The 57,671-nt window shown below is 72.5% G+C and carries 47 protein-coding genes and 1 pseudogene (2 of these 48 running past the window's edge); 22 read left to right on the forward strand and 26 right to left on the reverse strand.

The annotated features are described in order from the left end of the window. Positions 1-1,421 carry the 5' portion of a S1 family peptidase gene (locus FB563_RS03155; RefSeq protein ID WP_079048790.1) on the reverse strand. It extends 304 nt beyond the left edge of the window, so only the first 1,421 of its 1,725 coding nucleotides appear in the window; the start codon lies at positions 1,419-1,421; its stop codon lies beyond the left edge, outside the window. Between the two features lie 140 nt (positions 1,422-1,561). Continuing rightward, positions 1,562-2,206 (reverse strand): phosphoribosyltransferase, encoded by a 645-nt coding sequence (locus tag FB563_RS03160; protein ID WP_055706490.1) that lies wholly within the window; start codon positions 2,204-2,206, stop codon positions 1,562-1,564. 162 nt (positions 2,207-2,368) lie between these two features. On the opposite strand from FB563_RS03160, the gene FB563_RS03165 reads away from it, so the two are divergent. Further along, on the forward strand, positions 2,369-3,136 hold the full coding sequence (locus tag FB563_RS03165) for a polysaccharide deacetylase family protein (RefSeq protein WP_055706491.1): 768 nt from the start codon (positions 2,369-2,371) through the stop codon (positions 3,134-3,136). Between the two features lie 45 nt (positions 3,137-3,181). After that, the gene (locus FB563_RS03170) at positions 3,182-3,622 is read left to right on the forward strand and encodes an SRPBCC family protein (protein WP_055706492.1); all 441 of its coding nucleotides are present in this window, start codon (positions 3,182-3,184) and stop codon (positions 3,620-3,622) included. A gap of 13 nt (positions 3,623-3,635) precedes the next feature. Here FB563_RS03170 and FB563_RS03175 read toward each other — a convergent pair whose 3' ends face one another. The 5 genes from FB563_RS03175 to FB563_RS03195 all read right to left on the reverse strand — a co-directional run bounded on the left by FB563_RS03175 (position 3,636) and on the right by FB563_RS03195 (position 10,410). Then, positions 3,636-4,787 (reverse strand): XdhC family protein, encoded by a 1,152-nt coding sequence (locus tag FB563_RS03175; protein WP_055706493.1) that lies wholly within the window; start codon positions 4,785-4,787, stop codon positions 3,636-3,638. Positions 4,788-4,832: 45 nt separating this feature from the next. Then, complete coding sequence (locus FB563_RS03180; RefSeq protein WP_055706494.1) at positions 4,833-6,299, reverse strand: NCS2 family permease; 1,467 nt, start codon at positions 6,297-6,299, stop codon at positions 4,833-4,835. 213 nt (positions 6,300-6,512) lie between these two features. Continuing rightward, positions 6,513-8,933, reverse strand: a complete 2,421-nt coding sequence (locus FB563_RS03185) for a xanthine dehydrogenase family protein molybdopterin-binding subunit (RefSeq protein WP_055706495.1) — start codon at positions 8,931-8,933, stop codon at positions 6,513-6,515. A gap of 2 nt (positions 8,934-8,935) precedes the next feature. Further along, entirely contained in the window at positions 8,936-9,517 is a 582-nt protein-coding gene (locus FB563_RS03190; RefSeq protein WP_055706496.1) for a (2Fe-2S)-binding protein, read from the reverse strand. After that, entirely contained in the window at positions 9,517-10,410 is an 894-nt protein-coding gene (locus FB563_RS03195) for an FAD binding domain-containing protein (RefSeq protein ID WP_055706497.1), read from the reverse strand. The genes FB563_RS03190 and FB563_RS03195 overlap by 1 nt, the downstream gene beginning before the upstream one ends. Before the next feature lie 343 nt (positions 10,411-10,753). On the opposite strand from FB563_RS03195, the gene FB563_RS03200 reads away from it, so the two are divergent. Both FB563_RS03200 and FB563_RS03205 read left to right on the forward strand, forming a co-directional pair. Continuing rightward, positions 10,754-12,427: a PucR family transcriptional regulator gene (locus FB563_RS03200; protein ID WP_055706498.1), complete on the forward strand. Its 1,674-nt coding sequence runs from the start codon at positions 10,754-10,756 to the stop codon at positions 12,425-12,427. Between the two features lie 166 nt (positions 12,428-12,593). Beyond that, on the forward strand, positions 12,594-13,361 hold the full coding sequence (locus FB563_RS03205; protein ID WP_055706499.1) for a hypothetical protein: 768 nt from the start codon (positions 12,594-12,596) through the stop codon (positions 13,359-13,361). 157 nt (positions 13,362-13,518) lie between these two features. Here the strand turns inward: FB563_RS03205 and FB563_RS03210 are convergent, their stop codons facing one another. Further along, the gene (locus FB563_RS03210; RefSeq protein ID WP_055710068.1) at positions 13,519-14,298 is read right to left on the reverse strand and encodes a GntR family transcriptional regulator; all 780 of its coding nucleotides are present in this window, start codon (positions 14,296-14,298) and stop codon (positions 13,519-13,521) included. A 403-nt stretch (positions 14,299-14,701) separates the two neighbouring features. On the opposite strand from FB563_RS03210, the gene FB563_RS03215 reads away from it, so the two are divergent. Next, complete coding sequence (locus FB563_RS03215; RefSeq protein WP_055710069.1) at positions 14,702-15,751, forward strand: DUF2637 domain-containing protein; 1,050 nt, start codon at positions 14,702-14,704, stop codon at positions 15,749-15,751. A 154-nt stretch (positions 15,752-15,905) separates the two neighbouring features. Here the strand turns inward: FB563_RS03215 and FB563_RS03220 are convergent, their stop codons facing one another. The 3 genes from FB563_RS03220 to FB563_RS03230 all read right to left on the reverse strand — a co-directional run bounded on the left by FB563_RS03220 (position 15,906) and on the right by FB563_RS03230 (position 19,915). Then, positions 15,906-16,391: an ATP-binding protein gene (locus FB563_RS03220; protein ID WP_244328998.1), complete on the reverse strand. Its 486-nt coding sequence runs from the start codon at positions 16,389-16,391 to the stop codon at positions 15,906-15,908. Positions 16,392-16,693: 302 nt separating this feature from the next. Continuing rightward, complete coding sequence (locus tag FB563_RS03225) at positions 16,694-18,436, reverse strand: pyruvate dehydrogenase (RefSeq protein ID WP_055710639.1); 1,743 nt, start codon at positions 18,434-18,436, stop codon at positions 16,694-16,696. 27 nt (positions 18,437-18,463) lie between these two features. Then, positions 18,464-19,915: a protein phosphatase 2C domain-containing protein gene (locus tag FB563_RS03230; RefSeq protein ID WP_425281739.1), complete on the reverse strand. Its 1,452-nt coding sequence runs from the start codon at positions 19,913-19,915 to the stop codon at positions 18,464-18,466. A gap of 837 nt (positions 19,916-20,752) precedes the next feature. On the opposite strand from FB563_RS03230, the gene FB563_RS03235 reads away from it, so the two are divergent. Together FB563_RS03235 and FB563_RS03240 are read left to right on the forward strand one after the other, a co-directional pair. Continuing rightward, a complete protein-coding gene (locus tag FB563_RS03235) occupies positions 20,753-21,733 on the forward strand; it encodes a helix-turn-helix transcriptional regulator (protein WP_055704451.1) in 981 nt (326 codons plus the stop codon). 54 nt (positions 21,734-21,787) lie between these two features. After that, positions 21,788-22,270, forward strand: a complete 483-nt coding sequence (locus tag FB563_RS03240) for a DUF456 domain-containing protein (protein WP_055704450.1) — start codon at positions 21,788-21,790, stop codon at positions 22,268-22,270. Between the two features lie 73 nt (positions 22,271-22,343). Here FB563_RS03240 and FB563_RS03245 read toward each other — a convergent pair whose 3' ends face one another. Next, on the reverse strand, positions 22,344-23,537 hold the full coding sequence (locus FB563_RS03245; RefSeq protein ID WP_055704449.1) for an SGNH/GDSL hydrolase family protein: 1,194 nt from the start codon (positions 23,535-23,537) through the stop codon (positions 22,344-22,346). 171 nt (positions 23,538-23,708) lie between these two features. Here FB563_RS03245 and FB563_RS03250 point away from each other — a divergent pair, with 171 nt between their 5' ends. Beyond that, positions 23,709-24,101 carry a PPOX class F420-dependent oxidoreductase gene (locus FB563_RS03250; protein WP_055704448.1) on the forward strand — a complete coding sequence of 131 codons (393 nt, stop codon included), beginning with the start codon at positions 23,709-23,711 and terminating at the stop codon, positions 24,099-24,101. A 314-nt stretch (positions 24,102-24,415) separates the two neighbouring features. Here FB563_RS03250 and FB563_RS03255 read toward each other — a convergent pair. The 6 genes and pseudogenes from FB563_RS03255 to FB563_RS03280 form a co-directional block, all read right to left on the reverse strand. Beyond that, a pseudogene (locus FB563_RS03255) lies at positions 24,416-24,907 on the reverse strand (methylated-DNA--[protein]-cysteine S-methyltransferase); the annotation flags it as partial. Then, positions 24,904-26,319 carry a DNA-3-methyladenine glycosylase 2 family protein gene (locus tag FB563_RS03260; protein WP_107100522.1) on the reverse strand — a complete coding sequence of 472 codons (1,416 nt, stop codon included), beginning with the start codon at positions 26,317-26,319 and terminating at the stop codon, positions 24,904-24,906. The gene FB563_RS03260 and the pseudogene FB563_RS03255, both read right to left, overlap by 4 nt. 161 nt (positions 26,320-26,480) lie before the next feature. Next, positions 26,481-27,575 (reverse strand): ribosome small subunit-dependent GTPase A, encoded by a 1,095-nt coding sequence (gene rsgA, locus FB563_RS03265; protein WP_055704446.1) that lies wholly within the window; start codon positions 27,573-27,575, stop codon positions 26,481-26,483. A gap of 296 nt (positions 27,576-27,871) precedes the next feature. Continuing rightward, a complete protein-coding gene (locus tag FB563_RS03270) occupies positions 27,872-29,350 on the reverse strand; it encodes a cellulose-binding domain-containing protein (protein ID WP_055704445.1) in 1,479 nt (492 codons plus the stop codon). A 301-nt stretch (positions 29,351-29,651) separates the two neighbouring features. Further along, entirely contained in the window at positions 29,652-30,995 is a 1,344-nt protein-coding gene (locus FB563_RS03275) for a radical SAM protein (protein ID WP_055704444.1), read from the reverse strand. A 58-nt stretch (positions 30,996-31,053) separates the two neighbouring features. Continuing rightward, a complete protein-coding gene (locus FB563_RS03280; protein ID WP_055704443.1) occupies positions 31,054-31,731 on the reverse strand; it encodes a pyridoxamine 5'-phosphate oxidase family protein in 678 nt (225 codons plus the stop codon). A 158-nt stretch (positions 31,732-31,889) separates the two neighbouring features. On the opposite strand from FB563_RS03280, the gene FB563_RS03285 reads away from it, so the two are divergent. The 11 genes from FB563_RS03285 (at position 31,890) to FB563_RS03340 (ending at position 45,117) form a co-directional block, all read left to right on the forward strand. After that, a complete protein-coding gene (locus FB563_RS03285; protein ID WP_055704442.1) occupies positions 31,890-33,152 on the forward strand; it encodes an FAD-binding protein in 1,263 nt (420 codons plus the stop codon). A 152-nt stretch (positions 33,153-33,304) separates the two neighbouring features. Beyond that, on the forward strand, positions 33,305-34,546 hold the full coding sequence (locus FB563_RS03290) for an ROK family transcriptional regulator (protein ID WP_055704453.1): 1,242 nt from the start codon (positions 33,305-33,307) through the stop codon (positions 34,544-34,546). 554 nt (positions 34,547-35,100) lie between these two features. Continuing rightward, positions 35,101-36,363 carry an ABC transporter substrate-binding protein gene (locus FB563_RS03300; protein WP_055704441.1) on the forward strand — a complete coding sequence of 421 codons (1,263 nt, stop codon included), beginning with the start codon at positions 35,101-35,103 and terminating at the stop codon, positions 36,361-36,363. Between the two features lie 20 nt (positions 36,364-36,383). Beyond that, positions 36,384-37,349 (forward strand): carbohydrate ABC transporter permease, encoded by a 966-nt coding sequence (locus FB563_RS03305; protein ID WP_055704440.1) that lies wholly within the window; start codon positions 36,384-36,386, stop codon positions 37,347-37,349. A gap of 23 nt (positions 37,350-37,372) precedes the next feature. Next, positions 37,373-38,188, forward strand: a complete 816-nt coding sequence (locus FB563_RS03310) for a carbohydrate ABC transporter permease (RefSeq protein ID WP_055704439.1) — start codon at positions 37,373-37,375, stop codon at positions 38,186-38,188. A 12-nt stretch (positions 38,189-38,200) separates the two neighbouring features. After that, a complete protein-coding gene (locus tag FB563_RS03315; protein WP_199832724.1) occupies positions 38,201-41,092 on the forward strand; it encodes a glycoside hydrolase family 2 TIM barrel-domain containing protein in 2,892 nt (963 codons plus the stop codon). 97 nt (positions 41,093-41,189) lie between these two features. Beyond that, positions 41,190-42,017, forward strand: a complete 828-nt coding sequence (locus FB563_RS03320; protein WP_055704437.1) for an MFS transporter — start codon at positions 41,190-41,192, stop codon at positions 42,015-42,017. Next, positions 42,002-42,235 (forward strand): hypothetical protein, encoded by a 234-nt coding sequence (locus tag FB563_RS03325; RefSeq protein ID WP_055704436.1) that lies wholly within the window; start codon positions 42,002-42,004, stop codon positions 42,233-42,235. The genes FB563_RS03320 and FB563_RS03325 overlap by 16 nt, the downstream gene beginning before the upstream one ends. Before the next feature lie 64 nt (positions 42,236-42,299). Continuing rightward, positions 42,300-43,616 (forward strand): jacalin-like lectin, encoded by a 1,317-nt coding sequence (locus FB563_RS03330; RefSeq protein ID WP_055704452.1) that lies wholly within the window; start codon positions 42,300-42,302, stop codon positions 43,614-43,616. Between the two features lie 114 nt (positions 43,617-43,730). Further along, positions 43,731-44,315, forward strand: a complete 585-nt coding sequence (locus FB563_RS03335; protein WP_055704435.1) for a TetR/AcrR family transcriptional regulator — start codon at positions 43,731-43,733, stop codon at positions 44,313-44,315. Continuing rightward, the gene (locus FB563_RS03340) at positions 44,308-45,117 is read left to right on the forward strand and encodes an alpha/beta fold hydrolase (protein WP_055704434.1); all 810 of its coding nucleotides are present in this window, start codon (positions 44,308-44,310) and stop codon (positions 45,115-45,117) included. The genes FB563_RS03335 and FB563_RS03340 overlap by 8 nt, the downstream gene beginning before the upstream one ends. Before the next feature lie 3 nt (positions 45,118-45,120). Here the strand turns inward: FB563_RS03340 and FB563_RS03345 are convergent, their stop codons facing one another. The 4 genes from FB563_RS03345 to FB563_RS03360 form a co-directional block, all read right to left on the reverse strand. Beyond that, the gene (locus tag FB563_RS03345) at positions 45,121-46,209 is read right to left on the reverse strand and encodes a cellulase family glycosylhydrolase (protein ID WP_055704433.1); all 1,089 of its coding nucleotides are present in this window, start codon (positions 46,207-46,209) and stop codon (positions 45,121-45,123) included. A gap of 262 nt (positions 46,210-46,471) precedes the next feature. Next, on the reverse strand, positions 46,472-47,260 hold the full coding sequence (locus FB563_RS03350) for an isocitrate lyase/PEP mutase family protein (RefSeq protein WP_055704432.1): 789 nt from the start codon (positions 47,258-47,260) through the stop codon (positions 46,472-46,474). 108 nt (positions 47,261-47,368) lie between these two features. Next, a complete protein-coding gene (locus tag FB563_RS03355; RefSeq protein ID WP_199832726.1) occupies positions 47,369-49,081 on the reverse strand; it encodes a DUF2264 domain-containing protein in 1,713 nt (570 codons plus the stop codon). Positions 49,082-49,147: 66 nt separating this feature from the next. Then, positions 49,148-49,708: an SGNH/GDSL hydrolase family protein gene (locus FB563_RS03360; RefSeq protein WP_055704430.1), complete on the reverse strand. Its 561-nt coding sequence runs from the start codon at positions 49,706-49,708 to the stop codon at positions 49,148-49,150. Positions 49,709-49,893: 185 nt separating this feature from the next. Between FB563_RS03360 and FB563_RS03365 the strand changes: the two genes are divergently transcribed. Both FB563_RS03365 and mmuM read left to right on the forward strand, forming a co-directional pair. Continuing rightward, the gene (locus FB563_RS03365; protein ID WP_055704429.1) at positions 49,894-51,573 is read left to right on the forward strand and encodes a rhamnogalacturonan lyase B N-terminal domain-containing protein; all 1,680 of its coding nucleotides are present in this window, start codon (positions 49,894-49,896) and stop codon (positions 51,571-51,573) included. Between the two features lie 153 nt (positions 51,574-51,726). Then, positions 51,727-52,653: a homocysteine S-methyltransferase gene (mmuM, locus tag FB563_RS03370; protein ID WP_142218448.1), complete on the forward strand. Its 927-nt coding sequence runs from the start codon at positions 51,727-51,729 to the stop codon at positions 52,651-52,653. 123 nt (positions 52,654-52,776) lie between these two features. Here the strand turns inward: mmuM and FB563_RS03375 are convergent, their stop codons facing one another. Next, positions 52,777-54,357 (reverse strand): carboxylesterase/lipase family protein, encoded by a 1,581-nt coding sequence (locus FB563_RS03375; protein WP_142218449.1) that lies wholly within the window; start codon positions 54,355-54,357, stop codon positions 52,777-52,779. A 435-nt stretch (positions 54,358-54,792) separates the two neighbouring features. Here FB563_RS03375 and FB563_RS03380 point away from each other — a divergent pair, with 435 nt between their 5' ends. Then, positions 54,793-55,806, forward strand: a complete 1,014-nt coding sequence (locus tag FB563_RS03380) for a hydroxyacid dehydrogenase (protein ID WP_199832970.1) — start codon at positions 54,793-54,795, stop codon at positions 55,804-55,806. A 464-nt stretch (positions 55,807-56,270) separates the two neighbouring features. Here the strand turns inward: FB563_RS03380 and FB563_RS03385 are convergent, their stop codons facing one another. The 3 genes from FB563_RS03385 to FB563_RS03395 form a co-directional block, all read right to left on the reverse strand. Beyond that, the gene (locus FB563_RS03385; protein ID WP_234357952.1) at positions 56,271-56,534 is read right to left on the reverse strand and encodes a hypothetical protein; all 264 of its coding nucleotides are present in this window, start codon (positions 56,532-56,534) and stop codon (positions 56,271-56,273) included. After that, positions 56,531-57,394 carry an isocitrate lyase/PEP mutase family protein gene (locus FB563_RS03390; protein ID WP_055709058.1) on the reverse strand — a complete coding sequence of 288 codons (864 nt, stop codon included), beginning with the start codon at positions 57,392-57,394 and terminating at the stop codon, positions 56,531-56,533. Before FB563_RS03390 ends, FB563_RS03385 begins: the two co-directional genes overlap by 4 nt. Before the next feature lie 157 nt (positions 57,395-57,551). Then, positions 57,552-57,671: the 3' end of a ThuA domain-containing protein gene (locus FB563_RS03395; RefSeq protein ID WP_055709059.1), read on the reverse strand. It continues 537 nt past the right edge of the window; only the last 120 of its 657 coding nucleotides appear in the window; its start codon lies off the right edge, out of view; the stop codon is at positions 57,552-57,554.

Here is a 57,671-nt window from a genome sequence, read left to right on the forward strand (position 1 = left end):
AGGCGCTGTCTGCGGCGGTCGGCGGCGTCCTCGAAGGTGAACAGCAGATCGGCCTCGCCGGGTTCGCGCTCCCGCCCGGGGGATTCGGCGACCCAGGCGCGCAGCATCCGGGTGCGCCGTACGCCCGCCTCGGCCTCCTCCACCAGCTGCCGGTCGTCGGGGCCGGGCAGCACCTGGTCCCGGAGCCGGTCGAGGCCCGGTCCCAACTCATCGGTGATCCGTCTGAGTTCGGTGTGCAGCAGGCTCCACCGATCGCGCAGCGGGAGCCGTACGAGGGACTCGGCGGCCTGTTCCGCGCGCTTCGACTGGCGGCGGAAGACCAGCAGCAGCCGGGCCCCCTGCCGGGCGAGCCGGTCCAGCAGGGCGAGCAGGGCGTCGGGTTCGGCGGCCTGGTCGACGCCGACCAGGACGGCGGCGAGCGGGACGCGGAGCGCGCCGAGCCGTTCGGGCCGGATGTCGTCACGGAAGCCCAGCCGGGCGGCGATGCGGTCCATGACCTGATCGGCCGTCAGCCGCCGGACGTCCAGGGCGAGGTCGTGCGCACCGGCCGGGGGAACGGTCTCGGGCGGGTCGTGGCTGAAGCCACTGGTGTTGCGGTCGGTGCGCAGTTCCCGGTCGGCGAGGGTCACGGCCCGGTTCAGGGTCCAGGCGCGGTCGCCGCGGGCGGGGACCACGGTGACGAGGACCGGCCAGCCCTCGCCGCGGAACCAGCGGGCGAGTTCGGTGGCGAACGGCACGTCCAGCGCGCCCGCCGCGGCCGAGGCTCCGGTGCGCAGCCGGGGGTCGACCGCCTCGGCGCCGTCGGTCCAGGCGGCGACCTGCGGCAGATGCCGGAGGATGGTCTCGGTGGGGCTCATGTAACTGAACCCCTCGTCCACGCTGAGGACGATGCCGATGACCTGGTTGGTGGCGTGGTCGACCACTCCCCCGCCGCTGAACCCGGGTACGGCCAGCTCGCCCTCCGTCAGCGGGCGCAACTGCACCTGGCTGTCCCCGCCGAGGGCGGCGACGAGGGTGGCGCCGTGCCAGCGGCCACCGTCACGGCCGGCCGGGAAGCCGTACATGCTCACCGGTCCGTGCGGTGTGGCGAGCCGGTAGAGCCGGGTGGCGTACGCGGCGGGCAGGGGCACGGCCAGCCGCAGCAGGGCGAGGTCCCCGCTGCGGTCGCCCCAGCGGTCCACTCGCTGCGGCACGTGCTCGTCCTCGCGCACGGTCGCGGGCACGGCGCCGAGTTCGGGTAAGCCGACCAGTCGCACGGTGTAGTGGCGTCCGGGTCCGACGACATGGCCGGCGGTGAGCACCCGGTCGGGGGCGAGCAGCACCCCGGCACCGAGCACCTGCCCGTCCGGCGCCTCGATGCGCGCGATCCAGGACGGCGTCTGCGCCCACGACTTGACGGCTCGCTCCCCCGTGCGCGTCATGGCCCCGAGATTACTCGGAGTACCGGCCCGGTACTACTGGTGTGCACGGGGATGTTACGAGCGCCCGAAGGGGCGCGGGGAACTGCGCGACCAGCCCAGGACGGCCCCGTACCCGGCAACGGCGAGAGCCCCAACGGCGCTCACCCGCCACCGCCGAGCGCCGCCAGCACCTCCGCATCCGTCAGCTGCCCGAAGTCCTCGTACCACTGCCCCACCGCCGTGAACCCGGCCGGCCGGTGCGGGCACACGACCATGTCGGCCTCGCCGGAGAGCCGGTCGACGGAGTCCGGCGCCCCGACGGGAACGGCCAGGACGAGCTGTGCGGGCCCGCGCCGCCGCACGTGCCGCAGGGCCGCCCGGGCGGTCGCCCCCGTGGCCAGCCCGTCGTCGACGACGATCACCGTGCGGCCCGCGGGGTCCGGAGCCGGCCGGCCGCCGCGATACCGCTCCTCACGGCGCCGCAGTTCGCGCCGCTCGCGTTCCACCACCGGGGCCATGGACTCCTCGGTCAGGCCGAGCCGGTCCAGGGAGCCGGTGTTGAAGAGCGGCGGGTCGTCGCCGACCAGCGCGCCGACGGCGAACTCCTGGTGGTGCGGGGCGCCGATCTTGCGGACGATGAGCACGTCGAGCTGGGCGCCGAGGGCGCGGGCGACGGGCTCGGCGACGGCGATGCCGCCGCGGGGCAGGGCGAGGACGAGCGGATCGACGAGGGCGCCCTGTGCGCGCAGGTCGCTCAGCAGTCCGGCGAGTTCCCGTCCGGCTTCTCCACGGTCCCGGAAGCGCATGGCCGTCCTCCTCCGCGGTGCCTCTCCTTCCATGGTGCTACCGGCCGGACCCACGCGCGATATCCGAACAAGTGATCTATACACCGAGTGTATAGTCTCCGCATGCCTCTTTCGACCGACCAGATCCCGACCCCGGGACACAGACCGTACGCGACCAGGAAGATGCGCGAAGCCGCCCGGAGGTTGCGTCCGGCCGCGCTCGCCTCGGCCGCGGTGGGCCTGGCGCTCACCCTGTCCGGCTGCGCCCAGGTCGACACCACCGCACCGAGCACCGCGCGGGCCGCGGCGACGCACGGAGCACCGGCGGCGTTCGGGACCGTCGACTGCCGCGAGGCCAAGTGCATCGCGCTCACCTTCGACGCGGGGCCCAGCGAGAACTCGGCGCGGCTGCTCGACATCCTCAAGCAGAAGAAGGTCCCGGCCACCTTCTTCCTCCTGGGCAAGAACCACATCGAGAAGTACCCGCAGCTGGTCAAGCGGATGGCGGCCGAGGGGCACGAGGTCGCGAGCCACACCTGGGACCACAAGATCCTCACCCGGATATCGGACGCGCAGATACGCGAGGAGCTGCGGCGGCCGGACGACGCGATCCAGCGTCTCACCGGGCGCAAGCCCACGCTGATGCGCCCGCCGCAGGGCCGTACGGACGGCGACGTGCACAAGATCGCCAAGGAGATGGGGCTGGCGGAGGTGCTGTGGAGCGTGACTGCCAAGGACTACACGACCAACGACTCCCGGCTCATCACCAAGCGGGTCCTCGACCAGGCGTCCCGGGACGGGATCATCCTGCTGCACGACATCTACCCGGGCACCGTGCCCGCCGTACCGGGCATCATCGACGCGCTGAAAGCGCGCGGGTACGTCTTCGTGACGGTGCCTCAGCTGCTGGCGCCCGGCAAGGCGGAACCGGGCAAGGTCTACCGGCCCTGACCGCGAACGTCCCGCTGACCGGCGCGCATTGCCTACGATCGTGCCGTGCCGATCTTCTCCTTCGCCCGTACGGCCCCGCTCCCCCTCGACGAGGCGTGGCGCCGGCTCACCGAGTGGCCCCGCCACGCCGACGCGGTCCCGCTCACCCGGATCAGGGTGCTCACGGCCGGGCCCACGGGCGTGGGCACGCGCTTCGTGGCCCGCTCGGGCGTCGGCCCGCTGGCCTTCGACGACGTCATGGAGGTCACCGTCTGGCACCCACCCGCCGACGGCGAGGGCGGACGGTGCCGCCTGGAAAAGCGCGGCCGGACGGTGCTGGGCTGGGCGGAGATCGAGGTCCTGCCGGGACCCGGGGGCCGCAGCCGTGTGGTGTGGCGGGAGGAACTGCGGGTGCGCTTCCTGCCGCGTGCCTTCGACGGCGTACTGAGGAGCACGGCGCGCGCGATGTTCGGCCGAGCGGTGAACCGGATGCTCAGGCGCGCGTGAACCGGGGCCTGCCTCAGGCCACCGACCCGATCCACCCGGCCCGCACGGAGGACGGCTCACGGTGGATGGGAGTGTGCGCACCGGTGAGTGAGACCCCGCTGCCACCACGCCGGTTGGCGACGATCTCCGCGCCGATGGACAGGGCCGTCTCCTCCGGCGTGCGGGCGCCGAGGTCGAGGCCGATCGGGGAGCGCAGGCGGGCCAGTTCCAGTTCGGTGACGCCGACTTCGCGCAGGCGCTCGTTGCGGTCGAGGTGGGTGCGGCGGGAGCCCATCGCGCCGACGTAGGCGACCGGCAGGCGCAGGGCCAGCTTGAGCAGGGGCACGTCGAACTTGGCGTCGTGGGTGAGGACGCACAGGACCGTACGGCCGTCGGTCTCCGTGCGCTCCAGGTACGTGTGGGGCCACTCGACCACGATCTCGTCCGCCTCCGGGAAGCGGGCCTTCGTGGCGAACACCGGACGGGCGTCGCACACGGTGACGTGGTAGCCGAGGAACTTGCCGACGCGGACCAGCGCGGCGGCGAAGTCGATCGCGCCGAAGACGATCATCCGGGGTGCGGGGACCGAGGACTCGACCAGGACGGTGAGCGGGGCGCCGCAGCGCGAGCCCCGTTCGCCGATCTCCAGGGTGCCGGTGCGGCCCGCCTCCAGGAAGGCGCCGGCCTCGGCGGCGACCGTGCGGTCCAGCTCGGGGTGACCGCCGAAGCCGCCCTCGCAGGAGCCGTCGGGCCGGACGAGGAGGGCGCGGCCCCGCAACCCGGCCGGGCCCGCCACGATCCGCGCGACCGCCGCCGCCTCCCCACGGGCGGCGGCGGCCAGCGCGGCCGCGAGCACCGGCCGGGCGGGACCGTCCGCCCGGACCGGTGTGACGAGGATGTCGATGACGCCGCCACAGGTCAGGCCGACGGCGAAGGCATCCTCGTCGCTGTAGCCGAAGCGTTCGAGCACGGTCTCCCCGTCCTCGAGCGCCTGTCGGCACAGCTCGTACACGGCACCCTCCACGCACCCGCCGGAGACCGAGCCGACGGCCGTGCCCTCGGCGTCCACCGCGAGGGCGGCGCCGGGCAGGCGCGGGGCGCTGCCGCCGACGGCCACCACGGTGGCGACGGCGAAGTCACGGCCCTGCTCGACCCACCGATACAGCTCTTCGGCGATGTCCAGCATCTGTCGGTCTCCTAACGCGGTTGCGCGGGAAGGGCGTCGACCCGGCTAGTGCACGCCCAGCAGGGCCCGGATCGGATGCAGGGAGAAGTAGACGAGGAAGAGCAGCGTCAGCCCCCACATGAAGGGACCGATCTCCCGCCACTTGCCCTGGGCGAGCTTGATGACGACGTAGGAGATCACACCGGCGGCGACACCGGGGGTGATCGAGTACGTGAACGGCATGATCACGACGGTCAGGAAGACCGGGATCGCCACGGAGCGGTCCCCCCAGTCCACGTGCCGGGCGTTCATCATCATCATCGCGCCGATGGTGACGAGGGCGGCCGAGGCCACCTCGCGCGGCACGATCGCCGTGATCGGCGTGAAGAACAGGCACAGGGCGAAGAAGCCACCGGTGACCACCGAGGCCAGGCCGGTGCGGGCGCCCTCGCCGACGCCGGTGGCGGACTCGACGAACACGGTCTGCCCGGAGCCGCCCACCGCGCCGCCGATGGCGCCGCCGGCACCGTCGATGAACAGCGCCTTGGACAGGCCCGGCATCCGCCCCTGGTGGTCGGCGAGTTCGGCCTCGGTGCCGATGCCGATGATGGTGGCCATCGCGTCGAAGAAGCCGGCGAGCACCAGGGTGAAGACGATGAAGGTGACCGTCATGTAGCCGACGTCGCCGAGGCCGCCGAAGGACACCTTGCCGATGAGCGAGAAGTCCGGCATCGACACGGCACTGCCGTGCAGCGCGGGGCCTTCGCCGTTGGCCCAGGACTTGTCGTCCACGAGGCCGGCCGCGTTGACGATCATCGCGAGAACGGTGCCGGTGACGATGCCGATGAGGATGGCGCCGGGGACGTTCCGGGACTGGAGCGCGAAGATCAGCAGGAGCGTGACCGCGAAGAGCAGGACGGGCCAGCCGACGAGCTCGCCCCCGTTGCCCAGGGTGACCGGGGTCGCCGTACCCGCGTGCACGAACCCGGCCTTGACCAGGCCGATGAAGGCGATGAACAGACCGATGCCGATCGTGATGCCGTGCTTGAGCGGCAGCGGGATCGCGTTCATGATCATCTCGCGGAGGCCGGTGACCACCAACAGCATGATCACGACGCCGTAGGCGACGCACATCGCCAGGCCCTGGGCCCACGTCAGGTCCTTGGTGCCCATGACCAGACCGGCCAGCACACCGGAGACGGACAGTCCGGCGGCCATGGCGAGCGGCACCTTGCCGACCCAGCCCATGAGGAGGGTGGTGAACGCCGCGCCGAGCGCGGTGGCCGTGATGAGCGCCTTCTGGCTCAGGGAGTCGCCGGACTTGTCCGCGCCACTGAGGATCACCGGGTTGAGCAGGAGGATGTACGCCATCGCCATGAAGGTGGTGACGCCACCGCGGACCTCGGTCGCGATGGTGGATCCTCTTTCGGATATGTGGAAGTACCGGTCGAGCCACGACCTGCCGGCCGGCGGACGCGAACCCGCGCCCGCGTCTTCGGCGGTGGTCGTGGGCTCCACTGACTGCTGGGTCATGGTGCCATCTCCCAAGGTTCACAGGGGCACCCGTGCAACCGCTTCGACGGTCACGGGATTTGGGAATGGACGACCCGGGGGACGGCCCGAGACGAACGAATTTCCTGGTACTTCAAGGACCGCGAGCGGTGCGGAACTCAAAGGGGGTTCCTCCGGGCGACGCGGCGGAGTGTGTGACGTTCCCTGCGCCGCCCGGAGAGCTTTTTTCCGGTGTTACGCGGTTCCCGTGAGGTGCTCGGGCCGCACCGGAGTGCGGTTGAGCTCCAGCCCGGTCGCGTTCCGGATCGCCGCGAGGACGGCCGGGGTGGACGACAGGGTCGGGGCCTCGCCGATGCCGCGCAGCCCGTACGGGGCGTGCTCGTCGGCGAGTTCGAGCACGTCGACCGGGATGGTCGGCGTGTCGAGGATCGTGGGGATCAGGTAGTCCGTGAAGGACGGGTTCCTGACCTTGGCGGTCTTCGGGTCGACGATGATCTCCTCCATCACCGCCACGCCCAGTCCCTGGGTCGTACCGCCCTGGATCTGGCCGATGACGGAGAGCGGGTTGAGCGCCTTGCCGACGTCCTGGGCGCAGGCCAGCTCGATGACCTTGACCAGGCCGAGCTCGGTGTCGACCTCGACCACCGCGCGGTGCGCGGCGAAGGAGTACTGGACGTGTCCGTTGCCCTGGCCGGTGCGCAGGTCGAAGGCCTCGGTCGGCCGGTGCCGCCACTCCTCCTCGACCTCCACGACCTCGCCCTCGAGGACGTCGGCCAGGTCGGCGAGGACCTCGCCGCCGTCGGTGACGACCTTGCCGGCCTCCAGCAGGAGTTCGGCGGTCGCCCAGGCCGGGTGGTAGGAGCCGAACTTGCGGCGCCCGATCTCCAGGACCTTCTCGCGGACGAGCTCGCAGGCGTTCTTCACGGCGCCGCCGGTGACGTACGTCTGCCGGGAGGCCGAGGTCGAGCCGGCGGAGCCGACCTGGGTGTCGGCGGGGTGGATGGTCACCTGGGTGACACCGAGCTCGGTGCGGGCGATCTGCGCGTGGACGGTGACACCGCCCTGGCCGACCTCCGCCATCGCGGTGTGCACGGTCGCGACCGGCGTACCGCCCACGACCTCCATGCGCACCCTGGCGGTGGAGTAGTCGTCGAAGCCCTCGGAGAAGCCGACGTTCTTGATGCCGACCGCGTAACCGATGCCGCGTACGACGCCCTCGCCGTGCGTGGTGTTGGACAGACCGCCGGGCAGCTGCCGTACGTCGGCGCCCTCGCTGGACTCCCACTGGCGCTCCGGCGGCAGCGGCATCGCCTTGACGCGGCGCAGCAGTTCGGCGACCGGGGCGGGCGAGTCGACGGGCTGGCCCGTCGGCATGACGGTGCCCTGCTCCATCGCGTTCAGCTGCCGGAACTCCACCGGGTCCATGCCCAGCTTCTTCGCCAGCTTGTCCATCTGCGCCTCGTAGGCGAAGCACGCCTGGACCGCGCCGAAGCCGCGCATGGCACCGCAGGGCGGGTTGTTGGTGTAGAGGGCGACGGCCTCGATGTCGACGTCGTCGACGACGTACGGGCCGACGCTCAGCGAGGAGGCGTTGCCGACGACCGCCGGGGAGGCGGAGGCGTAGGCGCCGCCGTCCAGGACGATCCGGCACTTCATGTGGGTCAACTTGCCGTCGCGCGTGGCGCCGTGCTCGTAGTAGAGCTTGGCCGGGTGGCGGTGGACGTGCCCGAAGAAGGACTCGAACCGGTTGTAGACGATCTTGACGGGCTTGCCGGTGCGCAGGGCGAGCAGGCAGGCGTGGATCTGCATCGACAGGTCCTCGCGGCCGCCGAACGCGCCGCCGACGCCGGCCAGCGTCATCCGCACCTTCTCCTCGGGCAGGCCGAGGACGGGCGCGATCTGGCGCAGGTCGGAGTGGAGCCACTGGGTGGCGATGTAGAGGTGGACCCCGCCGTCCTCCTCCGGTACGGCGAGGCCGGACTCGGGGCCGAGGAAGGCCTGGTCCTGCATGCCGAAGGTGTACTCGCCCCTGACGATGACGTCCGCGCGCCTGGCGGCCTCCTCCGCGTCGCCGCGGATGATCGGCTGGCGGTGGACGATGTTCGGGTGCGGGACGTGCCCGATGTGGTGGTCGTCGCGGTTTTCGTGGACGAGGATCGCGTCCGGGGCCAGCGCCGACTTCTCGTCGGTGATCACCGGGAGCTCGCGGTACTCGACCTTGATCTTGGCGGCTGCGCGGCGGGCCGTCTCCGGGTGGTCGGCGGCGACGAGCGCGACCGGCTCGCCGTGGTGGCGTACCTTGCCGTGCGCGAGGACCGGGGTGTCCTGGATCTCCAGGCCGTAGTTCTTCACCTCGGTGGGCAGGTCGTCGTACGTCAGGACCGCGTACACACCCGGCGTGGCGAGGGCCTCGGCGGTGTCGATCGAGACGATCTCGGCGTGCGCGACGGTGGAGCGCAGGATCTGGCCCCAGAGCATGTCCTCGTGCCACATGTCGGACGAGTACGCGAACTCGCCGGTGACCTTGAGGGTGCCGTCGGGACGGAGCGTGGACTCGCCGATGCCGCCCTTGGTCTGCGAACCCTGCGTGATCTTCGTAGGGGCGCCGGTGGGGGCACCTCCCGCTCGAGCGGAGCCGAGAGTGGGGGACGGCATCGTCAGACCTCCTCGGACTGGCGAGCGGCCGCCAGGCGGACCGCGTCCATGATCTTCTCGTAGCCCGTGCAGCGGCACAGGTTGCCCGACAGCGCCTCGCGGATGTCGGCGTCGGTCGGGTTCGGGTTGCGCTCCAGGAGTTCGTCGGAGGCGACGAGCAGACCCGGGGTGCAGAAGCCGCACTGGACGGCGCCGGCGTCGATGAACGCCTGCTGGATCGGGGAGAGTTCGGTGCCCTCGCCGGTCTGCGAGTCGGTGCCCTTCGCCTTCCACCGCTGGGAGTCCTGCAGGGTCGTACCGCAGGCGCCGGACGCGCAGCCGCCCTCGGCGCGCTGCTTGGCGTAGTCCGCCAGGCCCTCGACGGTCACGACGTCGCGGCCCTCGACCTGACCGGCCGCGACCAGGCAGGAACAGACCGGCACGCCGTCCAGGCGCACGGTGCAGGAGCCGCACTCACCCTGCTCACAGGCGTTCTTCGAGCCCGGCAGGCCGAGGCGCTCGCGCAGGACGTAGAGGAGGGACTCGCCCTCCCAGACGTCGTCGGCCTCCTGCGGCCGTCCGTTGACGGTGAAGTTGACGCGCATTACGCAGCTCCCTCGGTGGTGCGGTGGTTGCCGCGGTACGACTCCCAGGTCCAGGTGAGCGTCCGGCGGGCCATCACACCGACCGCGTGACGGCGGTAGCTCGCGGTGCCCCGGACGTCGTCGATCGGGTTGCAGGCGGCCGAGCACAGGTCGGCGAACTGCTTCGCGACCGACGGGGTGATGATCTTTCCGTTGTCCCAGAAGCCGCCCTCCTCCAGGGCCGCGTTCAGGAACTCCTCGGCCGCCTTGGCCCGCACGGGCGTGGGCGCGGCGGAGCCGATGCCGGTCCGGACCGTACGGGTCCCGGGGTGCAGGGCGAGGCCGAAGGCGCACACGGCGATGACCATGGCGTTGCGGGTGCCGACCTTCGAGTACTGCTGCGGGCCGTCCGCCTTCCTGATGTGCACGGCGCGGATCAGCTCGTCGGGCTGCAGGGCGTTGCGCTTGACGCCGGTGTAGAACGCGTCGATCGGGATCAGCCGGGTGCCGCGGGCCGCGGACTCCACCTCGACCTCGGCGCCCGCCGCGAGCAGCGCGGGGTGGGCGTCGCCGGCGGGCGAGGCCGTGCCGAGGTTGCCGCCGACGCCGCCGCGGTTGCGGATCTGCGGGGAGGCTACCGTGTGCGAGGCGAGCGCGAGGCCCGGCAGCTCGGCACGGAGGTTCTCCATGATCCTGGTGTAGGGCACGGAGGCGCCCAGCCGTACGGTCTCCTCGCCGACCTCCCACTCGTAGAGGTCACCGATGCGGTTGAGATCGAGCAGGTACTCGGGCCGGCGGTGGTCGAAGTTGATCTCGACCATCACATCGGTGCCACCCGCGATCGGCACAGCGGTAGGGTGCTCGGCCTTGGCGGCGAGCGCCTCCCCCCAGCTGGCGGGGCGAAGGAAGTCCATGACCGGCTCTCTTCTTCGTCTCAATGGGTCGTACAGATTGAGCCAATCCGTGTGCGGCGGCCGCGGCTCGTTCACGTCCTGTTAACGCGCAGTGGACTCAGTACACCGCCCCGCGCCCCGGCGGGTCAGTCACCGAAACCATGAAGGAGTTGGCTGGCCACGCCGGGCATCTTGTAGATTCGTATGAACGGAGGTCATCGGTAACCCCTCCGATTTCCTGGAGAAACGCAGGAAACGGCACGGAGACACCCCGGAGCGCCCCTGTGCGTCCGGTTCCGGGTGACTCGACCGTCACCCTCCAAGATCCATCGTAGGTTTCGAGACAAAGAACGGCGGCGACGAGATGCGGCTGCGCGCACTTCTGGACACCGATGCGCTGGGCCTGCGGCTGCTCGGCGGCGAGGACGAGCTGGACCGTTCGGTGCGCGGGGTCATGACCACCGACCTGCGCGACCCGAGCCGCTATCTCTCCGGGGGCGAACTGGTGCTGACCGGCCTCGCCTGGCGCCGGGACGCCGCCGACTCCGAACCGTTCGTACGGATCCTGGTGCAGGCCGGGGTGGCGGCCCTCGCGGCCGGCGAGGCGGAGCTGGGCGACATTCCGGACGACCTGGTCCTGGCCTGCGCCAGGCACCGGCTGCCGCTCTTCGCGGTGCACGAGTCGGTGGCCTTCGCCACCATCACCGAATACGTCGTCCGGCAGGTCTCCGGCGAGCGCGCCGGAGACCTGGCGGCCGTGGTCGACCGGCACCGGCGGATGATGACCTCGGGCCCGGCGGGCGGCGGCCCGGACGTGGTCCTGGACCTGCTCGGCACCGACCTGGACCTGCGCGCCTGGGTGCTCGCGCCGACCGGCCGGCTGATCGCCGGTTCCAAGGTCGGCGGCCCGGCGCTGCCCGCCGAGACCTGCGCGAGGCTCGCCGCCGAGCACCTGGCCGCCACCCGCACCGGCCGCCGCGGCCCGCACCGCGTCCTGCTCGGCGGTACGACGTACTCGCTGTTCCCGATCCGCTCCTCCGGCCGCTCCCCGCAGGCCTCCCGCGATGTGCGCGAGACGGTGCTGTCGGACTGGCTGCTGGCCGTCGAGGCGGACGCGGGCGACTGGCCCGAGGAGCGCCTGGACCTGCTGCAGGGCGTCACCCAGCTGATCGCGGTCGAGCGGGACCGCCGGGACGCGGCCCGCACGGTGCGGCGCCGGCTCGCCCAGGAGGTGCTGGAGCTGGTCCAGACGGGCGCCGCGCCGGCCGAGATCGCGGCCCGCCTGAGGGTGGCCGCCCCGGTGCTGCTGCCCGGGCTGGGGGCGGCCCCGCACTGGCAGGTGGTGGTCGCCCGCGTGGAGTGGGAGGACGGCGAGGTCGAGGGCGGCCCCGTCGCGCAGTCGCTGCTGGAGGAGGTGCTGGTCGACCCGGCGGCGACCGGCCCAGAGCCGTCCGACCGGATCGCCGTCGCGCACACCGGCGACGAGGCGATCGCCCTGGTGCCGCTCCCGGCGGTCACCGCCGAGCACGACGGCTCGGAGACCGGCCTGCTGGCCGACTCCCTGCTGCAGTCCGTGCGGGAGACGCTGTCGGCGGGCCTGAACGACGACGGCCGCCTCACCCTCGGCGTCAGCGCGGCCGTGCACTCCGCGGAGGGGCTGCGCGGCGCCCTGGAGGAGGCGCGGCACGCCCGCCGCGTGGCGGCCGCCCGCCCGGGCCGGGTCTGCGCGGCGGGACACCAGGAGCTGGCCTCGCACGTCCTGCTCCTGCCCTTCGTCCCGGACGACGTCCGCCGCGCCTTCACCGCACGCCTGCTGGACCCGCTGACGGACTACGACCGCCGTCACCGGGCCGAGCTGATCCCGACGCTGGAGGCGTTCCTGGACTGCGACGGCTCCTGGACCCGCTGCGCCACCCGGCTCCACCTGCACGTCAACACGCTGCGCTACCGGGTCGGCCGGATCGAGCAGTTGACGGGACGGGACCTCTCGCGCCTGGAGGACAAGCTCGACTTCTTCCTCGCCCTGCGCATGAGCTGAGGTCGGCGGGGCGTGCGGCGGCCGGACCCGGTCACGCGCGCGCCCCACGACTTTGTGAAATCTTTCACCCACCCTCTTGGCCCGGCCCGCCGATTGGTGCTGGAATGCCGCCACCACTCAACAGCTCGATGGCGTGCTCGGGGAGGGCAACGTGGCGCATCCCGCCATGTCTGGTAACGGAACGACCGCCGGTGACGATCCGCTCCAGACCGCGGTATGGCGGTTGCGCTCGCGGGCCTGCTGGGCGGACGCGGCGGCCCTGCTGCCACGGGACACCGCCGCCGCGGCGCTGCAGCGGGCGGCGCTGCTGGTCGAACGGTGTCTGTACACCGAGCGCGGCTGGCAGGAGGCGGAGGACGCCCTGCGGACGGCGGAGGCGCTCGCGCACACCGACGAGGAGCGGGGGGCCGCCGCCTGCGAGCGCGGCCAACTCGCCTACACGGCAACGCTGCACGGCGTCCGGGACCGCGCGGACGAGGCGCGGGCCGCGCTGGGGCGCGCGGCGGCGCTGATCCCGCCGGCGGCGCCCGGCCGGGCCCTGCTCGACTTCCGCCGGGGACTGATCGCGGAGAATCTGACCCGGGCCCCGCAGGCGGCGCGCGCGGCATACCGCCGGGCGCACGCGGGAGCCGCGGCCCACGCCGACCCGCTGCTGCTGTCCTTCACCTGGCGGCATCTCGCCGGACTCGCCCTGCGGGACGGGGAGTTGGCCGAGGCGCGGCACGGGTTCACGGAATCCCTGCGGATCCGGGAGGAGTTGGGTTATCTGGTGGGTACGGCGCCCGCGCTGGCCTCCCTGGCCGACGCGGAGTCCGAGCCGGAGGCCTCGCGGTTGCGGGAGGAGGCGCGGAGGCTGTTCCGGCTGCTCGGGGGCGTACCGACGTGGCTGGCACGGCAGTTGTCCCCACCGGCGCCGGGTGTGGCCACGGCTTAGGGGCGGGAGCGGCGCAGGGGCGGGTGGGTACGGTCTTGTCGCCGGGTGCGGGCGCGAAGGGGGCGCGGGTCTGTGTCGGACATGCGGCTACCGCCGCGTGGGCGCGACCAGCCACGGCGGACCCGCACCCGGGAGACGGCCCGCGGCCCCACGGCGCTCACCCGACCGCTGAGCCCGCGGACGCGAAGTGCTCGGACACCAACTTCCGCACCACAGCCACGTCCCCTGCGATCAACGCGTCCAGCAGAGCCATGTGCTGGGCCGCGTCCGCGACCAGGTACGCCCGGCCCCGCCGGACCGGTGGCCACTGGGACCGGCGATGGAGATCGGCCGCGACGGCGACCAGCTGCTCGTTGCCCGACAGGGCGAGCAGGGCGCGGTGGAAGGCGCGGTCGGACTCGGCGTACGTCGCCGGGCACCCGGCGGCCGCCGCGCGCACCGTCGCCTCCGCGAGCGGACGCAGTGCGGCCCACCGCTCACCCGGCACGGTCCCGGCGAGCCGCAGCAGCACCGGCACCTCGATGAGCGCCCGCACCTCCGCCAGCTCGGCCAGTTCCCGCGCCCCCCGCTCGACCACCCGGAACCCACGGTTGGGCACGACCTCGACGGCGCCCTCCAGGGCGAGCTGCTGCATGGCCTCCCGCACGGGCGTGGCGGAGACACCGAACCGCTCACCGAGCACCGGCGCCGAGTAGACCTCGCCCGGCTTCAGCTCGCCGGTCACCAGCGCCGTGCGCAGCGCGTCCAGAATCTGCCCGCGCACCGAGGAGCGCTGCACGGCCGGCCGCGGCTCGGGAATCGGCCGCTCACTGTGCGTGTGCTCGCCCCGCGCGGCGGGCACGGCGGTGTCCCGCTCGCGGAAGCCGTCGGGGACGTCCGCGGCGCGCGGCTGCGCGGGCACCCGGGCGCCGACGGAGCCCTGCGTGCTCTGCTTCACGGGTCCCTCCTGGCGGCTTGTCGGCACTTGGGTCATTAACGGTGGGTTGTCACTGGTCCGTCAAGCACCATAGGCGCCGGAGTCGGCCGTGCAAATTCCCCGAAGATCATATAAGGGTAGGTTTACCTCATTTGACCAGGACCGAGCGCGGCTTCGCGTCCACTACGATCATCCCCGTTCACAGCTTCCTCACGGACCACGGGAACTTTCCGTGGAACCACCGGTACAGGTAGTCTTATTCGAACTCAACTCCCGCCCCTCAAGCGGCAGTTCGAGCAGAACGCCGTCCTGGGCATCCCCTTGCACTTCCTTGGCGGCCTCTTGCCCCGAAACCCCCTGAGGGCCGTCGGGAGTGGGCCACTATGGCGGGCGTTACGCCCTATCCCAATGCAAGGGACCCCTGATGAGACTGACCGACATATCGCTGAACTGGCTGCTTCCGGGCGGCGTACTGCTCCTGGGAATGCTGGCGGCGGTGGCGGTGCTCGCGCGCGGCAAGCGCTCCTCCGGGGAGAACGCGAGCGCGGACGACTCGTGGGAGCGCAGCGAGGAGCGCCGCAGACGCAAGGAGGCCATCTACGGCACCGCCTCCTACGTGCTCCTGTTCTGCTGTGCGGCGGTCGCCGCCGCCCTCTCCTTCCACGGCCTCGTCGGCTTCGGCGAACAGAACCTCGGGCTGACCGACGGCTGGCAGTACCTCGTGCCGTTCGGCCTGGACGGCGCGGCGATGTTCTGCTCCGTCCTCGCGGTGCGCGAGGCCAGCCACGGTGACGCGGCCCTCGGCTCCCGGATCCTCGTGTGGCTGTTCGCCGCGGCGGCGGCCTGGTTCAACTGGGTGCACGCGCCCCGGGGCGCGGGTCACGCGGGAGCGCCGCAGTTCTTCTCCGGTATGTCGCTGTCGGCGGCCGTCCTGTTCGACCGGGCGCTGAAGCAGACCCGTCGGGCCGCGCTGCGCGAGCAGGGCCTGGTGCCGCGGCCACTGCCGCAGATCCGCATCGTGCGCTGGCTGCGCGCCCCCCGCGAGACCTACCGGGCCTGGTCGCTGATGCTCCTGGAAGGCGTGCGGAGCCTGGACGAGGCGGTCGAGGAGGTCCGCGAGGACAACCGGCAGAAGGAGCAGGCCCGGCAGCGCCGGCGCGAGCAGCAGCGCATCGAGCGCGCCCAGCTGAAGGCCATCAGCCGGGGCCACCGCGGCTTCGTCAGCCGGGGCGGACGGCAGGTCGAGGTGGAGGTGCAGGCCGTGGAACGCGGCCCCGCCCAGGCGACCGCGGAGCCTGCCATATCGACCGCGGAACAGCTGCCCGTACGCGCCCGACCCTCCCTGCAGCCCGTCCGCAGCGGGTCCGCTGAGCAGGTGACCGTCGACCTCACCGCCGAGGACGACACCATGGCCCTGCCGCGCCTGGACTCCCTGGAGCGCAAGCTGAAGGACCTGGAACAGCAGTTCGGCTAGGACCGCCGCTCACGACGTGCCGGGGCGTGACCAGGCGGGTCACGCCCCGGCCGTTTTCGGCGACCAGCGGCTCCAGCCGCGAGCAGACCGACGCAGCTGTGGACAGTCACCACGCACCCGCACCCGACGCCCCCGCCCCCGCCCCCGCGGAGCGTCACGCGGCCTCGGCGCCCAGTTCGAACCACACCGACTTGCCCACCCCGTGCGGCCGCACGCCCCAGGCGTCCGCGAGGGACTGCACCAGCACCAGGCCCCGCCCATGGGTGTCGTCGTCCCAGTCCGGGCCTCTCAGCTCGGGTCTGCGGGCCAGGAAGTCCCGAACCTCCACGCGCAGTCCGCCCGGCTCCACGACCGCCGTGAGGACCGCGTCGTCGTCGGTGTGGACGAGCGCGTTGGTGACCAGTTCGCTGGTGAGCAGTTCGGCGATCTCCGAGCGGCCCGGCTTGCCCCAGTGCCGCAGCAGTTCGCGCAGCTCCCGGCGAGCCTCGGGCACCGCCCTGAGATCCGCCCGCCCCAGCCTGCGCCGGAGCCGGTGCGCGTGTTCCGTGATGGTGCCGGGCTCTTCCCCCGCCGTCTCCCCCGTCGTCGCCGAGGAGCCCCCGACGACCGCGGGACCGCCCCCTCGTGCCTGCCTCTTCATGACCCCCGCCCGCACGCCGCTGGACCCTGCCCCTCCTGGTCGAACACGTTCACGGGGGATGCTTGCCCAGCACGCACACAGGCAGTCATCACGCACGCCCGAAGACCGGCGGTTCGGCCACGGCCGTACGGCGTCCGGGCCGGCCACCGGACCGTGCCGCACCCGGCCGGCCGGCTCCCCGCGGGGCCCTGGGCGCCACGGATGCCCCGGGACGGCAGGGCAGATGCACGCGGCACCGGCCGTCGGCACGCCGTCACACGCCGTGAAACTGGCCGAAATCCGCTCCCCGGACGCGGGTTTCCTCAAGGGCGCGGCACGTTGCGGAGGTTGGAGCGGGCCATCTGGAGCATGCGGCCGACGCCGCCGTCCAGCACGATCCTGGAGGCGGACAGCGCGAAGCCGGTGACCATCTCGGCGCTGATCTTCGGCGGGATGGACAGGGCGTTGGGGTCGGTGACGACGTCCACCAGGGCCGGTCCCTTGTGCTTGAAGGCGTCCTTGAGCGCGCCGGCGAGCTGCTTGGGCTTCTCCACGCGGATCCCATGGACCCCACAGGCGCGGGCGACGGCGGCGAAGTCGGGGTTGGTGTTGGCGGTGCCGTAGGAGGGCAGCCCGGAGACCAGCATCTCCAGCTCGACCATGCCGAGGGAGGAGTTGTTGAACAGCACGACCTTGACGGGCAGGTCGTACTGCACGAGCGTCAGGAAGTCACCCATCAGCATGGTGAACCCGCCGTCGCCGGACATCGACACCACCTGCCGGCGCCGGTCGGTGAACTGGGCGCCGATCGCCATGGGCAGCGCGTTCGCCATCGACCCGTGCGAGAAGGAACCGATGATCCTGCGCCGTCCGTTGGGCGAGACGTACCGCGCGGCCCATACGTTGCACATGCCGGTGTCGACGGTGAACACCGCGTCGTCGTCGGCGACTTCGTCCAGGACGGCGGCCACGTACTCGGGGTGGATCGGGACGTGCTTGTCGACCTTGCGGGTGTACGCCTTGACCACGCCCTCGAGCGCGTCGGCGTGTTTCTTCAGCATCCGGTCGAGGAAGCGCCGGCTGGTCTTCTCCTTCACCCGCGGGGTGAGACAGCGCAGGGTCTCGCGTACGTCGCCCCACACGGCGAGGTCGAGGCGGGAGCGGCGGCCGAGCACCTCGGGCCGCACGTCGACCTGGGCGATCCGCACGTCGTCGGGGAGGAAGGCGTTGTAGGGGAAGTCGGTGCCGAGCAGGATCAGCAGGTCGCACTCGTGGGTGGCCTCGTAGGCGGCGCCGTAGCCGAGCAGTCCGCTCATGCCGACGTCGTAGGGGTTGTCGTACTGGATGAATTCCTTGCCGCGCAGCGCGTGCCCCACCGGAGACTTGATCTTCCCGGCGAACTCCATGACCTCCGCGTGCGCGCCCGCCGTGCCGCTGCCGCAGAAAAGGGTTACCCGGTCCGCCGCGTCGATCATCCCGACGAGCGCGTCGATCTCGGCGTCGCCGGGCCGGACCGTCGGCCGGGAGGTGACCAGGGCGCTCTGCGCGGCCTTCTCCGGGGCAGGCTGGGCGGCGATGTCACCGGGCAGCGCGACCACGCTGACACCGCTCTGCCCGACCGCGTGCTGGATGGCGGTCTGCAGCAGCCGGGGCATCTGCTTCGGGCTGGAGATCAGCTCGCTGTAGTGGCTGCACTCCTGGAAGAGCCGGTCGGGGTGGGTCTCCTGGAAGTAGCCGAGGCCGATCTCGCTCGACGGGATGTGCGAGGCCAGCGCGAGCACCGGGGCCATGGAGCGGTGCGCGTCGTACAGGCCGTTGATCAGGTGCAGGTTGCCCGGACCGCAGGAGCCGGCGCAGGCCGCCAGCTTGCCGGTGATCTGCGCCTCGGCGCCGGCCGCGAAGGCGGCGGTCTCCTCGTGGCGCACGTGGATCCAGTCGATGGCGGCGTTGCGGCGGACCGCGTCCACCACCGGGTTGAGGCTGTCCCCGACCACGCCGTAGAGGCGGCGCACACCGGCGCGGACGAGGATGTCGACGAACTGCTCGGCTACGTTCTGTTTGGCCATGCACCCATGGATGCACAGGGGAAACGGTTACGCCTCCCACACGGCCGCCGCCGTACGGTCGTCGGCGTAGCCCTTCACCCGCACCTGGGCGTCGGCGAGGAACGCGGCGAGCCCGGGCGGGGTACGGCCGGACCAGCGGCGGGCCAGGTAGGCGCAGAGGGCGGCCTCGCCGCGCAGCGGATCGGCCAGGCCGGCGGTGCACATCACCAGGGCATCACCCGGGCGGGCTACCGAGGTGCGGAACCGGAACGGCTCGCGGGGCGGCTCCGGGGCCGGCTCGTAGGGGCTCGGCGGGGTCGGGATGCCGAAGTCCATGGTGAGCCGGTCGCCCTCGGCGGTCTGGGCCGGGGGCGAGCCGAAGCCGACCACGGGCGCGCCGGTGGCGTCCTCGGGTGTGACCTTCGGCTCGATGTCCTGCCACGCGCCGTCCCGCAGCCGGAACAGGCCGCCGTCGCCGACGCCGAAGAACACGCGCGTACGGCAGTCGGGGTCGGCGGGCAGCAGCAGACAGCGCAGGCTCGCCGTGAACTCCTCCGGGTCGACGCCCTGTTCGACGGCGCTCGCGCGGAGCTTGCCGAGGCTGCGGTCGGTCAGCCGGTGCAGCCCCGACTTCAGGTCGCCGCGCCGGGCCGCCCGGATGTCCTCCACGAGCCGGTGATGACTGCGGCCCACGGCCCGCCCGATCCACCGGCACGCCTCCGCCGCCGCCAGGTGCGCGCCCGGGGCGCCCCGCGCTCCGGTCGCCATCGCGACGAGCACCAGCGCCTGTCGCCCCGTCCCGAACCGGGCGGTGAGCAGTGAGTCCCTGCGCGGCTCGCCCCGGTACCGCGCCGAGTCCCCGCGCATCGACACCGCCCGCAGCGTGCACGCACCGTACCGGGCCCCGTCCAGCACCGTGTCCGCGACCAACTCCCCCAGCCCGTCCGGATCGGCGGCCGGGAGCGCGGTCGGCTCCGGGTCATAGGTGGGCGGACCGGAACCGACGTAGTCGACGGCGGAGGGGGGCGGGGGTGAGGGGGACACGGAGGGCGCGGGGGCCGGAGCTGAGCCGGCGGTGGCGGGTGCGGGCAGGTCGCGCGGGTCGGGGACCGCCACCGGCGACGTCTCCGGCCCGGGAGAGTCCTGCGGCTCCCCGGGGGAGGCCGACGCGGAGGGGCCCAGCGGCGGACGGGAGAAGGCAGGGGCGGGTGGGTCCTCCCGCCGTCCGGGCGAGCCGGGCGCGGGCGGGTCCTGCAGTCGGCGGGGTGAGGCGGGTGTGGGCGGATCCTGTGGGGGGCCGCTGGTGGGTGGTCCGGTGGGTGGGGTGGGCGAAGAGGGACCGGCGGGCGAGGGCGGGGCGGTGGATTCCGGCGGTGTCGTGGACGGTTCGGGGGGCCTGTCGGCCGAGGGAAGGGACGACGGGGGCTCCCAGGGGGACCGTGGCCCAGGCGGCGTGCCGGGCGCCCCGTCGGGAGCCGGAGGCTGAGCGGCCGGCGTCACCGGCGGCGAGAGGACCGGCGGCGCGGAGGGCGGGTCCTGTGCCGCGCGTTGCGTCGGCACCGCGGCGCCCCGCCACTCCGTTCCGCCGGCGCCTCCGGCACCGAGGACGGCCCCGCTCCCCCGTGCCGAGCCCGTGTCGGCTCTCCGCGCGCCGCCATCGCCGTCCCGGCTGCCCCGCGCCCGGTCACTCGCCGGTGCCGGGACCGGCCGGCCCGTCACCGTGTGTTTCGCGGAGGCGAAGCGGTCGTCCAGGGAATCGGGCGCGGACGTGGGGCCCGTGTCCTCGGTGGAGTCGTCGTACAGCTGTCCCCACCACTCGTCCTCAGGACGGGCGGGCCTTCCCCCCTGCTGGCTCATGCCCCTAATTGTCCACCGCACGGGCCGCATGAAAACGGAGCATCGGGAAAATCCGGCGCACCCGGCCGTGTCGAAGAGCGTGTCGGGTGAGGGAGTGAACAGCCGTACGGGAGGGGACGGATGGCCGCGGGGCGGCCCCACCCCCCAGGGGAGGACCGCCCGACGACGTCCCAAGTGGCCCGGCCCCGGATCCCCTTCGCGTGGCTCGCACACGTCCGGGCCCGGGCCACGAACCTGACGACCGGTCATGACAGGGCACCGGTCGGATGGCCGGATGGTGGCTTGGTTTCCTGGGACCGGGCTGTGAATCGAGCGCACGGCCCGTGTCCCGCGGTGCTGCCACCTTGGCAGACTCGCCTCCGGTACGGCGATGATGTTCCGCGGCGGGTTTGCGCCGTGGCCGGTTTCCGCCAGGCCGGGCCCGTCGTCGTGTTCTCGGGCCTGGAGTCCGGGTCCGTTCCAGGGGAGGGGCGTGGGCCGATGCTGGCGGCGATCGGGCTGGACGACAGGCACGAGGCGGCGTACCGGGCGCTGGTGTCCGTGGGTGCGGCCGAGGTGACCGATCTGGCGCGGCGCCTGCGGCTGTCCGAGCCGGACGCCGAGCGCACGCTGCGCCGACTGGAACGGCAGGGGCTCGCCGCCCAGTCCCCGGCGCGGCCGGGCCGCTGGGTGGCGGCCCCGCCCGGGGTGGCGCTGGGCGCGCTGCTCACCCAGCAGCGACACGAGCTGGAGAAGGCGGAACTGGCGGCGGCGCTGCTCGCGGAGGAGTACCGGGCGACGGCGGCCGAGCCCGCGGTGCACGACCTGGTGGAGGTGGTGACCGGTGCCTCGGCGGTGGCCCAGCGCTTTCTGCAGCTGCAGCTGGGGGCGGCCGAGGAGGTGTGCGCTCTGGTGACCGGCAATCCGGTGGTCGTGTCCGGGCTGGAGAACGAGGCGGAGGCACAGGCGGCCGGGCGGGGGGTGCGCTACCGGGTGGTGGTGGAGCGCGCGGTGCTGGAACTGCCGCACGGAATGACCGAGTTGACGGCCGCGCTCGCCCGGGACGAGCGGGTGCGGGCGGTGGACCGGGTGCCGACGAAGCTGGTGATCGCCGACCGTGCGCTCGCGATGGTGCCGCTGACCTCGCGCACGGCGGAGCCGGCCGCGCTGGTGGTGCACGCCGGCGGGCTGCTGGAACTGCTGGCCGGGCTGTTCGAGTCGGTGTGGCGGGAGGCGCTGCCGCTGCGGCTGGGGGCGTCGGGGGTGGTGGAGGACGAATCCGCCGGCCCGGACGCCACCGACCTGGAGGTGCTGTCGCTGCTGCTGGCCGGGCTGACCGACGCGAGCGTGGCCAAGCAGCTCGACCTGGGACTCAGGACCGTGCAGCGCCGGGTGCGGCGGCTGATGGAGCTGGCCGGGGTGTCGACCCGGCTGCAGCTGGGCTGGCACGCGTACGAACGGGGCTGGGTCGCGCGCTCGTAGGCCGCGGCTCCGGCCCGCCCGGCGCCCGCCCGCCTTCTCCGGCACTCTGGGCAGATGGGAGTGTGGCAGCTCCTGCTGGTCGGGGTGGTCGTCACGCTCGGCCTGTGCGGAGTGCTGGTGCCCGGGGTGCCGGGATCGTGGCTGGTGTGGGCCGCGGTGCTGTGGTGGGCGCTGACGGATCCGCAGCCGCTGGCCTGGGCCGTCCTGGTGGGGGCCGGCGCGGTACTGCTGCTGTCGCTGGCGCTCCGCTCGGCGCTCCCCCCGCGCCGGCTCCGTGAGAGCGGCGCCACCCCGCGGATGCGGCTGTACGCGGGCGCCGGGGCGTTCCTCGGCTTCGTACTGCTGCCGGTGCTGGGCGCCCTGCCGGGCTTCGTGGCCGGCATCTACCTCCACGAGCGCCTGCGCCTGGGCCGGCACGGCGAGGCGATGGCCGCCCTCCGGACCACGATGCGCTCGGGCGGCTCCAGCGTCCTGGCGGAACTGTTCGCCTGCCTGCTGATCGCGGGGGCGTGGCTGGGAGCGGTGCTGTGGGGGTGAGCATCGCCTCACGGAGCGGAGCCGGAGAAAGTGGCAGGCACGCCCCGTCACACACCCCGCCGCTCACCCCCCGTCAGCGCACCCTGCCGAGGGCGTCGCGCACCGTCTCTGCCACTGCCGCCATTCCGGTGTCGTTGAAGTGCAGGTGGTCCCCGGGGTCGTAGGCGGGGAGGAGGCGGGTGGGGTCGGTCGGGTCGCGGAGGGCGGCGTCGGCGTCGGCGACCGCGTCGAAGATGCCGGCAGTGCGGATGAAGGCGTTCACCCGCTGCCGTACCGCCTCACGGACGTCCGTGTAGGCGGGAAAGCCCCGGTACGGGGTGAGGGTGACACCGACGACCCGGATGCCCCGGGCGTGGGCGCGGGCGACGAGGGTGCGGTAGGCGTCGGCGTAGGCGGTGACGTCGTCCGCCGCCGGTGTGCCCTTGATGTCGTTGATGCCCTCCAGGACGACCAGGACCCGTACCCCGGCCCGGTCCAGGGCGTCGGCGTCCAGGCGGGCGAGGGCGCTCGGTCCGGTGCCGTCGCGGAGCAAACGGTTACCGGAGATTCCGGCGTTGAGGACGCCCAGCCGGTAGGCGCGGAGCTGTTCGGCGAGCCGGTCGGGCCAGCGGTGGTTGGTGTCGGGGGTGGAACCGTTTCCGTCGGTGAGGGAGTCGCCGAACGCGACGATACTGCCCGCGGTGGTACCGAGGACGTCGACGCCGGTGACGTAGTACCAGCGGCTGACGATGCCGGTGTAGGCGCCGCCGTCCTCGTCGGCGGCCCGGCCCGCACCCTCCGGGGCGACGTAGCTGGTCTGCAGGGCGGTCTGGTGGTCGGTGGCGGGTCCGCTGTCGTCGGGGGTGTACACGGTGACGAGGAGATCGGCGGCGGCCGGGACGCGCAGCGGCACCGGGTCGGTGACCGCGTCCCGACCGGGTGGGACGGTGACCGTCGGGGCGCCGTGGAAGGTGGCGGTGCGCACCGTGCCGGGCAGCGCGTCCGGGCCGGCCCCCCGGCGCAGTGCGACGGTGACCGCGCCGAGCCGCAGGGGCGCGGTGCCGAAACGGTTGCCGAGCCGGATGCGCACGGCCGTACCGCCGACGCTGAGGTGGACGACGTTGCGGATCGCGGCGCCGGGCAGTGCGGAAGCGGATCCCGACGGCGCGGTCTCCCAGCTCCCCGTCCAGGCCGGCCCCGGCGGTGCCGGCTCCGCCACGGCGGGCGCCATCGTGCCCGGCAGCATCGCCAGCACCAGCACCGTCAGGATCCGCCCGGCCCCGGCCATCTCCGCACCCGCCCTTCCCCGTTGCCCGTCGGACCAGACCGTGCCACACGGCCGGGCCCGGCCGGCGCACCCGCGACGGCGGTCCACCCGCTCGGCGCAACCCGGCGTAGGACGGCGGGCCTAGGGCGCGAAGCCGATGTGCGGGGCGGCTCGGCGTGCTTGGCTGCCGTCATGACCGAATTCAGCGAGGCGGAGCGGGCGTATCTGGCGTCGCAGCGGCTGGGCCGCATGGCCACCGTCGACCCGCACGGCCGGCCGCAGGCGAACCCCGTGGGCTTCCACGTCCAGGACGACGGCACGATCCTGATCGGCGGCTACGCGATGGGGACGACGAAGAAGTGGCGCAATCTCCGGCACAACCCGAAGGTGGCCCTGGTCGTGGACGACATCGCGAGCGTACAGCCCTGGCGGGTGCGCGGCGTCGACATCCGCGGCGAGGCCGAACTCCTCGTCGGCCCGCACGACTTGGGCCCGCACTTCAGCGAGGAGCTGATCCGCATCCATCCCCACCGGGTGCACAGCTGGGGCCTGGAGGAGGAGCGGCCGGGTACCGACAAGAGCTAGGTGTATTGACCTGAAGTCTGACTCCCTCCCCCGTCGCGGCGGGCGCGAGGCCCGTCCTCCGGGCGGACGGCGGGAGCTCGACGACAGGACCTGGCGTGGCGTGGGCGGGCCGTGCTCGGCGGAGTTCCTGAGGTCCGGCATCAGCCGGTTGGTCCGCTCCGCGTGGTCGATCCGGGGCCCGTGGCCGGAGGCTGTCGGTCTGCCCCGCGTATCGGCCGAGGCTCGGTACCAGCGTCCTGGTGGGCCGACGCGACGCCGAATGGCGCCCGGCCCCCACCGGAGTCCGCCCGGGCGGTGGCGGGTGCCTGGCCGGTGAGCGCGCCCTCCAGGGTCAGCAGCCACACCTTCCGTTCGACACCGCCGGCATACCCGGTCATCGATCCGTCCGCGCCGATGACCCGGTGGCACGGGCGCACGATCAGCAGGGGGTTGGCGCCGATCGCCCCGCCGACGGCGCGCACCGCCGCGCGGGAGGCGCCGATCCGCGCGGCGATCTCTCCGTAGGTGACGGTGGCGCCGTACGGCACCTCGTCCAGCGCGGCCCACACGCGCTGCCGGAACTCGGTGCCCCGAGGGCTCGACACCAGCCGGAATTCCTTGAGCTCACCGGCGAAGTAGGCGGCGAGCTGGTCCGCGGCGGCCCGGAACGGCTCGGAATCGTGCCGCCAGGCGTCCTGCACGCCCTGGAGGCTCAGCCCGCCCTTCTGCCCGGGCACGGACAGCGAGGTGAGCGCCCCGTCCGCGTCGGCGGTGAGCAGCAACCGGCCCACGGGAGCGTCGAGTTCGGTCCAGTAAACGGTTGTCATCGGTCGTTCCACTCCCCTGTTGCTCGCAGATGCCGGACGGCGTACGAGCGCCAGGGCCGCCAGTCGTCCGGCACCTGCGCGCCGGGCGGGGCGACGTCCGGATCGCCGAGGGCGCGCACGCGTACGGCGGCGACGGTGGCCGGGTCCATCCCGGGCAGGGCGAGCAGCGCTGCCTGCGCGTCGTCCCGGTCGGCCCCCGGGTCCAGCCGAACGGTCCCGTCGGCGAGGGCGGCGGTCAGCGCACCCAGCGTCCCGTGCGGCTCGGCCTCGGCGAGGACGGCCGGCTCGGGGAAGAGATGGGTGAGGCTGCCGCAGGGCGCGTCGAGCGCCTTGCCGTAGCGCCGCACCAGCTCCTGAGCGCCCTCCCTCCCGGCCAGGGCGCGGACGGCGGCCTCCGCCGGGTCCACGGCGCCGGGTGAGCGCAGCCCGGGCCGGGCGGCGACCAGCGGGCCGAGCCGGGGGTCGGCGCCGAGCCGCTCGTCGACGGCGTACGGGTCGGCGTCGAGGTCGAACAGGCGCCGCAGCCGCTGCACCGCGGTGGTCAGGTCCCGGAGGTCGGTGAGGTGCAGCCGCGCGTCGAGCCAGCCGCCCGGACGAGTGCCGGTACCGGGCCTCGGCGCCCCGGTGCGCTCCTCGACGGCGACGATCCCGGTGCCGTACGGCAGCCGCAGCGTGCGCCGGTAGGTACGGCCGCCCGGCGCGCCGGAAACCTCCTCGACACCGGTTACCGCCTCCGCCGCGAGCTGGTCGAAGACGGCGGCGGCCTGGTAGGGCCCGCGGTGGGCGAGCCGCAACGGGATCCCGGCGCCCGGAGCGGCCCGGCCGGCGCCCCGGCCCGGGGAGGCGCCCCGGGGCCCGGGGGCGGCGGCCCGCAGCTCGGTCGGCGTCGAGGCGTACACCTCCCGGACGGTGTCGTTGAACTGCCGCACGCTGGCGAACCCGGACGCGAACGCGATCTCGGTGACCGGCAGCTCGGTGGTCTGCAGCAGCACCCGCGCGGTGTGCGCCCGCTGGGCCCGGGCGAGCGCCACGGGTCCGGCGCCGAGTTCCGCGGTGAGCTGCCGCTGGACCTGCCGCGCGCTGTAGCCGAGCCGCGCGGCGAGCCCGGCGACGCCGTCGCGGTCCACGACGCCGTCGGCGATCAGCCGCATGGCCCGCCCGACGACGTCCGCCCGCACGTTCCACTCCGCCGACCCCGGCACGGCGTCCGGCCGGCACCGCCGGCAGGCCCGGAACCCGGCCCGCTGCGCGGCGGCGGCCGTCGCGAAGAACCGCACGTTGTGCCGCTTCGGCGTCACCGCGGGGCAGCTGGGCCGGCAGTAGATCCCGGTGGTCTCGACGGCGAAGAAGAACACCCCGTCGAACCGCCCGTCCCTGCTCCGCACCGCCTCGTACCTGGTGTCTTCGTCCATCACGTGTTCCAGTGTGCGGCTGCGGACGAGGGCGGGGCTGGCGGAAATCGGACATGACAGTGTGCTGTGCCCGGACAGCGCCCCGAAGGGGCGCGCGGAACTGCGCGACCAGCCACGTCGTACCCGCGCCCCGAGGACGGTCAGCACCCCTGCGGCGCGGCCTACGTCCAACGCCCGCGCTTGAACTCCATCGCCGCCTTCCCCTCCGCTCCCTTCCTCCGCCAGTCCCGCCGAAGCTCCGCACGGACCCGCGCATCGGTCTTGGCCACGATCCACTGGTTCTCCCGCACCAGCTTGCGGTAGCTCTCCAGCCGGCGCTGCGGAAGCTCCCCGCTCTCCACGGCGGAGCGCACCGCGCAGTCCGGCTCGGTCTCGTGGGAGCAGTCGTGGAAACGGCACCGCTCAGCCAGTTCCTCGATCTCGGCGAACACCTGGCCGACCCCGCCCTCGGCGTCGTACAGGCCGACGCCCCGCAGCCCGGGTGTGTCGATGAGCACCCCGCCCGAGGGCAGGGCGAGCAGGTTGCGGGTGGTCGTGGTGTGCCGGCCCTTGCCGTCGACGTCCCGCGCCGCCCGCACGTCCATGGCGTCCCGGCCGACGAGGGCGTTGGCCAGCGTGGACTTGCCCGCGCCGGACTGGCCGAGCAGCACGGACGTACCGGAGCCGACGAGCGCGACGAGGATGTCGAGCCCCTCCCCCTGCAGGGCGCTGACCGTGAGCACCGGCACGCCGGGCGCGCTCGTCTCCACGTCCTGCACGAGGTGCGCGAGGGTGACCGGGTCCGGCACCAGGTCGGCCTTGGTGAGGACGACGACGGGCTGGGCGCCGGACTCCCAGGCCAGGGCGAGGAAGCGTTCGATCCGGCCGAGGTCGAGCTCGACGGCGAGCGACACGGCGACCACGGCGTGGTCGACGTTGGCGGCGAGGATCTGCCCGTCGGACCGCTTGGAGGAGGTGGAGCGCACGAAGGCGGTGCGGCGCGGCAGATACGCGCGGACGTAGCGGGGGTCACCGTCGGGGTCGACGGCGACCCAGTCCCCCGTGCACACGACCTTCATCGGATCGCGGGGCACGACGAACTCGGTGTCGGCGCGGACGGTCCCGTCGGCGGTGACGACGTCGCACTGGCCGCGGTCGACCCGGACGACCCGGCCGGGCACCAGCCCGTGGGCGGCGTGGGGGGCGAACGCATCGGCCCAGGCCTCGTCCCAGCCGTAGGGAGCCAGCGCGGAGGACACAGCGGAGAGGGAAGTCAAGGGAGACCCTTCACAAGGGTGGCCCCGGGCAGGCGCGTTCGGCGCGCGGTGGGTTCAGCCGGTGGCCACGGAGGTGGACTGGACGGATTCCTGGATGCGGGCAGCGCCCATCGCAATGACAGCCATCGGTCGACACCTCCTCGTCCCACTCGCTCGTGCGCACACCACCTCGGCGTGCCCGGAAAACGTAGCCCATCCAAGGGGCGTCACGTCAAAGCATTTTCCGTACGGCGCGTCTCCGTACGACGGTTTGCCCTACGACGGTTTTCCGTACGCCGGTTTCCCGTACGACGCGCTCAGCCCGCCGTGCAGGCCGCCCCGTTGAGCGTGAAACCGTACGGTGACCGGTTTCTGCCCTGCCAGGTGCCGATGAACCCCAGGGACAGCGTGCCGTGCGCGGCGACGGTCTTGTTGTAGTCGGCGGCGGTGGCGGTGACCCGGGAGCCGCTCTGGTGGACGGTGGCGTCCCACATCTGGCCGACCTGCTGGCCGTCGCGAAAGGCCCAGGACAGGCTCCAGCCGTCGAGGGGCCGGTCGGTGGTGATGGTGACGGCGGCCTGGAAGCCGTTGGGCCACTGGTCGACCAGGCGGTAGTCGACCCGGCAGCCGGCCGCGGGGGCGCTGGAGCGGACGGGGTCGGGAGTGTGCGCCGCCGAGGAGGTGCTTCCCTGGGGTTCGGGGTCGGACTGCCGCCTGCGGCCGGAGTGGGCCGTGGTCGGCGTCGCAGAGGGTGTGCCGGCGGGTGCCGACGGCGAGCCGGGCGGGGCGGTGGTCCGGGAGACGCTGGGGTCGGCGACCGGCTGCCGGTCGTCGCGGGCGGCGGCGCCGGCGTCGCCGGAGCCGCCGAACGGCATCAGCGACACGCCGAGCGCCAGCGCCGAGAGCAGCACGGCGGCGGCGAGCAGGCCACCGCGCAGGGCCCGGCTGCGGCCGGCGCCCTCCTCCGGATCTCCCGCGGCGTCGGCACGGGCGGGGCGGCCCGCGCCGAGGCGGACCTCGGCGGCGCGGCGGCGGCGTTCCAGGTAGGCGAGGCCGCCCCAGCCGATGACCCCGCCGGCCAGCGCGGCGGGCAGCCCACCGCCGTGCAGGCGCAGGCACGCGGCGGCCTCGGCACAGCGCACACAGGTCGCGAGGTGCCGGGAGAGGTCATCGGGGGTGTCGGCGGCGGGCGAGCGGGTGACCGCGTCCAGCAGGCGGGCGTAGGAGCGGCACCGCGCGTCCATCGGAGTGTCGAGGTGGGCGCGGTGGCAGCGGTCCCGGAACAGGGTGCGCACCTGGTCGAGTTCGTCGGCGACGGTGGCCGGGTCCAGGCCGAGCCGGCGGGCGACGGTGGGCAGCGGCAGCGCCTCGACCTCGGCCAGCCACAGCAGCGAGGCGTCGGCCTCCTGCATGTCCCGCAGGCCGCGCAGCGCGACCGGGCGCTGGAGCGGCGGGCCGGCGTAGCGGGCGGCCTTGGCGGAGTTGAGCCACAGCCTGAGGTCGGGGTCGAGCCTGTGGCCCTGTCCGTCGGCCTCCCAGGCGGCGGCGCTGTCGCGTACGGCGGTGAGCAGCGCCGGGATGGTGGGCAGCCGGGCGGTGCGGCGGCCCGCGCCGCGCACATGGGTGCTCTCGGCGGCGCGGATCTCGCGCATGCCGAGCGTGAAGGCCTCGGTCGCCAGTTGATGGGCCGTCAGGGACCCGGAGGTGCACAGGTCCGCGTAACTGAGCACCGCGTCCCAGCCCTCCGAGAACAGCGCGGACTCGGTGGCGTCCTTGGGGGTCGGCAGGTCGGGCATGGAACTCCTGCATCCACGAGCGAGGGCAACTCACCACAGAGGGAAGGGAGTTGCGGGGAACCTCGCGGCAGGACACAGAGCCTTTCACGTCCCTGACACAACTGACAAGCGGCCTGTTCACATCCGGTTACCGACGGTGGCGGGGCGGATGCGCGACGCGGGTGATCCCACAACTCCGGCCTCCAGTACGGACGCGGGCGCCGTTTCGCTCAACCTTCCGCCGGACCGGCTCGACCCCCCGCCGGACCGGCTCGACCCTCCGCCGGCCCGGTTGGACCCTCCGCCTGTCCGGTGCGCGGCATCACACCTCGGCCGGCGCCTCCGTGGCGTCCGCCGCCGCGTCGTCCGCGGGCAGGCTGTCCATGAAGGAGCTGACGGAGAAGACCGCGCGGCCGGGTCCGGGCGGGCCGTAGCCGGGCGGGGAGGACAGCCCGAAGTCCTCCATCGTCTGCCGGTAGGCCTGCAGCAGCCGGATGTGGTACTCCAGCGGCGCGCCCTGCGGGTTGGCCTTGCCGAGCGGGGTGGTGGGCTCCGGGCACCAGGTGGTGAAGCGGGGCGTGATGCCGTGCGACATGAAGAAGCGCAGGCCCTCGGTGGTGGAGGCGATGGCCTCGTCGACGGTGGTGAAGCCGAAGGGCTCGGCCATCTCCACGCCCGCCACGAAGTTGGGGATCACATTGCGCGCGCCGAACACGTCGGCGGAGTCCAGGATCCGCTTGTGCCACTCGTCACGGCCGACGTAGCGCTCCTTGCCGGGGCAGTACAGCTCGAAGAGACGGCGGTCCCACACCTCGAAGTTGGGGTGGTAGATCTGCACGCCGTAGTCCTTGAACCGCTGCACGTCGGCCTTGGGCAGTGCCTGGGCGACGACCTTGCCGATCCAGCGGCCCGGGAAGCGTTCCTCGATGGCCTTGGCGTAGTGGCCGTAGAAGTCGGCCTCGTCGCGCCCGGCAACCGTTTTCGTGATGGCGCCGCCGGTCAGCGTGTAGGCGGTGGAGGCCTTCTGGGTGTCGTACCGGTCGATGATCTCGAGGGCCTCCAGCACCTCCTCGACGTCCTTCACGCCGGTGTACGGCCGCCCGGCCGCCTTGTGCTGGCGCCAGTTGTGGTTGATGTCGCAGTACTGGCACTCCTCCTTGGCGCCGAAGTACTGGCAGACCCGGAAAACGGTGAGATAGATCAGGTAACCCCACTGGATGGTCGGGGCCACCTCCATCACGGACTTGCCGTTGGAGAGGGTGTGCTTGTAGTACTCCGGCATCGGCGGCACACCGACGTCCGCGATCCGCTTCCCGTCGAGGTAGAGCCCGAGCATCCCCTCGTCGTCGGCGGCCACCCGGTACGGCGAGGCGGGGTTCACCCGTACGGAGACGACGGTACGGCGCAGGTCGTACGGTCCCCCGGTGAGGATGATCTCCTCCGGCGGGCGCCGCAGCGCGGCCTCGCCGAGTTCGGGCAGGGTGCCGTGGTCGAAGGAGAAGATGAAGTACGACTTGGGCTTGACCTCGCCGCTCTCGTTGTCGCTGAGGGCGGACGGGTCGAAGGCGACGCCGCCGCGGAGCAGGTCCTCCTTGAAGACGGCTTCCCGTGGTACGTGCGGGAACCGCTCCATCAGATCCTCGACCAGCGCGGTACGACTGCCCATCCGTCTGTCTCCTCCCGGTTCAGGCGTACGGCTTACACCGTATGCCCCCGCCCGTGGCTCAGCCGTGCCGGGTCCCCGCGCGGCGGGCGATGTGGTCCGGTACGGCGGTCCGGGCCGGCAGTGCCGGGTCGGGCTCCGGGGCGCCCCAGAGCGTGGTCAGCGGCAGGACGCCGGCCCACAGCCCGAGGGCGGCGTCGGGGCCGTCGCCGTCGTCGGGGGCGCCGGTGCGGATCTTGACGGAGGCCTCCTGGAGGGACAGGGCGAGCAGGGTGGTGGCGGCCAGTTCCCTGCGGTTGGGGCGGCGGGCGTACGACCACTGGCCGGGCGCGGAGTGCTCGGTGAGCCGGCGCAGGCCCTCGAGCTTCTCCTCGGGGTCGGTGACCTTGCGGGCGGTGCCGTGGATCATGGCGCTGCGGTAGTTGACGCCGTGCTCGAAGACCGACCGGGCGAGCACGAGCCCGTCCACGTGCGTCACGGTCACGCACACGGGGGTGTCGCCGCCGGCGAGGCTGCGGCTGGCCACGGACCCGTGCAGATACAGCCACCGCTCGTCCCGCCCGTACACTGTGGGCACGACCACCGGCCGCCCCTCGACCAGCACGCCGAGATGACAGACGAAGGCGGCGTCGAGGATCTCCTCCAGCTCCGCCCGTTCCAGGCTGCCCTGCTCGCGCAGCCTGCGGTGCCGGGTGCGGTCGGTGACGGGCAGGCGGGCGGGAAGCGGTTCCTGAGTCATACAGCCGAAGGTACCGATATCGCATCCGTAGGGCGAGTGAGATTTCAGAAACGTCAATCAATAGCGATTACCGCAACGAAATCCGTAGCAAGTCTCCCTCCCGCACCATTCCGGATGAGAGGGTCGGCGCACACGCACTCTCCGGGAGGGACGCAACTGTGGCAGGGACGGCCGAGACCGCCGGGACGGTCACCAACTGGGCGCGCACCATCACCTACACCGCGCGGGAGTTCCACCGGCCACGCACGCTCGACGCGCTCGCAGCGCTGGTCGCGCGCAGTGCGCGGGTCCGGGTGCTGGGCAGCGGGCACTCCTTCAACCGGATCGCCGACCCGGGCGCGGACGGTGTCCTGCTGTCCACGGTCGGTCTGCCGCCGGTGATCGAGGTCGACACGGCCGCGCGCACGGTCCGGGTCGCGGGCGGGGTCCGTTACGCCGAACTGGCCGGCGCCGTCCACGCGCACGGCCTCGCCCTGCCGAACATGGCGTCCCTGCCGCACATCTCGGTGGCCGGTTCGGTGGCGACCGGCACCCATGGATCGGGGGTGGGCAACGGGCCGCTCGCCTCGGCCGTACGGGAGGTGGAGCTGGTCGTCGCGGACGGCTCGACGGTGACGATCGGCCGGGGCGACCCGCGCTTCGACGGTGCCGTGACCTCGCTCGGCGCGCTCGGCGTCGTCACCGCGCTCACCCTCGACCTGGAGCCGGCGTACGAGGTCGAGCAGCACGTGTTCACCGAACTGCCGCTGGAGGGGCTGGACTTCGCCGCCGTTGCCGCCGCCGGATACAGCGTGAGCCTGTTCACCGACTGGCGGGAGCCGGGTTTCCGGCAGGTGTGGGTCAAGCGGCGCACGGACCAGCCCGCGGTGGACTTCCCGTGGGCGGCGCCCGCGCGGGTGCCGCTGCACCCGGTGCCGGGCATGCCCGCGGGCAACTGCACCGAGCAGCTGGGTGTGCCGGGGCCGTGGCACGAGCGACTGCCGCACTTCCGGGCGGAGTTCACGCCGAGCAGCGGGGAGGAGATCCAGTCGGAGTATCTGCTGCCGCGGACGGCGGCGGTGGAGGCGCTGCAGCGGATCGACGCCCTGCGGCCGGTGGTCGCCGGTGTCCTGCAGACCTGCGAGGTACGGACGGTCGCCGCCGACACGCAGTGGCTCAGCCCCGCCCACGCGCGGAACTCGGTCGCCCTGCACTTCACCTGGGTGCGGAACGAGGCGGCCGTCCTTCCGGTGGTGCGCCGGCTGGAGGAGGCGCTGGTCCGGTTCGACCCGAGGCCGCACTGGGGGAAGGTGTACGAGGTCCCGCCGGCAGTGGTCCGTCGGCGGTACACACGCGTCGACGAATTCCGCGGCCTCGCCCGCTCCCTGGATCCGGAGGGGAAGTTCACCAACGCCTTCGTGCGGGAGCTCCTGGCCGGCTGACGGCCACCTCGCGCGCCCCCACGGCGGACTTTCTTCAGCCCCTTTCCTAACCCCTTGTCGAAACTCCCTCCCAGCCCATAGCCTGGCGCTCGCTCCGGTGCCGGAGCCGCCCGGCCCGGTCCGGCTGGACGCCGATGGGAGGGGCCGCCGCGTTGAAGCGCACATCACGTGACATCCGCACCGCGAACCGCTACGAGGTGCTGCGCCAGATCATCGCCGAGTCTCCCACCTCCCGGCAGGAGCTGGCCGCCGCCACCGGACTGAGCCTGGCCACGGTCGCCACGCTGGTCGGCGAACTGCTCGACCTCCGCATGATCACCGAGGTGGGGTTCGAGGACTCGGCCGGCGGCCGCCCCCGGGGCCTGGTCGCCGTCAACGCGTCGGGGGGCGCGTTGATCGGCGTCGACATCGCGGAGACGTACGTCCATGTCGAGCTGTTCGACCTGGCGCTGAACGTGCTGGCCCGCGCCGACGAGGACATGCGGCCCGGCGAGAGCCGCCCGGAGCAGGTGGTCGGCCATGTGGCCGCGGCCGTCGGCTCGGTGGTGGCACAGGCCGGGGTCGAGGCGGCCCGGGTGCTCGGCGTCGGGGTGAGCGTGCCGGGCCAGGTGGACCGGGACACCGGCGTCGCCGAGTACGCGCCCAACTTCGACTGGCACGACGTACCCCTGCTCGACCTGCTCGCCGAGCACATCGCCTACCCCCTGTACCTGGACAACCCGCTGCGCGCCTGCGCGGTGGCCGAGCTGTGGTTCGGGGCCGCGCGGGGCCGCGGGGACGCGGTCGTGGTCAACCTGGGCACGGGGGTCGGCGCCGGTCTCGCCCTCGGCGGCGGACTGCACCGGGGGGTGAGCAACAGCGCCGGCGAGTGGGGCCACACCACGCTCGTGTTGGACGGGCGGCTGTGCCACTGCGGCAATCACGGCTGCGTGGAGACGTACGTCGGCGCGCCCGGCATCATGCAGAACCTGCGCGAGCTGGACCCGCGCTCGTCCCTGCTGCACCCCGAGGACCAGACGGCCAGCATCGACGCGCTGGCCCGCGCGGTGGCCGCGGGCGACCCGGTGGCCGTCAAGGTGGTCCGGGACACCGCCCGTTACCTGGGCGCCGGCGTCTCCGACCTGATCAACCTGCTCAACCCCGAGGTGGTCGTGCTCAGCAGCTGGGTCGCCGCCCGGCTGGGCGAGCCGCTGCTCGACGAGGTCCGTCAGGCCGTCGCCCGGCACGCGCTGCGCCGACCGCTGGCCGCCACCGAGATCGTCCTCTCCCCGATCCCCACCGACCCGGTGTCCCTGGGCGCGGCCACGTTCGCGCTCGAAGGGGCGCTGCAGTCCGTCGGGCAGAGGCCTGGAAAGCGCAGCAACGCAAGGAGCCGTACCGCACCGCCTTCATGACGACGGAAGGGATGCACGTGCCTCACCCCCGCACCAGGAGATCTCCCTGCTGCTCACGGCCTGCGCCGCACTGGCTGTCACCGGAGCCCTCCTCACCTCACCGCCCGCGAGTGCCGACGCCGCCCCGGCCGCCGCAGAGGTCTCCCCGCACGCCGCCCGGACCATCGACAGCATCGGCGCGTCCGGCGCCTGGTGGGTCAACGACCTCCAGCACTTCGATCCCGAGGTCCAGGCCGGGGTCGCCCAACTCCTCTTCTCGCGGCAGGGGTTGGCACTGAGCTCGTACCGCTGCGACATCGGCGGCGGTGGTGTCGCGGTCACCACCCCGGCCCGCGGCGCCGAGGACTTCCGTCGCTCCTGCCTGACCGAGGGCTGCTGGCCACTCCCCTGACCCGGCGGCCCTCAATTCCCTTGTCCCGCCCACCCGTTCAGGATCCCGAACCAGAAACAACGCTTCGAACAGACTTCGTCCAACCCCTTGCCGAAGACTTAGCCGAAGGTTAACGTCCCGCCAGCCCAGCAGCACCCGCGCCTCGACAGACAAGGACGTCACCATGTCGGCACAGAGCAACAGCACCTGGGACCGCCGTTCGATACTCCGGGCCGCCGCCGGTCTGGCCGTCGCCGCCCCGCTCGCCGCGTGCGGCAGCAACAACGGGCGTGGCGGGAGCGGTTCGGGCAAGCAGCTCACCCAGATGTTCCACGCCTACGGCGAACCGGGCGTGGAGCAGGCGGTCAAGCGGTACGCCGCCGCGTACAAGAAGGCGAACGTGACCACGCAGTGGATCACCAGCGCCGACTACGAGAGCAAGCTGTTCGCCACGCTGCTCACCAAGAACGCGCCCGACGTGTTCGAGTTCCACCCGCAGATCCAGCTCGTCAAGAGCGGTCAGGTGGCGGACCTGAGCGACATCGTCGACCCGGTCAAGGACGACTTCAACGCGGCCGACATCAAGTCGCACACGGTCGACGGGAAGGTCTACGGCGTCCGGATGATCGACGACCCGCAGTTCTTCTTCTACCGGCCCTCGCTCTTCGAGAAGGCCGGCGTCAAGGTTCCCGAGACCCTCGACGAGCTGATCGAGGCCGCCGCCAAGCTCACCACCGGCAAGACGAAGGGCGTCTACCTCGGCAACGACCTGCACTCGATCATCAACCCGCTGATCTGGTCCGCCGGCGCCGACACCCTCGACGACAAGAACCGGATCGCCTACCACACGCCCGGTGTCGTCGAGGGCCTGAAGAAGCTGCGCACGCTCTTCACCAGCGGCCACCTCCTCCTCGGCGCCCCGACGGACTTCTGGGACCCCTCCTCGCTCAGCCAGGGCCTGTGCGCCATCCAGTTCTGCGGCATGTGGGCCATGCCGCAGTTCCAGAAGGCGCTCGGCGACGACCTCGGGATCTTCCCCTTCCCGAAGACCGTCGACTCCGGCAAGCCCTCGGTCTACAACGGCGGCTGGTCGATGTTCGTCAACGCCAAGGGCGGCGACGTCGACGCGGCCAAGGAGTACGTGAAGTGGCTGTGGATCGACCAGAAGCAGTACCAGGAGGACTTCTCGACCTCGTACGGCTTCCACATCCCGCCGCGCTCCTCGATCGCCGCCTCGGCCACCACGCTCAAGTCCGGTCTGCCCGCACAGGGCGTCAAGCTCTTCAACGACTACGGGCACTTCGACAACATCGGCTGGACCCAGGCGATGATCCAGGCGACGTGGGACCTCCTCGCCAACTGCGTCCGCAAGGACGGTGACCCGGAGCAGGCCCTGGACGAGTGCGACAAGACGGTGGGCCGAGAGCTGAAGAAGCTGTTCGGATAGGCCGGCGGACGGACCACGACATGTCGACGACGACCAAGCCCGCCCTCGCGGGCCCCGCCCCGGCGAAGGCCCGACCGGCCCGGACCTGGCGGGGTCTGCGGGGCAGCCGCACCTTCAACTTCTGGCTCTTCATCAGCCCCTTCCTCCTCGGGCTGGTGTTCTTCATCTACGTGCCGATCGTCTGGAGCGTCTACCTCAGCTTCTTCGACGCACGCTTCACGGTCACACCGTCGAAGTTCATCGGTTTCGACAACTACGCGTACATGCTGACGGACCCCAAGTTCGTCCACTCGCTCGGCACGTTCACCGTCTTCGCCGCGTTCATCGTGCCGACCACCTGGGCGGTGTCACTGGGCCTCGCGCTGCTGGTGAACCGGCTCAGGTTCATGCGGGCGTTCTTCCGGTCCGTGTTCTTCCTGCCGACCGCGTGCTCCTACGTCGCCGCGTCGCTGATCTGGAAGATGTCCCTCTTCAGCGGCGTGCGCTTCGGCCTGATGAACACCGTCCTCGGCTGGTTCGGGATCGACAACATCGCCTGGCTGGCGAGCCCCAGTCCGCCCTGGTACTGGCTGGTCATCGTCACGGCACGGCTGTGGCTGCAGTCCGGTTTCTACATGATTCTCTTCCTCGCCGCGCTGCAGAACATCCCGGCCGAGCTGTACGAGGCCGCCGCCATCGACGGCGCCAAGCCGGGCTGGCAGACCTTCCGGCACATCACGCTGCCCCAACTGCGGGCCACCTCGACCGCGGTGATCCTGCTGCTGCTCATCGCCGCGTACCAGGCCTTCGACGAGTTCTACAACCTGCTCGACAAGACGACCTGGGGCCGCCCGCCGCTGGTCGAGCTGTACTACACCGCCCTGGGCACGGAACAGGACTACGGCGCCGGCAGCGCGGGAGCCGTCATCCTGACCGCGCTGATCGTCCTCGTGACCCTGTTCCAGGGCAAGATCATGGGCTTCGGAAGGGGTGAGGACGCCAAGTGACCGCCAAACGCAGGGGCGGGGTGATGGGCAACACCGGCCTCTGGATCGCCACCGGTGTCGCCGCCTTCCTCTTCCTGATCCCGTTCTACGTGCTGCTGCGCAACGCCCTGTCCACCGACGCGGCGATCACCGGAGAGCACTGGGAGTTCTTCCCCACGCACCTGCAGTGGGGCAACATCGGCGAGCTCTTCGACGACCAGGCGGTGCCGTTCGCCCGGGCCCTGCTGAACTCCACGATCGTCGCCGTCTCCATGACCGTCGGCATCCTGCTGGTGTGCTCGCTCGCCGGCTACGCCCTGGCCCGCATCCCGTACCGCCACGCCAACAAGATCTTCTACGTCGTCCTCGGCACCCTGATGGTCCCGACCTCGGTGACCTTCGTCCCGAGCTTCGTGCTGGTGTCGTCACTCGGCTGGGTGGACACCTACCGGGGCCTGATCGTCCCGGGTCTGTTCAGCGGTTTCACCTGCTTTCTGTTCCGGCAGTACTTCCTCGGGTTCCCCAAGGAGCTGGAGGAGGCGGCACGGGTGGACGGGCTCGGTCACTGGGGCGCGTACTGGCGGGTCGTCGTACCCAACTCGCTGAACTTCTTCGCCGCGATCGCCACGATCACCTTCATCAACGGCTGGAACGCCTTCCTGTGGCCGCTGGTCATCGGGCAGGACCCGAGCTCGTGGACCGTCCAGGTCGCGCTCTCGTCGTACATCACCAACCAGACCGTCGTCTTCCACGAGATCTTCTTGGCAACCGCCATTTCCATCCTGCCCCTGCTGTTCGTGTTCCTCTTCCTCCAGCGCTGGCTGGTGCAGGGGATCGCGCAGACCGGCATCAAGGGCTGAGCTAGGAGACCGATGTCTGTGAGCAAGCGCACCGTCACCGACTACGTCGAGGACGTCTCGCCGGGCTCCGGGGCGCTGCCGCCCCGCGCCTGGTACGCGTCCTCCGACGCCGCCTCTCTCTCACTGAACGGCAGCTGGCGCTTCCGGCTGTCGCCGACGGCCGACGCCGAGGACGACTCCTTCGCCGAGGAGGGATACGACGCCGGTGACTGGGCGGAGATCCCGGTCCCCGGCCACTGGGTCCTGCAGGGGCACGGCTCCCCGATCTACACCAACCACCTCTACCCGTTCCCGGTCGACCCGCCGCGGGTACCGACGGAGAACCCGACCGGCGACCATCTGCGGGTCTTCGACCTGCCACAGGACTGGCCGGACGGCACGGCCGGGGGCGCCGTGCTCCGCTTCGACGGGGTGGAGTCCTGTGCACGGGTGTGGCTGAACGGCACGGACCTCGGCGAGTTCAAGGGCTCCCGGCTGCCCCACGAGTTCGCCGTCGGCCATCTGCTGCGGCCCGAGGGCAATGTCCTGGCCGTCCGGGTCCACCAGTGGTCGGCCGGCTCCTACCTGGAGGACCAGGACCAGTGGTGGCTGCCGGGCATCTTCCGGGACGTCACCCTGCTGCACCGCCCGGCGGGCGCCGCCCTCGACTTCTTCGTGCACGCCTCCTACGACCACCGCGCCGGCACCGGAACCCTGCGCGTCGACTCCGACGTGGACGGGCGGGTAACCGTTTCCGAGCTCGGTGTCGACATCGCGACCGGCGAGAGCGTGACCGTGCCGGTCGAGCCGTGGTCGGCGGAGACCCCGAGGCTGTACGAGGGCACGCTGGCCACCGAGGGCGAGCGGGTGCCGCTGCGCATCGGTTTCCGCACCGTCGAACTGGCGGACGGCCTGATCAAGGTCAACGGCAGGCCGGTCCTCTTCAAGGGCGTCAACCGGCACGAGTGGCACCCCGAGAAGGGCCGCGCGCTGGACCTCGCCACCATGCGCGAGGACGTGCTGCTGATGAAACGGCACAACATCAACGCCGTCCGCACCTCCCACTACCCGCCGCACCCGGCCTTTCTCGACCTGTGCGACGGGTACGGGCTGTGGGTGATCGACGAGTGCGACCTGGAGACCCACGGCTTCACCGAGCAGGGCTGGCGGGACAACCCCGTGGACGACGACCGCTGGACCCCGGCCCTGCTGGACCGGGCGGCGCGCATGGTCGAACGGGACAAGAACCACCCGTCGGTCGTCGTCTGGTCCCTCGGCAACGAGGCCGGCACCGGTCGCGGCCTGACCGCGATGGCCGAGTGGATCAAGGGCCGGGACCCCTCCCGGCTGCTCCACTACGAGGGCGACCTCAACTGCCGTGACACGGACGTGTACTCACGGATGTACGCCGACCACGCCGAGGTCGAGCGGATCGGCCAGGGCCTGGACGGCGGCACCCTCAAGCGGCGCGGGCTCCCCTTCGTCCTCTGCGAGTACGCGCACGCCATGGGCAACGGCCCCGGCGGACTCGCCGACTACCAGCGGCTGTTCGAGTCGTACGACCGGCTGCAGGGCGGGTTCGTGTGGGAGTGGATCGACCACGGCGTCGCCCACCCGGAGCTGGGCCACGCCTACGGCGGCGACTTCGGCGAGGAGCTGCACGACGGCAACTTCGTCTGCGACGGCCTGCTCTTCCCGGACCGGGAGCCCTCCCCCGGACTGGTCGAGTTCAAGAAGGTGATCGAACCGGTCGGCATCACCGGCGACTTCGGCGACTTCGGCGCGGGAACGGTCCGGATCACCAACAAGCAGGACTTCGCCGGGCTGTCGGCGCTGGCGTTCTCGTGGTCGTACGAGGTCGACGGGGAGACGGTGGAGTCCGGGACGCTGTCGGTCCCGGCGCTGGCGCCCGGCGAGTCCGCCGACGTCAAGCTGCCCGCACCGCCCGCCGGGGCGCCGCCCGGCGAGGCCCTCTGGACGGTCCGGGCGGCGCTCGCCGCGGACTCCGCCTGGGCGCCGAAGGGCCATGTCGTGGCCTGGGGCCAGGTCCCGGTGTCCGAGCGCCCGGTGCCCACGGTTGCGGCGACCGCCCGGCCCGTGACCGGCGACGGGGTGATCACCCTCGGCCCCGGCACCTTCGACGCCCGCACCGGCGCCCTGACCGCCATCGGCGGCGTACCCGTCTCCGGGCTGCGCCTGGATGTGTGGCGGGCCACCACCGACAACGACGACGGTGCTCCCTGGCAGTCCGGCCTGCGCTACGGGCTGGTGTGGCGGGAGCTCGGCCTGCACCGGATGCGGCACCGGCTGGACGGGGTGGAGACCGGCGAGCACACGCTGACCGTGCGGACCCGGGTGGCGCCGGCGGCGCGGGAGCTGGGCCTGGCGACGGTATACCGCTGGACGTCGAATGGAGACCGTCTGCGGTTGACTGTATGCACCATCCCCGAGGGTGACTGGACCGTCCCCCTGCCCCGGCTCGGCATCCGCTTCGGACTGTCCGCCGCCGACCGGGTGCGGTGGTACGGCGGCGGCCCCGGCGAGGCGTACCCGGACACCAGGACGGCGGCGGCGGTCGGCCGTTGGCAGTCGACCGTGGACGGTATGCAGACTCCCTACGTCCGCCCGCAGGAGAACGGCGCCCGCATCGACGTCCGCTGGGCCGAGCTGGGCGGCCTGCGCATCGAGGGCGACCCGGCGTTCTGGCTCACCGCCCGCCGCTGGACCACGGAACAACTGGACGCCGCCACGCACCGCACCGACCTGGCACCCGGCGAGACGGTCTGGGTGAACCTGGACCACGGCCAGCACGGCATCGGCTCCCAGTCCTGCGGCCCCGGCCCCCTGCCCCCGTACCACCTGCGGGCCGAACCGGCCGAGTTCTCCTTCGTGTTCTCCACTGCCCCCGACCCGGAGCCCAGTTGACCGACATGGTCCTGAGGCCCACCGCGGCCGGCTCTTCTCCCGGCCGGCCGCGGGAGTCGGGTCAGTACGCGGGCGGGGACAGCACGGGGGTGAACGGATGACCGAGACCGCACCGGGCACGGCCACCGGTTTACCGGCGCGGCTCGCGGTACGGCTGGTCTTCGTGGTGCTCGGGGCCACGCAGGGCGGATGGATGGCCCAGATCCCGGCGATCCGGGAGGCGGCCGGCCCGGACACGGCGCGCTGGGGCCTGGTGAGCACCAGTTCGGCGGCCGGGGACGTCGTGGTGGTGCTGATCACGCTGCTGATCGGCCGGGTCGGCAGCCGTCGCCTGAGTCCGGCCGCCGCAGCGCTGGTGCTGCTCAACGCGCCGGTGCTGGCAGGTGCGTCGAGCGTCCCGGCGCTGGTGGCGGGCCTGGTGGTGTGGGGGCTGTCGGCGACCTTCCTCGCGACCCCGGTGAACGCGATCGCGGTCGCCGTGGAGCGCGCTTGGGGCCGTCCGCTGATGTCCGGCTTTCATGCCTCGTACAGCTGCGGGGTACTGGCGGGCGGCGCCCTGGGCACGCTCGCGGCGGCCGTCGGGATGCCGCCCGGCGCGCAGATGGCGGTGAGCAGCGGGGTTCTGGGCGCGCTGCTGCTGGTGCTGGGCCGCCGGCTGCCGTCCGATGTGAGCGAGCGGCCGAGGCGGGAGGAGCGGCGCCCGCTGCGGCGTCGCTTCACCTCGCAGTTGCGACTGCTCGCCGGGCTCGCGTTCCTCGGTTCGTTCGTCGAGGGCGCGGCCTCCCAGTGGAGTTCGGTGTACACGGCGGACCATCCGGCGGAGGGATCGGCGCTGGGTGCGGCGACGTACACCTGCTTTTCGGTGGCGATCTTGGCGGGCCGTCTGCTGGTGGACTCGGTGTCGCCTGTGTGCTGCCGGCCGTGATCGCCCTGGCGGGCCGGCAGCCCGGGGTGCCCGCCGGGGAGGGGGTGTCGGTGGTGACGATCGGCCAGTGGCCGGGCTTCCTGCTGGCGGGCCCGGCGGTGGGCCTGGCGGCCGGGGCGACGAGTCTCCGGGCGGCGCTGCTCGCGCTGGTGGCGGCGGGGTTGGCGGCGACGGTGCTCGCGGGTCGTGCGCGGGATCCGGCCATGGATCAATGTTGAACAGTTTTCTCAACTGCCCTTCAAATACAGATGAGTTGGCATGAACATGAGACACATGCGACCCATCAGACGACTCCTCGGCGCCCTCACCGCCGGCGCGCTCGCCCTCACCGGACTCACCTTGTCCACCGGCCCGGCGCAGGCCGACGGCTCGGGGACGTTCAGTGTGCTGACGTACAACGTGGCGGGCCTGCCGGAGGGGCTCAGCTCCAGCCATCCGGCCACCAACACCCCGCTGATCTCACCGAGACTCGCGGGGTACGACATCGTCAACGTCCAGGAGGACTTCAACTACCACGCGGCGCTGTACGCGGGCGACGACCACCCTTACCGCACGGCGACCAGCGGCGGCGCGGGCATCGGCGACGGCCTGAACACCCTGTCCCGCTATCCCTTCGAGGACTTCGAGCGGGTCAAGTGGAACGACTGCACCGGCACCAACTGCCTGACCCCCAAGGGCTTCACGCTGGCCCGGGTACGCCTGGCGGAAGGCGTTTACGTCGACTTGTACAACCTCCACCCCAACGCCGACGACACCGACGACGCCCTCGCCGCCCGCCGCGCCAACATCACCCAGCTGTCGCGGTTCATCCAGGCCAACTCGGCCGGCAACGCCGTGATCGTGATGGGTGACACCAACACCCGCTACACCCGCACCGGAGACAACATCCGCACGCTCGTCGACGACAACCACCTCACCGACGCCTGGGTGCGGCTGGTCAAGGGCGGTACGGCCCCCGCACAGGGCGCCGACCCGCTGCTGTGCCCTGCGTCCGCGCCACCGAACGACTGCGAGGTGGTGGACAAGGTGCTCTACCGCGGCAGCAACCTCGTCTCGCTCTCCGCGACCCGGTACGCCGACGAGTGGTCGAAGTTCCTCGACTCCGGCGGCGGAAACCTTTCCGATCATTTTCCGCACACCGTCGACTTCTCCTACGCGCTCAGCCCGAACCTCCGGGCGAGCGACTTCTTCGGCGGCCCGCACGGTACGGCGTTCACCGACGCCGGCGACCTCCCCGCCGCCCTCTCCCCGCGCACTCTCACCCTGCGCGGCGGCGCCCGGCTGGACGCGGTGTCCCTCACCCACGACGACGGCACGGTCCTCGACCACGGCGGCACCGGCGGTACGGCCGCCTCCCTCACCCTCGCCGCCGGGGAACACCTCACCTCGGTGAAACTGACGGGGGGACAGAAGGACGGTCACACGCGGATCTTCTCGGCCGCGTTCACGACGGACCGCGGCCGGACGCTGTCCGCCGGGACGGCGGCGGCCGACACGGCCACCTTCACCGCCCCGTCCGGCTGGCAGATCGTCGGCTTCACCGGCCGCACGGGCGACGAGATCGACAAGCTGGGCGTGCTGTACGCACCGATCGGCTGAACTGCCTGCACGGCTCTTGGGGTTGTGGGAGCCCCGGCCGATTTCCTGGTATACCTAGCTTCTTACCTAGAGACCCTAGGTTATGGACGGGGCGACCCGGAAAGGCAGGCTCCCATGGCCCGAGCGGGTCTCACCGTCGACCGTGTCGTCACGGCCGCCGCCGAACTCGCCGACGAGGCGGGCTTCGAGAACGTCACCCTGTCCGCGCTGGCCCGCCGCTTCGGCGTGAAGGACGCGAGCCTGTACTCGCACGTGAGGGGCCTCGCGGACCTGCGCACCCGGCTCGCGCTGCACGCGGGTGGCGAGCTGATCGACCGGATCGCGGCGGCCGTGGCGGGCCGCGCGGGCAAGGACGCGCTGGCCGCCTTCGCCGGCGCCTACCGCGGCTACGCCCTGGAGCACCCCGGCCGCTACGCCGCCACCCAGATCCGCATCGACCAGTCCCTCGTCGCCGACGCCCCCGCCATGCGCCGCACTGCCGAGATCACCTACGGCATGCTGCGCGCGTACGGCCTCGACGAGCCCGACCTGACCGACGCCGTACGCCTGCTGCGCAGCACCTTCCACGGCTACTGCGCCCTGGAGTCCGCCGGCGGCTTCGGTGCGGACCGGGCCGTACGGGCCTCCTGGGACAAGGCGATCGACGCCCTGCACCTGGCCCTCACCCACTGGCCCCGGGAGAAGAAGACCGATGACTGAACCACCGCACTACGACGTCACGGGCAGCGGCCGGGTGCTGCTGGTCCTGCCCGGCGGGGCCGGGCATCCGATGGGGCTCGGGCCGCTGACCGAGCGGCTGGCCGCGTACTTCACCGTGGTGACGTACGACCCGCTGGGCCTCGCGCACGGCCGGCTCGGCCTGCCGGTGCCCGAGCAGCGGGTGGCGGACTGGAGCGAAGGCGCGCACCGGGTGCTGGAGGCGGTACTTCCGCAGGGCGCGTCCGCGTACGTCTTCGGGACCAGCTCCGGCGGCATCGCCGCGCTGGACCTGCTCGCCCGGCATCCCGGGCGGCTGGCGCACGTGGTCGCGCACGAGCCGCCCGTCGTGCAGCTCCTCCCGGACGCGGACCGGCAACGGGCGATGTTCGCCGAGGTGGCCGGCACCTGTCGGGCGGCCGGGTTGCGGGCGGCCGGGGCCCGGCTGGCCGCCGGGCTCGACGGCACCCCCGCACCCGACCCCGGGGAAGTGCAACCGCCTTCGGCAGAGGAAGAGTTGAGTACGCCCATGGGTGTCTTCCTCACCCGCGTACTGCTCCCGTTCACCGCTCACGTGTCGGACACGACCGCCCTGCGGTCCGTCTCCGCGCGTCTCACCCTCGGCGCGGGCACCGGCTCCCGGGGCCGGCTGCTGCACCGTACGGCCGTGACGGCGGCGGAGTCGACGGATGGCGCGTTCACGGAGTTCCCCGGCGGCCATCTCGGCGCCCTTGAGCATCCGGCGGAGTTCGCCAGGTGTCTCGTGGACGCGCTGTCCCCCTCCGGCTCCCGGGCCGCCGGGTAGCGGTCACCGCTCGGTCGCGGGGTGTCCCTTGCCCCAGGCCCAGGCGAGGCGGTCCGCACCGGAGGTGTTGGTGGTGGCCAGGCCCAGGTGGGTGCCGCCGCCGGTGAGGGTCTGGATGCTGTAGGTGTCGCCGGTGCGCAGGCCCGGCCAGTAGACCGCGCCCATGTGCAGGGCCCGGAAGGTGTCGGTGTCGGCCTGGATGAAGGCGACCGAGTTGGGGTCGCTGCTCGCCGAGGCGGGCTGGTCGTAGTTCAGCCCGGTCGTCATGGGGGCACCGAACTCGTCCGCGACCGTGCGGGAGGCGCAGGTGCCGATGCGCGCCTTGAGGTCGGCGACCCACTGCGCGTAGGTGGCGCTCTGCTTCCAGAAGCCGTAGTGGTGCAGGGACAGGTAGGTGCCGTCGAGGCGGTGGTCCGCGCAGACGCCGACGACGCTGTCGTTGTAGCCGGAGCCACTGACGAAGACGCGGTCGCGGGGGACGGAGGGGTAGGTGCCGATCCACTGCGCCACCAGGTCGGCCCAGGCCTGGGCGGTGTAGCCGTGCGGCTCGTTCATCGGCTCGAAGTAGACCAGCGCGTTGCGCTGGTAGGCGTGGGTGACGGTGCCCCACATGCGCCAGAAGTCCGGCAGGTTGTCTATGAAGCCGTCCTTCTGGGCTCCGGTGCCCTCCCAGTAGCTGAGGACGACCTTGAAGCCGTGGGCGGTGGCCGCGTCGATGACGGCGCGGTAGGAACGCCAGTAGGCGCCGTTGACGGTGTACGGGTTGATCGGCAGCCGCACCGTGTCGGCCTGGAGGTTCCTGCGGAATCCGGCGATGACGTCACTGGCCTTGGCGTAGGTGGTGGTGTAGTCGTCGGACAGGCTCAGACCGGACAGGACGACGGGGTCGTTCGCGTAGTTGTCGCGCGGGTCGGCCCAGTTGACGCCGTGGAACTGCCGGGGCTCGAGGGACGCGGCCGCCCGGTCCGCACCCGAGGCGGGGACGGAGGCGAGCCCGATGAGGGCACTGCTGCTCAGCGCGACGGCGGCCGCGAGAGTGGTCCGGGCGAGTCGGCTGGTGCGACGAGCGGCTCTGCGGACGGAACGGAACATGTGCGGGGACCTTCCTGTCGCGGGTCGGGGACGGGCTCGGGCGGCGTGCGGACACGGGCGGCCGGCGGGGACTCGGCGGCAGCCGAGGGGGCCGGTTCTCGTTGGGGGCCCAGGGCATGAGGAGGCAGCGGGCAGCCGACACGGCCGGACGGCACCTGGGCGTCCGATGTGGGGCAAGCGCTTGCACGATCAGCTTTCGGGCGAGAGCCTCGCCGCAGGCACCGGGCGGTGTCAAGGTATTCGACAGGGCTTCGTCAAACCATTACGGGAAGTCGCGTCCGCTGCTCAGTGCCTGCACGTCCCCGTAGGACAACGTGGTGCCCTCGGGCGCGTGTCCCTCCGCCACGGCGGCCATCGCGTCCAGGGCCGCGCCGAGCGCCCGCCGGTAGAGCAGGGAGCCGAGGCTGACACGGCGGACGCCCAGGTCGGCCAGCTGGGCGACGGTGGGTCCGCCGGGCGAGTAGAGGACGTTGAGCGGGGCGTCGAGGTGCCGGACGAGGGCGGCGATCCGCTCGGGGTCGGTCAGCCCGGGCACGAAGACCCCGTCGGCGCCCGCCTGCCGGTAGGCGGCCAGGCGGCGCAGGGTGTCCGTCTCGTCACCGTCGCCCAGCCAGTGGGTGTCCGTACGGGCGTTGACGAACAGACCGGGCACGGCCGCCTTCACGGCGGCGATCTTCGCCGCGTGCCGGCCCACGGGACCCAGTCCGTCCTCCAGGTTGACGCCGGCCGCCCCAGCGGCCCACAACTTCGCAACGAATTCCGCCACTTCGGAGGGATCATGGCTGAACCCGTCCTCGGCGTCGACCGAGAGAAGACAGGGCTCCGAGCCCAGGGTCAGGGCAAGGCTCAGGGTCTGCTCCCGGGTCGCACCCTCCCCGTCGGGCAGTCCGGCGGCCGCCGCCACGGCCAGGCTCGTCGTGCCGATGGCCGGAAACCCCCGGGCGGCGAGCGCGACAGCCGAGGCGTGGTCCCAGGCGTTGGGCAGGAGCAGCGGCCGGCCGGGACGGTGATGAAGTCCGGCGAAGGAGGTCACGGTGGGCTCTGCGGTCATACGGCCACGCTAGGCACCGAACGCTTCGGCCCGTGCCGAACGACGGGCACCCACCGCCGGCCCGCCGCCCCTGGCGCGTACGGCCTCTCGGTCCGGGAAACCCGCGCCTCAGCAGGGCGCCACCGACCACGCCGAGCCCGCGGACCGCGCCTGCGCAGGCGTGAAACGGAAGACGCTTTCCGCGCCGGACGCCCAGCGGACACCCACCTCGTGCTCCTCCCCCACCCGCACGGACACCAGCTCGGCGAAGGGCCGGGGCTCCGGCTCGCCGCTGAGCCGGGCGAGCGCCACGAACAGCGTGGCCCCGCCGGCCCCGGTCCGCCCGGTCAGCTCCTCCGACAGGCCCGCCACCGGCAGGAGTTCGGCGCGCAGCCCTTCGGGGGCCGCCCATCCCGTGATCCGCACCGGTGTCCCGGGCTGGGCCCCGGCCACCAGATGGGCGCGTACCTCCACCGCGCCCTCGGCCAGCACGAGGCTGGTGACGGTGATCCCGTCGCGCACGGTGTGCCGGGAGGCGATCCACCCCTCGCCCGTGCCGAGCGGCTCGATCCCGGTGCGGCCCGGGTCGCCGCCGACGATCACGCTGTTGTCGTACGACGTCACGGGCACGGTCGCGGTCGAGTAGGCGAGCCGGGTGTAATAGGGGTCGTAGCGGACGTCCTCGCTGCCGTGGTTGTGCAGCCGGACCACACCGTCCGAACGGGTCGTCTGCAGCAGCCAGTTGGGGACGGGGAGGGGCCGCACCTCGTCGGCGCGGTCGGCCGGGCCCGGTTCCTCCGTCGCCGTCCACACCTCGTGCTCCGGGGGCAGCAACAGGCCGAGAAACCCTTTACTGGCCCAGTACGGGGAGGCCGGCCCCGAGTACGCCTGCACGAGCGACTCGTCGGGGCCGAGCCAGCCCAGCGGGAGCAGGCCGCGCTCGTCGACCGCGCCGCCGTCGAGGAAGTACCGCAGCGCGCCGGACGCGAGGCGCCGGGTCTCCCCCGGGGTCAGGGGGGTCTGCCCGGTCAGCGCGCCGAGCCAGAGCGGGGCGGTCGTCGCGAAACGGTAGGTGAGGGAGCGGCCCTGATGCATCGGGGCGCCGTCGCCGCCGAACAGGCGGGAGTGGTCGGCGAGGTGGCGTGACAACCGCCGACCGTATACAGAAAGCAGTTCGCTGTCGTCCGCCAGCCATGCGTGGAGGACCGTGTACAGGTGCATGGCCCAGCCGTTGTAGTAGTCGAACTTCCGGCCGTCGCCGTCGGTGTACCAGCCGTCGCCGAGGTACCAGCCCTCGATCCGCTCCAGACCGCGGTCGATCGCCTTGCGCGCCGCCTCGGGCCGGTGGCCGATCTCCTGCAGGAAGCCGCCGACGGTGACGGGGAACAACTCCCAGTTGCACGGCCAGGGTTCGGCGGTGAGCGCGTCCGCCAGCCAGTCGGCGGTGCGCTGCCGTACCGGGTCGTCCAGCCGGTCCCACAGCAGCGGCCGGGTCAGCCGGAGGGCGAGCGCGACGGACGCGGCCTCGACGAGCGGCTGACTGCGGTCCCCGATGCGCGGCCACACCCCGCCGGGGCCGGTGGCGAGGCCGTCGGCGTACCGGCCGAGCGCGGCCTCGTCGCGGCGGAAGGCGGCCAGCAGCAGTGTCCGGGCGTACCCCTCCAGGCCGTCGGAGAGATGGCCCGAGTGGCTCACATGGTCGCCGGGCAGGTGGTACAGGGCGCGGTCGGGGGTGGCGTACGGCTCGACGGCGGCCAGCAGCGCGTCTGCGGCGGCCTCCCAGTGGGCGCGGGTGTAGCCGGTGCACGGGCTCGACGCACGGTCGTCGGCGGGCAGTTCGATCACGCGGTGGCCTTCCTTCCTGGCGAACCTGGGGCGCCCCGGTTCCGGTCGGGGCGCCCCAGGGCTTCATCCCACCCGCACGGCACCCCCGGGCACCAGATGCCGGGCGAGAAGCCCGTCGCGGACGAGGCCGGCGTAGACGGTGGCGCCGTGCACGGAGGTGTGCGTGTTGTCGCGCTTCTCGTTGTAGAGGTAGATCGCCTTGGAGCCCTCCGGGCCGAGGGATTCCACCAGCGCCTTGGTCTCGGCCGTGAGGTCGATCAGGGGGGCGTCCTCGGCGGCGGCGGAACGGATGACGGCCGGGAGGTCGACGCCGAGGCTGTTGACCAGCAGGGCGGTGCCGTTGTCCAGGGTGCCGTCGGCATTGAACCAGCGGCGGACGATCGGGACGGCGGTCTCCGGGAGGAGGGAGCGCCGGGTCTCCCCGGTGATGCTCGTGCCGGACGCCGTCGCGCCGCCGAGGCGGACCGTCACGTCGTAGGTGCCCGGCGGTACGTCGAAGTGGCAGGCCGTCGTGGTGCAGTTCGCGATGCCGGGCGACCGGGCGCCGTCGGCCCGGGCGGGGGTCGCCGTCAGCGTGGCGCCCAGGGCGACCGCCAGCAGCACGGCGGTTCCGACACGTCTCATGCGCGGCTCCTCCATCGATGCTCGTCGGCCGAGCCGAGACCGTACCGGTTTGAGCAAGCGCTTTCTAGCTCCAGGCAGAAATTCGCTGGATCGGTAAGTCCCCAGTCTCGCAATCCCTTTCGCGAAATACGTTCGACTGTCACTCTGCCAACACCCGCACCCCCACGCCTTCCGAAGGAGCCCCCATGTCCGGATCCCGAAGCAGAACGGTCCGACGCCGCACCTTCGTCCTCGGCACCGCTGCCGCGACCGCCTCGGCGGCCCTCGCCGGCCCCCTCGCCGGATCCGCGACCGCGGCCGGTTTCGGCTGGAGCGACGACGGCTCGAACTACGTCGTCGACACCGGCGCGAACCTCGTCTTCAAGGTCAGCAAGACCAACGGCGACCTGACCTCGCTGGTGTACAAGGGCACCGAGTACCAGGGCTACGGCGGCAAGAACTCGCACGTCGAGTCCGGCCTCGGCACCTCCACGGTGACCCTGGCCCGGTCCGGCTCGACCATCCTGATCTCCGTCGCGTACGGCACCCTGCGGCACTACTACGCGGCCCGCAGCGGCGAGAACAACATCTACCTGTGGACCGACAAGGCCGACTCCTCGGTCACCGCCACCCGGTACATCGTGCGCGTGAAGGCGGGCCTGTTCCTCAACGACGAACCGGACTCCTACACGTACACCACCAGCACCGTCGAGGCCTCGGACGTGTTCGCGAAGTCCGACGGCCAGACCCGCTCCAAGCACTACTCGAAACACCGGGTCATCGACTACGACTCCATCGGCTGGACCACCGGCGGCGTCGGACTGTGGATCGTCCGCAGCAACCACGAGAAGGCCTCCGGCGGCCCCTTCTACCGCTCGCTGCTGCGCCACCAGAGCGCCGACGGCGGCGGCCTGTACGAGATCCTCTACTACGGCGAGAACCAGACCGAATCCGAGCGCTACGGCCTGCAGGGGCCGTACGTCATCGCCTTCACCGACGGCGGCGCGCCCTCGTCCGCGCTGTACCACGGCACGCTCACCACCCCCTGGGCGGACTCGCTCGGCATCTCGGGGTACGTCCCCGACAGCGGCCGGGGCCGGGTCGCCGGCGTCGGCATCGCAGGGCGGGACACGGCGTACGCGTACACGGTCGGGCTCGCCAACCCGGCGGCGCAGTACTGGGGAGCCGCACGTGCGTCGGACGGGTATTTCTCGGTGTCCCGTATCCTGCCGGGTGCATACACGCTGACTGTCTACAAGGGCGAGCTGGCTGTATACAGTACGCAGGTGACCGTATCCGCGGGCGCGACGACCACGCTCAACACGATCACCATCCCGTCCTCCAACGACCCGTCCAACGCGAGCGCGATCTGGCGGATCGGGAACTGGGACGGCACGCCGAGCGGTTTCAAGAACGCCGACCTGATGACGTACGCGCATCCCTCGGACGTACGGGCCGCCTCGTGGACCGGCAACGTGGTGATCGGAAGCGGTTCCGAGACCTCCGCCTTCCCCTGCTGTCTGTGGAAGGACGTCAACAGCGGCCTGCTCGTCCGCTTCAGGCTGACCGCGGCCCAGGCCGCCGCCGCGCACACCCTGAGGATCGGCGTGACGACGGCCTACGCGAACGGCCGGCCGCAGATCACGGTCAACGACAGCTGGACGTCGGCGATCCCGTCCCCGCCCACCCAGCCGAGCACCCGGTCCCTCACCGTGGGCTCCTACCGGGGCAACAACCACACGTTCAGCTACAACGTCCCGGCCAGTGCGTGGCGCACGGACACCAGCCAGTACAACGTGCTGAAGATCGACGTGGTGAGCGGTTCCGGGACGACGGGCTACCTCAGCGCGGGCACGGCGATCGACGCCATCGACCTGCTCGCCTGAATTCCGGTCACGTTCCGCGTGTCCCTGCTGGTTGGTCCCTGTCCTCTCAGCGGGAGGGCCGGGGTGCGGTCAATGGGTCCGGCGAGGGTGGGAAAGCTCTTTCCCCACGAGGCTTCTCCAAGGGGAGAGGCTTGCTTCGACTAGCGTCGTGACATGACCAGCAACTCCTCCCCCAGCCTCGCCGACGCCCTCGCCGCCGGGACGGTCGTGCTCGACGGCGGCATGTCCAACCAGCTGGAGTCGGCCGGGCACGACCTCGGCGACGAGCTGTGGTCGGCGCGGCTGCTCGCCGAGCGGCCGGAAGCGGTGACGCAGGCGCATCTCGCCTACTTCCGGGCGGGCGCGGACGTGGCCATCACCGCGAGCTACCAGGCCACCTTCGAGGGTTTCGCACGGCGCGGGACGGGCCATGACGAGGCCGCGCGGCTGCTCGCGCTGAGCGTGGACCTCGCGCGTGAGGCCGCCCGGCAGGCCCAGGGCACGGGCGCCGACCGGCCGTTGTGGGTGGCGGCGTCCGTCGGACCGTACGGCGCGATGCTCGCGGACGGCTCCGAGTACCGCGGAAGGTACGGGCTGAGCGTGGCCGAGCTGGAGCGCTTCCACCGGCCGCGGATGGAGGTGCTGGCCGCCGCCGCGCCGGACGTCCTCGCACTGGAGACGGTGCCGGACGCCGACGAGGGCGCGGCGCTGCTCAGGGCGGTGCGCGGGCTGAGGGTGCCGGCGTGGCTGTCGTACACGGCCGACGGTCGGCGCACGCGGGCCGGGCAGCCGCTGGAGGAGGCCTTCGCCCTCGCCGCCGACGTGGACGAGGTGATCGCGGTCGGCGTGAACTGCTGTGCGCCGGAGGACGTCGGGCCCGCGGTGGAGATCGCGGCGCGGGTCACCGGCAAGCCGGTCGTGGCCTATCCCAACAGCGGCGAGGCCTGGGACGCCGAGGCGCGCGCCTGGACCGGGCGAACGAGGTTCGGCGCCGCCCAGGTGAAGACGTGGCGAGACGCGGGGGCGAGGCTCATCGGGGGGTGCTGCCGGGTGGGTCCGGAGGGGATCACGTCGATCAGACAGGCCCTGGCCAGCGCCTGAACGGTGCCTCTTCCCCCCTTCTTCCCCGTGGGAGTCGCGCATCGGCACTGGGCACCTGCTGCTGGGCACGCATGTGGTGGTGCGGGATTCGGTGGGCCGCCCCGGCCGGCGGCTGTACACGGTTCACCGGCGCCGGGCCCCCACCGACCGCCGCAGCCGCCATACCGCCGCCGCCAGCTCCGCTCCCGGTGCCCGGATGTCGGAGGCGGGGGCGGGTTCGGGGACGGTGGGGGCGGCCGACCAGAGGGCGAGTTCGGCGTCCCGCGGACCGTGCGCGGTGTGCGGCTCACCGTCGCCGAAGACCCGCACCGGGTGGGTGGCGTCCCAGGGCTGCCAGCCGGGATCGCCGGTCGTCACGAAGCGCACCCAGGCCGTGTGCATCGCCTCGGCCAGCTCCCGCGGGGCGCCCTCACCCGCCAGTTTCTTCGACTCGGGCAGCTCGCCGGAGTCGAAGACGAAGCCCAGCTCCAGGGCGTGGCAGGCGCCGAGGTCGGGGAGGCGGGACGGCCAGGCGAACTCGTAGAGGTGACAGGTGCGGGGTCGGGCGTCGGCGAGGCGGTGCAGCGGGAGGCGCAGCAGGTGGTCGGTGACCATCTGGCCGACGATCTCGGCGGCGCCCGCCTCGGGGTGCAGGGCGCGGTAGCCGCGGGGCACCTCGTGGCCGGCGCGGCAGCGGGCCATGGCTCCGGCGAGGGCGACGGGGCCGAGCCGGTCGACGTGGTCCAGCAGGCCGCCGGGCACGAGCCAGAGCCGGTACTCGTCCCGGGTCCAGCCCATGAGCAGGTCGACACCCTGGGCGGTGTCGCCGTCGATCAGGGCCTGGAGGGGGTCGCGGGGCACGAGGTCGCCGTCCATGACGATGCCGAACGCGGGTCCGCCCAGGACCGGGCTGCTGAGCCGGCCGACCTCGGCCTGGGTGCGCAGCAGCAGGTCCCGGTCGACGGCGGCGAAGGCCTCGGCGGTGGCGGGGATCCTCAGCCGGCCGGCCATGCGGCGCACCATGCGCCGTACCTTGTCCCGTTCGGACGCCTCCGGTGCTCCGCTCTGCAGCACCGCGCGCCGGATCAGGCCCCGGGTCGCTGGTGCGGCGAGCAGGGCGCCCGCGCTGATGGCACCGGCCGACTGGCCGCACAGGGTGACCCGGTCGGGGTCGCCGCCGAACGCGCCGATCGCGTCGTGCACCCAGCTCAGGGCGGCGAGCTGGTCGCGCAGGCCGGGGTTGGGCGGTGCGTCGGGGAACAGCCCGTAGCCCTCGACGCCGAGCCGGTAGTTGACGGAGACGCAGACGACGCCGTCGCGGGCGAAGGTGGCGCCGTTGTAGACGGGAACGGCGGAGGATCCCCTGGTCAGGGCGCCGCCATGGAGCCAGACGAGGACGGGCAGGCGGGCGCCGGGGTCCGGGTCGGGGGTCCAGACGTTGAGGTTGAGGCAGTCCTCACCGGGGATCTCCGGGTCGGACAGGTACTGGGCGAAGGCCTCGGAGTACGGCGGTTTCGGCGCGGTGGGCCCGAAGGCGCCGGCGTCCCGCACGCCGTCCCAGGGCTCGGGCGGCTCGGGCGGGCGGAACCGGCGGGGGCCGAAGGGCGGGGCGGCGTACGGGATGCCCCGGAACACCGCGACGCCCTGCTCGTACCGGCCGCGTACGGTCCCGTACGGCGTTCTGACCTCGGGTCTGACCTCGGGGTCCGCCTGGTCTGCCGTCATCGCCCACCAGCCCTTCGCCGCGCCCTCGTGCACCGTGCACCATCAGAGCATCACAAGAGCGTCCGGTATTCCGGTGCACGGGCGCACGGGAGGGCCGTTCGGGCTACCTCGGCACGATGGGTGATCGGTTGTCGGCGGTGGGGACAGCACGAGAAGCGAGGCAGGCGGCCGCTTGGGTTCCGCTGCTTCCGTCGAGAGGGCGGTAACCGATTTCTGAAGCAATGCCACGACCTGGAGACGGGCACGACTGGGGCCGACACGCGGACAGTCCAGACATCGCACCTACCTGCCACCCGTCGGCCGTACGCCCAGCCGATTGACCACCCCCCTCCGCAAACATACGGTGGAAGGCGCTTTCTGACACTCGTTTCCATCCCTGCCCCATCCCTGCCCCACGCCACCCCCGTTGCGTTCCCGTTCCCTCCCAGGAGAGCCATGCCCAGCCCCCAGCCGCCGCGGGCCGTGTTCGCGATGGATCCGGTACACCTGCCGCTGCTCTTCCCTCCGCCGCTCATGGCCCGGCTGAGACGGACGGCCGACATCGACGCGCAGCTCGTCGTGCGGGACTTCACCGATCCGTCGGCCGCCGACGCCCTCGCCTCGGCCGACGTACTGATCACCGGCTGGGGCTGCCCGCACCTCGACGCCGGCGCCCTGGCCGCCGTCCCGAGGCTGCGTGCCGTCCTGCACGCCGCGGGCTCGGTCCGCTCCCTGATCGGCGAGGCCCTGTGGAAACACGGCGTCACGGTCTCCAGCGCGGTCGCCGGCAACGCCCTGCCCGTGGCCGAGTACACGCTCGCGATGATCCTGCTCGCCGGGAAGGACGCCTTCGGCCACCGCGAGCGCTACGGCCGCGCCCACACTCGTCCGACTCCCGCCGAGAGCGCCTCCGCCGGCAACTTCCGCCGCCGCGTCGGGGTCGTCGGCGCCTCTCGCGTGGGCCGCCGCCTCATGGAGCTGCTACGGCCGTTCGACCTCACGGTCCTGCTGCACGATCCCTATGTGAGCCCCGACGAGGCCGCCGCCCTCGGGGCGGAACTGCTGCCGCTGGAGGACCTGTTGCGCAGCAGCGACATCGTCAGCCTGCACGCCCCCGACATCCCCGAGACCCACCACATGCTCGACCGGGGCCGGCTCGCCCTCGTCCGGGACGGCGGTGTGCTGATCAACACCGCGCGCGGCGCGCTGGTCGACCACGAGGCGCTGACCGACGAGCTGGTCTCCGGACGGCTGCGCGCGGTCCTCGACGTCACGGAGCCCGAGCCGCTGCCCGCCGATTCCCCGCTGTACCGGCTGCCCAACGTCTTCCTCACTCCGCACATCGCGGGCTCGCTCGGCAACGAGCTGGAGCGGCTGGGCACGATCGTGGTGACGGAGCTCGAGCGGCTGGCGGCGGGCCGGCCGCCGCTGCACGAGGTGCGGCACGCGGACCTGGACCGGGTCGCCTGATGCCCGGTGGGCCGCCGTCGATGCCCCCGCGGGCCGTTGTCCACAGGCCCACCGGGTCCGGGAGGGCCGTTGTCCACAGGCCCCCCGGCCCGGAGTAACGAAGGGCTACGGTTTCCGCACCGGCGCGGGCGCGCGAGCGCGGCCGCACCCCCGGGGAGCAGCCGCCCGCGTGATGCGCGACGGCCGCTCTGGCGCCGACTCCGGGTCGGCAGCGGGCCAGCGTGGCGGCGTGCGGCGACGGGCACGACACGGGGACGCGGCGACGGCCGGACAGTCCGGTCAGGGGGTGCCCGGCCGCCGCCGTCAACGGCCGTGCAGCGGCGATCAGTTGTCGTCCGGCGGCCTGGTTGCGGCCTGGTTGCGGCCTGGCCGCCGGCAATCCGCCGACTGCCGGACCCTCGTCCGGCGGCCGGTTTTTGCCCCGCGACCGATCCTCGTCCGGAACCCGGTCGTCGCCCGGTCGGTCAGTCCCAGACCTCCCTGTGCTGGTGGTCGCGTCCGGCGAGGGCCTCGATCGCGTCCACGGCGCTGCCGTCGTGGTCGCTGCCGGCGGTGCCCTTGCCGGTCTGGACATTGGCCGCGCGGTCCACCTCGAGCCAGGAGTCGGCGTTGGAGTTGTCGATCACGGTGATCAGACTGCCGGACGCGGCCGCCGGTGCCGCACCGGCCGCGAGCACCGCGACGGCGACCGCCGCCGCCATTCCGAGCCGGGGTACGACGCCGGTCACACGCTCACACCCTCGGGGGCGAGCCGCTCCCGGGCGATGTTGCGCTCCAGCAGGCTGGTGGAGGCCTTCACGCCGATCCCGCTCGCGGGGTCGACCTCCGGCAGCCGGCCGTCGGCCGCCTTCAGCCCGGCGAGCGCGGAGTCCATCGCCTCGTGCGCGGCGAACAGGCACGGGGTGCTGTAGATCGCGACGTCGACGCCGAGGTCGGACAGTTCACCGAGGGACAGACGGGGCGACTTGCCGCCGGCGATCTGGTTGAACAGCAACGGCTTGTCCCCGACGACCGCACGGATACGCTTGATCCACTCGACGCTGCGCACCCCGTCGACCAGGACCACATCGGCGTCGGTCGCGGCCAGCCGCTCGGCGCGGTGCAGGATGTCGTGCTCGTCGGTGGCGTCCGTACGCGCGACGACGACCAGGTCCCTGCGCGTCTCGAGGACCTGGTGCAGCTTCTCCAGGTACTCCTCCAGCGGCAGCACCTGTTTGCCGTCGGCGTGGCCGCAGCGGCGGGGCCGTTTCTGGTCCTCGAGAATCACACCGGAGGCGCCGATCCGCTCCAGCCCCTCGACGACGTGACAGGCGACCTCGGGGTCGACGTAGCCGTCGTCGATGTCGACCAGCAGGTGATGGTGCGGGAACGCGCCGCGCAGGCGCTGAACGAAGGCCACCATGTCGGGCCAGGCGATGAAACCGATGTCCGGCAGCCCGTAGTACGAGGCCGCGAAGCCGAAGCCCGAAACGAACATCCCGTCGTAGTGCTTGGCCGCGATCGACGCGGAATACATGTCGTGCACGCCGATCAGCGGTGTGGTCCCGGGCCCGGCGATGCGTTCGCGCAGCTTCTTACCGTAAGTCAAGGTCCGGCTCCTCCTGTGGGTGGGTGACGCGGGGCCGGATGGCCGACACGTCTCGACGCCCTTTGCCAAGACAAGAGCATCTCTAGATACTCACATGACCTTCCATGTAAGCGAGCTTTACTCACCCCAATGGCGTAACCGGTTCACCGCAGAAACGTCACGCGGGGAGTCGGCCCGCCCAGCGGAGCCCGCCGTCCAGATGGGCCAGGAAGAGCGGGTCGCGGTAGGCCTCGGCCGTGTGACCGAGCGCCGTGTAGAAGACGCGACCGCCGCCGGC

Origin of the sequence: Streptomyces puniciscabiei, from assembly GCF_006715785.1 — a bacterium.
In the GTDB taxonomy this organism is placed as follows: Bacteria; Actinomycetota; Actinomycetes; order Streptomycetales; family Streptomycetaceae; genus Streptomyces; species Streptomyces puniciscabiei.

Excerpts from the sequence above, each read along its gene's own strand:
- FB563_RS03205 (WP_055706499.1), top strand. The coding sequence starts at position 12,594 with ATGTCTGGTAACGGAACGACCGCCGGTGACGATCCGCTCCAGACCGCG.
- FB563_RS03310 (WP_055704439.1), top strand. The coding sequence starts at position 37,373 with ATGGGCAACACCGGCCTCTGGATCGCCACCGGTGTCGCCGCCTTCCTC.
- FB563_RS03185 (WP_055706495.1), bottom strand. The coding sequence starts at position 8,933 with ATGCCGTCCCCCACTCTCGGCTCCGCTCGAGCGGGAGGTGCCCCCACC.
- FB563_RS03275 (WP_055704444.1), bottom strand. The coding sequence starts at position 30,995 with ATGGGCAGTCGTACCGCGCTGGTCGAGGATCTGATGGAGCGGTTCCCG.
- FB563_RS03380 (WP_199832970.1), top strand. The coding sequence starts at position 54,793 with ATGCCCAGCCCCCAGCCGCCGCGGGCCGTGTTCGCGATGGATCCGGTA.
- FB563_RS03350 (WP_055704432.1), bottom strand. The coding sequence starts at position 47,260 with ATGACCGCAGAGCCCACCGTGACCTCCTTCGCCGGACTTCATCACCGT.
- FB563_RS03305 (WP_055704440.1), top strand. The coding sequence starts at position 36,384 with ATGTCGACGACGACCAAGCCCGCCCTCGCGGGCCCCGCCCCGGCGAAG.
- FB563_RS03260 (WP_107100522.1), bottom strand. The coding sequence starts at position 26,319 with ATGGACGAAGACACCAGGTACGAGGCGGTGCGGAGCAGGGACGGGCGG.
- FB563_RS03160 (WP_055706490.1), bottom strand. The coding sequence starts at position 2,206 with ATGCGCTTCCGGGACCGTGGAGAAGCCGGACGGGAACTCGCCGGACTG.
- FB563_RS03315 (WP_199832724.1), top strand. The coding sequence starts at position 38,201 with ATGTCTGTGAGCAAGCGCACCGTCACCGACTACGTCGAGGACGTCTCG.
- mmuM (WP_142218448.1), top strand. The coding sequence starts at position 51,727 with ATGACCAGCAACTCCTCCCCCAGCCTCGCCGACGCCCTCGCCGCCGGG.
- FB563_RS03335 (WP_055704435.1), top strand. The coding sequence starts at position 43,731 with ATGGCCCGAGCGGGTCTCACCGTCGACCGTGTCGTCACGGCCGCCGCC.
- FB563_RS03240 (WP_055704450.1), top strand. The coding sequence starts at position 21,788 with ATGGGAGTGTGGCAGCTCCTGCTGGTCGGGGTGGTCGTCACGCTCGGC.
- FB563_RS03220 (WP_244328998.1), bottom strand. The coding sequence starts at position 16,391 with ATGAAGAGGCAGGCACGAGGGGGCGGTCCCGCGGTCGTCGGGGGCTCC.
- FB563_RS03250 (WP_055704448.1), top strand. The coding sequence starts at position 23,709 with ATGACCGAATTCAGCGAGGCGGAGCGGGCGTATCTGGCGTCGCAGCGG.
- FB563_RS03235 (WP_055704451.1), top strand. The coding sequence starts at position 20,753 with ATGCTGGCGGCGATCGGGCTGGACGACAGGCACGAGGCGGCGTACCGG.
- FB563_RS03180 (WP_055706494.1), bottom strand. The coding sequence starts at position 6,299 with ATGACCCAGCAGTCAGTGGAGCCCACGACCACCGCCGAAGACGCGGGC.
- FB563_RS03320 (WP_055704437.1), top strand. The coding sequence starts at position 41,190 with ATGACCGAGACCGCACCGGGCACGGCCACCGGTTTACCGGCGCGGCTC.
- FB563_RS03200 (WP_055706498.1), top strand. The coding sequence starts at position 10,754 with ATGCGGCTGCGCGCACTTCTGGACACCGATGCGCTGGGCCTGCGGCTG.
- FB563_RS03245 (WP_055704449.1), bottom strand. The coding sequence starts at position 23,537 with ATGGCCGGGGCCGGGCGGATCCTGACGGTGCTGGTGCTGGCGATGCTG.
- FB563_RS03270 (WP_055704445.1), bottom strand. The coding sequence starts at position 29,350 with ATGCCCGACCTGCCGACCCCCAAGGACGCCACCGAGTCCGCGCTGTTC.
- FB563_RS03375 (WP_142218449.1), bottom strand. The coding sequence starts at position 54,357 with ATGACGGCAGACCAGGCGGACCCCGAGGTCAGACCCGAGGTCAGAACG.
- FB563_RS03215 (WP_055710069.1), top strand. The coding sequence starts at position 14,702 with ATGAGACTGACCGACATATCGCTGAACTGGCTGCTTCCGGGCGGCGTA.
- FB563_RS03345 (WP_055704433.1), bottom strand. The coding sequence starts at position 46,209 with ATGTTCCGTTCCGTCCGCAGAGCCGCTCGTCGCACCAGCCGACTCGCC.
- FB563_RS03365 (WP_055704429.1), top strand. The coding sequence starts at position 49,894 with ATGTCCGGATCCCGAAGCAGAACGGTCCGACGCCGCACCTTCGTCCTC.
- FB563_RS03280 (WP_055704443.1), bottom strand. The coding sequence starts at position 31,731 with ATGACTCAGGAACCGCTTCCCGCCCGCCTGCCCGTCACCGACCGCACC.
- FB563_RS03165 (WP_055706491.1), top strand. The coding sequence starts at position 2,369 with ATGCGCGAAGCCGCCCGGAGGTTGCGTCCGGCCGCGCTCGCCTCGGCC.
- FB563_RS03360 (WP_055704430.1), bottom strand. The coding sequence starts at position 49,708 with ATGAGACGTGTCGGAACCGCCGTGCTGCTGGCGGTCGCCCTGGGCGCC.
- FB563_RS03195 (WP_055706497.1), bottom strand. The coding sequence starts at position 10,410 with ATGGACTTCCTTCGCCCCGCCAGCTGGGGGGAGGCGCTCGCCGCCAAG.
- FB563_RS03300 (WP_055704441.1), top strand. The coding sequence starts at position 35,101 with ATGTCGGCACAGAGCAACAGCACCTGGGACCGCCGTTCGATACTCCGG.
- FB563_RS03175 (WP_055706493.1), bottom strand. The coding sequence starts at position 4,787 with ATGCTGGACATCGCCGAAGAGCTGTATCGGTGGGTCGAGCAGGGCCGT.
- FB563_RS03225 (WP_055710639.1), bottom strand. The coding sequence starts at position 18,436 with ATGGCCAAACAGAACGTAGCCGAGCAGTTCGTCGACATCCTCGTCCGC.
- FB563_RS03340 (WP_055704434.1), top strand. The coding sequence starts at position 44,308 with ATGACTGAACCACCGCACTACGACGTCACGGGCAGCGGCCGGGTGCTG.
- FB563_RS03190 (WP_055706496.1), bottom strand. The coding sequence starts at position 9,517 with ATGCGCGTCAACTTCACCGTCAACGGACGGCCGCAGGAGGCCGACGAC.